The organism is Skermanella mucosa (assembly GCF_016765655.2).
In the GTDB taxonomy this organism is placed as follows: domain Bacteria; phylum Pseudomonadota; class Alphaproteobacteria; order Azospirillales; family Azospirillaceae; genus Skermanella; species Skermanella mucosa.
Map to the genome: position 1 here is coordinate 3,698,382 of NZ_CP086106.1, position 56,240 is coordinate 3,754,621.

The window sequence follows — 56,240 nt, forward strand, 5'->3', positions numbered from 1 at the left end:
CATGGCGTCGAAGGCGCCTTCCATGCCGATCGTGCCGATGTAGATGTGGCCGAAGATGACCGCCATCAGGACCGCCGTGCCCAGCGTATGGACGACATGGGCGATCTGCATGCCGTTGACGCCCGTCAGGTAGAACGGGAACATCAGCATGTAGCCGCTGAGCGCCATGGCGAGGCCGCCCAGCACGATTGTCCAGAAGATCATCTTCTGGCCGGCGTTGAAGCGCCCGGCCTCGGGATGCATCCCGTTGTTCAGGAATCCGCCGCCCTGCTTGATCCAGGTCAGGTCGGCCTTTTCCGGGATGTTGTCCTTGATCCATAGCACCAGCATCATCAGGATGCCGAGGACGAAGGGGAAGCTCAGGAAATTGTGGGCGTACTTCCCCAAAGTGGCCATGGCCGTGAAGGCCTCGTGGCCGAACAGCGGGATCATCACCGGCTTGCCGAAGATCAGCATGAGCCCGGTCAGCGCCAGAACGATGAAGCTGGAGGCCGTCAGCCAGTGGGCGAAGCGGTCGATCGGCATGAAGCGGGTGATCGTCCGCCCCGCCCGGCCGGCGGCGATGCGGATCTTGCCGCGGAACAGGTAGAACCCCACCAGCCCCAGCAACATCCCGCCCATGACGACGAGGGAGATGATGCGGCCGTAGTAGTTGCGGAATTCCCGCCAGTCGCGCCCTTGGGGCTGGACCAGGGTGGCCAACTTGCCGTCCGGGATGCTGACGTAGCCTTGCACCTTGCCCTGGAGCTGCTGGTAAAGTTCGACCTCCTCCTTCTCGGAAGGAGAGTTGGGCGTCACGACCTGGTCGAGCTGGGCATGGGCCGCGGGCGCCGCGGCCAGCAGGAAGACGGCGATCAGCAGTCCGGGGAGCAGTCCGGTCAGCAGCCTGAGGATCGTTCCGGGCATCATCGGCATTGCGTGTTCTCCTTCGCCATCAGACACCCCGGTCCGTCTGGCCGTAGGCGGTGGTCCAACCCCAGGCGCCGGAGCCGTAGCCCCGGCGGACGACGCGCTCCTTGTAGATGTCGGCGATGATGTCGCCGTCGCCGGCCATCAGGGCGCGGGTCGAGCACATCTCGGCACACAGCGGCAGCTTGCCTTCCGCAAGCCGGTTGGTGCCGTAGCCGTGGTATTCGATCAGCGTCATGTCCTCTTCCGGCCCGCCGGCGCAGAAGGTGCATTTGTCCATCTTGCCCCGGCCGCCGAAATTGGTCGTCTGCGGGTACTGCGGCGCCCCGAAGGGGCAGGCGTAGAAGCAGTAGCCGCAGCCGATGCACAGCTCCTTGGAATGCAGCACCACGCCGTCGGCCGTGGTGTAGAAGCAGTCCACCGGGCACACCGCCGCGCAGGGCGCGTCGGTGCAGTGCATGCAGGCCATGGAGATCGACTTCTCGCCCGGCTGACCGTCCTTCAGCGTGATGACCCGGCGGCGGTTGATGCCCCAGGGGACGTCATGCTCGTTCTTGCAGGCGGTGACGCAGGCGTTGCACTCGATGCAACGGTCGCTGTCGCAGAGGAATTTCATTCTTGCCATGGTCGGTACTCTCGCCCTCCTCCGCTCAAGCCGGCTCGATGCGGCACAGGGTCACTTTGGTTTCCTGCATGAAGGTCACAGGGTCGTAGCCATAGGTCATGACGGCGTTGACCGGGGCTCCCAGCACGATCGGATCGGTCCCCGGCGGATACTTGTCCCGCTGGTCCACGCCCTCCCAGAAGCCCGAGAAGTGGAACGGCATGAAGGCGACACCCTGCCCCACCCGGTCCGTGACGAAAGCCATGACCCGGGCCTTGCTGTCGTATTCCGGGCCGTAGACCCAGACGTCGGACTGGTGGCGGATGCCCAGCCGCTCGGCGTCACGGGTGTTGACCTCGACGAACATGGTCTGCTGCAGCTCGGCCAGCCACGGATTGGACCGGGTCTCCTCGCCGCCGCCCTCGTACTCGACCAGACGGCCCGAGGTCAGGATGATCGGGAACTCCTTCGACACGTCGCGCGCCTGGATCGACTTGCCCAGATGGGTCATGCGGAAGTCGCGGCGGTCGTCCAGGGCCGGGTATTCGTCGACCAGGTCGCGGCGCGGGGTGTAGAGCGGTTCGCGGTGGATCGGAACGGGGTCCGGCAGGTTCCAGGCCACCGCCCGCGCCTTGGCGTTGCCGTGGGGCACGCAACCATGCTTCAGGGCGACCCGGATGATGCCCATGGACAGGTCGGTCATCCAGCTGACTTGATCGATGTTGTCGCCGCCGATCGCGTTGATCACCGCCATCTCGTCGGACGTCAGCTCGGTGTCCCAGCCCAGCTTCCGCAGCACGGCCATGGTGAATTCGGGATAGCCGTCGGTGATCTCCGACCCCTTGGAGTAGGAGCCGTCGGCCAGCAGGCTGACGCCGTTCCGCTCGATCCCGAAGCGCGCGCGGAACGTGCCGCCACCTTCCATGACGTGCTTGGAGGTGTCGTAGAGCACGGCGGAACCGGGATGATTCATCTCCGGGGTGCCCCAGCACGGCCAGGGCAGGCCGTAATACTCGCCCTTCAACGGTCCCGTGGTCGCCCGCATGCTGATCTTGTCGAAGTCGGCCTGGTGCTCCATGTGCATCTTCAGCCGCTCGGGGGACTGGCCCGTATAGCCGGTCGCCAGAGAGCCGCGGTTGATCTCCCGCAGGATGTCCTCGGCCCTCGGCTTGGTGCCGTCCACCGTGATGTGCTTGAAGAGCTGGTCCGCGAAGCCGAGCTTGCGGGCCAGGAGGTACATGGTCTCGTAGTCGTCCTTGGATTCGAAGATCGGGTCGACGACCGGATCGGACCACTGGAGCGACCGGTTGGACGCGGCGCGGCAGCCCGCCAGCTCGAACTGGGTGCAGGCCGGCAGGATATAGGTGCCGTTCTTGCGGTCGCTGATCGACGCGAAGGTGGTCGGGTGCGGGTCGACCACCACCATCAGTTCCAGCGCCTCCAGGCCGCGGCGCATCTCGGGCATCCGGGTGACCGTGTTGCCGCCATGGCCGAAGGTGATGAAGGCCTTGATGTTGTTGGGCTGGTCCAGCTCGCCCGGCTTCGCCAGCACGGCGTCGAACCAGCGGGTGGTCGGGATGCCCTTGGTCTCCATCAGTTCCTTGGAGGCGAAGCGACCCTTGATCCACTCGTAGTCGACGTCCCAGACGCGCGCCCAGTGCCGCCAGGCGCCTTCGGCGAGCCCGTAGTAGGACGGCAGCGAGGTCACGTCGAGGCCCATGTCGGTGGCGCCCTGGACGTTGCTGTGGCCGCGGTAGATGTTGGCCCCGCCGCCCTCGACGCCGATATTGCCGAGCGCCAGCTGGAAGATGCTGAAAGCGCGGACATTGGCGGTCCCGACGGTCTTCTGGGTGGCGCCCATGCACCAGATCAGGGTCGACGGCTTGTTCTTCGCCATCATCTCGGTGACCTTGCGGAGCTGGTCGCCGGGAACGCCGGTCACCCTCTCGACCTCCGCCGGGTGCCACTTCTTCACCTCGGCCCGGATCTCGTCCATGCCGTAGACGCGCTGGCGGATGTATTCCTTGTCCTCCCAGCCGTTCTCGAAGATGTGCCAGAGCATGCCCCAGATCACCGGGATGTCCGTGCCGGGGCGGATGCGGATGAAGTCGGTCGCGTGGGCGGCGGTCCGGGTGAAGCGGGGATCGATGACGATGAACGGCGCCCGATTATGTTCCTTGGCGCGCAGCATGTGCTGCATCGACACGGGATGCGCCTCGGCCGGGTTGCCGCCGATGATCATCAGCGCCTTGGCGTTCTGGATGTCGTTGTAGCTGTTGGTCATGGCGCCGTAGCCCCACGTGTTCGCGACGCCGGCGACCGTCGTGGAGTGGCAGATGCGCGCCTGGTGGTCCACCGTGTTGGTGCCCCACAGGGCCGCGAACTTGCGGTAGAGATAGGCGCCCTCGTTGGAGAACTTGGCGGAGCCCAGCCAGAACACGCTGTCCGGACCCGACTTCTCGCGGATCTCCAGCAGCTTGTCGCCGATCTCGTCGATCGCCTGGTCCCAGGAGATGCGTTGCCACTCGCCGTTGACCAGCTTGACCGGATACTTGTTGCGGCGTTCGCCTTTGGTCAGCTCGCGGACCGACGCGCCCTTGGCGCAGTGCGTGCCCTGGCTGATCGGACTGTCCCAGCCGGGCTCCTGGCCGACCCAGACACCGTTCTGCACCTCGGCGATGACGGTGCAGCCGACCGAACAGTGGGTGCAGATGCTCTTGCGCCGGGTGACCTCCAGGTCCGGATCGATCGGCCCGGCTTCCGCCTTGCGGACGGTGGCCAGCGGCAGCGCCCCCAGCGCCGCCATCCCTCCGGCGGCCAGGCCGGAGTTGCGAAGGAAGGTGCGGCGGTCCAGCGGGCCGCCGGCGTTGGCCGCGGCGGCCAGGGTGGATGCGAGCGGCGAGCGTTGGGCGGTTCCCGAGCGTCTCTTGACCAGCATTGACGTCTTTCCTCCTGGATCCGCCCTAGAGGCGGTTCAGCGCGTAGAACTGCTGCACATGGGCGGTTTCCTGGTAACGCGGCTTGACGCGCTCTTCCGGCGACTCCTCCGCCGCGGCGCTCGTCGCGGCCAGCGGAATCGCGGCCGCGGCAGCCGTGCCGGCGAGGCCGATCACCTTCAGGAAATCCCGGCGTTCGACCGGTGAACCGCCGACCCCGCCCTTCCGCTCAACCCCGATGTTTTTTTCCGATGACATTGTCCGGTCGTCCTCATTCTTCCGATCCCGATTCCCGGCGCGGGGAACGGTCTGGCGCTTACGTGCTGGACAACACGCACGCACGTAAAAAGTCGCAGTCTCGAAAGCTCAAGAAACCAACCGGCGGCATGGCTGTTGAGCGCCCGACGATGACTCCGTCCGGCCGCGGCCGCGATGGGGCCGGGAAAGTTGGAAGGATCACCATTTTGCACGTGAAGCCGATCATCCTGGGGGCGGCCCTGCTGGCCGTGGCCGCCGCCTCGGCCGGGGCCCAGGGCATCAAGAAGGAAACGTTGACGGAGGACCCGAGCGTCACGCGCAGCCTTGAGCCCGACTCGACGCCCCAGGGAACGCGATCGCCGGGCGTCAACGAGAAGCGGAACGAGAACCCGGCCGACATCCGGGGGACGGTCGATCGGCTGAGGGAGAATCCGACCGACGTCCAGGGCAACCATGTGACGCGCGAGACGCGCGACGGCGGCCAGCCCCAGGCCGAGGAGACGGCCCAGGACAAGGAGAACCGCGCCGGCGTGCCGGACGCGAACCAGCCGGAGGACCAGCCGAAGTAGGACGGCTTCCCGACGGAAAAGCGCTCCGGGACGGCTCCGGTTCCGGTCAGCCGTGCCGGATCCGCCCGTCCCGCCTACAGCACCATGTGGCGGGCGCGGGCGCCGCGCTCGATCGCGGCGGCGTTGAGCCGGTCGATCTCCAGGCTGTCGCGCAGCAATTCCAGCAGGCGCAATTCCTCCTGGGTCGTATAGCCGTCGGCAGCGGCGACGTCGCAGGCGACTGCGTATGCGGTTTCCCGCAGCTTCGGCGGCACACCCTGCTTGATTTCGGCCAGCGCCGCGTCCAATCCGTCGCGCTGGCCGAGCAGTTCCGTGCAGTCCGCGGCGATTTCGGACAAGCGGCCGGTGTCGAAGTCGCGGAAGACCGGCAGATACCGGACCGTCTCGCTGATGGTGTTCAGTTCCGCATCCGTCATGTCCGCATCGGAAGCGGACACCATGACCATGGTGTAGATCAGCGCGGCATGGTGGTCGATCATGATAAGCCTTCTCGCGATTGTCCTGCGCACATGTGCCCGCGCGCCCGATGAACTTCAAGGGTGACGCATGACCTCATGCATAGCCGTTTTTTCCGGGGGAGGGCTGCCTCGACACGGCAGCGCCTTAACCTTATCTTGCTGCTTACCGAGTGACGGCGGTTCCGTCCGATGGGGAATGCTTTGATGACGACGGCTTTGCCGAACGCCGTGCCGGGCAGCAAGTCCGCGGAACAAATGCCGGCTGTCCGGCATTCCGCGCAGGTGATGATCATGGAGGACGAGCCGCTGGTGGCCCTGGAACTCCGGATTCTGGTCGAGGACATGGGGCATCGTGTGTGCGCCGTGGTGGATACCGAGGCCGATGCGGTGCGCCAGGCCGACGCGACGGCGCCCGACCTGGTGATCGCCGATATCCAGCTCCGGCAAGGCAACGGTGTCGATGCCATGGAGCGGATCGCACAATGCCGCGACGTTCCGGTGATCTTCGTCTCCGGCAACCATACGTTCACCCCCAACCCGCAGATCCGGACTGCCCGCTTCATTGCCAAACCCTTCCGCGTCGAGAGCCTCAGGCAAGCCGTCGCCGACCTTTTCGGCGGCGTGGCCTGAAACCGCGCGTCGCTGGCGGCTGATCCGTCGGGGCAGTACGGCGAGCACCATCCATCTCAGCATCTTCGCCCTGCTGGTGATCGTGACGGCGGCGTCATGGCTGATCTACGACGCCCGGCGCAACCTGGTGCTGGAGGCCCAGCGGACGGCGGGCACCGCGGCCTTCTTCCTGGCCGACCACGCGGCGCGGCTATTCGAGGCGTCCGACCTGGCGCTGCTGGAAGCGACCAACGCCGTCGAGGCGATGGACTGGGACCGGGTCGCCGACGACAAGGGACTTTGGGAACGGCTGCGGGGCCTCAGCGACCGGCTTCCCTACATCGACCATATCTGGCTGAACGACAGCAGCGGCCAGCTGCGCATGAGCACCATAGCCCTGCCGACGCCGCCGAGCACGGCGGGAGACCGCGACTTCTTCCGGGCTCACCAGGAGCCCGACAACGGGCTGTTCATCGGCGAGCTGATCATCGGCCGGGTCACGGGGGAACCGACCTTCCTGCTGAGCCGCCGGCTGTCGGCCGAGGACGGGACCCTTCGCGGCGTGGTCTCCCTGACCATCGACCTGACCTATTTCTCGACCCTCTACGGCTCCCTCGACCTGCGGCTCGATCCGGTGATCAGCCTGGTGCGGGCGCTGGACGGCTCGATCCTGACCCGCGTCCCGCTGGGTGAGCCGCAGCCCCTGCCCGACCTGCCGATACCGGCGGGCGCCGGATCGGGGTTGAGCGGCCCGTCCTCCTTCATCGACTGGCATACGCCCGTCCATGCTTTCCACAAGGCCGAGCGCCTGCCGCTCCATGTCAGCGTGGCGGTGCCGAACCGGAACATCACCCGGGAATGGGCGTCGCAGATCTGGATCTACTGGGTGGTCGCCGGCGTCGCGGGCATGGCGTTGTGGCCGCTGTCGGTCATGGCGGTGCGGCAGGCCCAGGCGGACCGGATCGCCAAGGAAACCCTTGAGCGGCGGGTGGAGGAGCGCACGCGCCAGCTCACCGCCGCCAACGCGCAGCTCGAGACGCTGTTCCAGGAAGTCCACCACCGGGTCAAGAACAACCTTCAGGTCATCACGTCGCTGCTCCGGCTCCAGGCGGCGCGCTCCACCGATGCCGAGACCCGCTCGTCCCTCCAGCAGAGCGTGGACCGCGTCCACGCCATGAGCCTGGTCCACCACCTGCTCTACAGTTCGAATGAACTGACCGACGTCGATTTCGCGGCTTATATGGGCGAGCTGGCGGCGAACCTTCAGAGCGCCTACGGGACCGAGAACCAGGTCCGCCTGGACATCGACGTGGGCAAGGCCTGGTTCCCGCTGAACCGGGCGATACCCCTGTGCCTGACCGTCAACGAAGTCATGTCCAACGCGTTCAAGCACGCGTTTCCGCAGGGCCGGTCCGGGACCCTGCGCATCCGGCTGCGCGAGACGGACGGCTCCTGCGAACTGCTGATCGAGGACGACGGCGCCGGCTTGCCGGATGGATTCGACCCGGCGCGCGGCAAGGGCCTGGGAATGCAGATCATCCGTTCGCTGGCGGCCCAGCTGGAGGGAACCGCGACGTTCGCACCGTCCGAGGGCGGCGGGTCAGCCTTCAGGCTCGCCTTCCGAGGGAGCAGGGGCGAGGAATTCCCGCGTCACCCGGACCGCCTCGGCGAGGCCGACCCGGCGCAGCTCGACGCCGTCCGGAAAAGCCCCGGCCAGCCTTGAGGGCATCATCGGGTCGAGCAGGACGAAGACCCCGGTGTCGTCGGCACGGCGGACCAGCCGGCCGAACGCCTGCTTCAGCCGGAGGCGGGTGATCATGTCGTCGTAGCGCTTGGCGCCGAACGCCTCGCGCCGGGCCCGGTGCAGGATGTCGGGACGCGGCCAGGGAACGCGGTCGAACACGATCAGGCGGAGCGAGCGGCCGGGGACGTCGACGCCGTCGCGCACCGCGTCGGTGCCCAGCAGGCAGGCCTGCTCCTCGCCCCGGAAGATGTCGATCAGGGTGGAGACGTCGAGCCCGTCCACATGCTGGCCGTAAAGCGGCAGCCCGGCCAGTTCCAGCGGCTCGGCGATGCGCTGATGGACGGCGCGAAGCCGGCTGATCGCGGTGAAAAGCCCGAGCGCCCCGCCGCCGGCCGCCAGGAACAGCTCGCGGTAGGCGGCGGCGACCTGGACCAGGTCGTCCTTGCGGACGTCGTTGACCACCATGACCCGGGTGCGCGCCGGATAGTCGAAGGGCGACGGCACGCTGGCCCGCAGCGCCGGCCAAGCCATGTGGACCGCGCCGGTACGGACCGACGCCGCCAGCCAGTCCTGCTCCACGTCTCCCGTTCCGTCGGTCAGGGTGGCCGAGGTCACCACCATGCCGTGGGCCTGGGCGCCGACGGTCGCGACGAACGGGACGGTGGGATCGACATAGTGCCGGTACATGCCGACATCCAGGTCGCGGCCGTCCTGCCGCTCGATCCCGAACCAGTCGACGAAGCCGGGCGGGGTCGGCCTGCCGATGCTCCCGAGCATGTCGCGCCAGCCCTTGAGGGTGACGCTGCCGCGTCGCTGGAGGCTGCGGCAGACCGCCTCAATCCGCCGGCGGGTGTCGCTGTCCAGTTCGGCCGCCTCGGTGTCGAGCCGGGCCGCCAGGCGCTTGGCCAATTCCTCCAGCGGCTCCTGCAGGCGGCCGAGGGCCTTCTCCAGCTCGACGGCGGCGGCTTCAAGGCCGTCCACCGGGTCGGCGGTCTCCGTCTCCAGGCTGTAGAAGCCGTCGCGGCCATGGGCCCGGGCATGGACCTGGCGGCGGACCATCAGCAGGAACGCCTCGGCGGCGCCGGTCCCCATCCCGTCGGTCAGGCGGTTGGACCAGCCCTCGCCGGGAAGCGCCCGGGCGGCCATGACCACATCGTCCACCAGGGCGGCGCTGTCCTCGTCGGCGGCGACGAGATCCTCGACCCGCCGCTTGAGGCCGCGCGCCCGGCTGCTCCGCCCGCCCTCGGCACCCAGCAGCCAGCGGCGAAGCTCGGCGGTCTCCTGCGCGGTCAGGTGGCCGGCGAAGGCGCTGTCGGCGGCGTCGAAGACATGGTGCCCCTCGTCGAAGACGTAGCGGGTCGGGGCCGTCGTGTCCTCCCCTCCCAGCGCCGCCTGGATCATCACCAGCGCGTGGTTCGCGATCACGATGTCGGCCTTGCGGGCGCGGCGGATCGTGTTCTCGATGAAGCATTTGCGGTAGTGCTGGCAGGCCGAGTAGATGCATTCCCCGCGGCGGTCGGCCAGCGTGACGGTGCGCGCACGGCCGACCAGGTCGGGCAGCCAGCCGGGAAAGTCCCCGCCCTGCATGTCGCCGTCGCGGGTGGCGGCGGCCCAGCGGACCATCAGGCCCAGGGCGGTGGCGTAGGCCGGCAGCGACGGCAGGGTGGCGACCGCCTCCTCCAGGTTCAGCAGGCAAAGGTAGTTCTCCCGGCCCTTGCGGAGCACGACCTTGCGCGCCTTCACGTCCGGGTCCGCGTGCAGCCGGTCCAGCTCGCCGTCGATCTGGTGCTGCAGGTTGCGGGTATAGGTCGAGATCCAGACGGTGCCGCGGTTGATCTCCGCCCAGAGGCTGGCGGGCGCCAGGTAGCCCAAGGTCTTGCCGACACCCGTGCCGGCTTCGGCCAGGACAAGGTTCGGCGTTCCGGGATAGTTGCGCGGCGTGAAGGCGGTGCTGACCGCGCTGGCATAGTCGGACTGCTGCGGCCGCGGCTCGGCCGCCTTGCCTCGGATGCCGGCCTGGAGCAGGTCGGCGAGGCGGCGGCGCGCATCGTTGGCGTGGACGGCGATCTGGCCGGGCGGCGGTTCGGGAGCGCCCTCCTCCCATTCCGGCAGGCGCTTCCAGACCTGGAACGCGCCGAGCGCGCGGCGGCCCGGCGGGCCGTTGGGGGCGCCCAGCGCGGACAGCACGAAGGGCGCCCAGCCCCAGGCATAGCCCTGGGCACCCGCCCCCATGTACCAGGCGATGGCGACCGGGTCGGACTTCTCCTCCCGCCCGGGGTCGGTAAGGTCGGTCAGGAGCTGGCGGGTTGCGCGGATCAGGGTCAGCGCGTCCTCCTCCGCGCCGTCGGGCTTCGGCAGGCCCAGCGCCTCGGCGAGGCCGCGCGGGGTCGGCACGACGAAGCGGGCGGGATGGACGAAGGCGAACAGTTCCAGCAGGTCGAGCGCCGCGAAGCGGTCGGCGTTCAGCCGGCGCCCCAGCGCCCGGGCGTGGCAGACCAGCAGCGTCTCGCGCTGCAGCCTGCGCCGGGCCTCGTCGAGATCGATGCTGTCGACCTCACCGTCGGCGGTCAGCCAGACGGCCCGCCGCGCCCCGGCGACCAGGGCGGGCACGTCGGGCAACAGCAGGCGCCGCGGCGGCGCGGGGGATTGAACGATGTCCATTACGGCCGCAGTATAGAAGCCCCGACGCCGCGGCGCGAGGGGAACAGGCCGAGGTTGCCTCCCCCTTCAGGGTGGTTATGATGGCCGGCCCGTCCCCAGGCCGCAGGTCCCATGCCCGTCCTCCAGCGAGTTTCCTCCGCCTTGCCCCGGCGGCGCCTCCTTCCGGCCCTCCTGGCGATCGGGCTGGGCGTCGCGTCGGTCACCGTCGGCTGGGTCGTGCTGTACAGGGTGGTGCCGCCGCCCGGCACGCCCCTGATGCTGATCCGGGCGATCGGCGGGGCCGGCATCGAGAAGGACTGGGTCGGCCTTGAGGACCTGTCGGGCACCCTGCCCCAGGCGGTGATCGCGTCGGAGGACAGCCTGTTCTGCAGCCATGCCGGGTTCGACTGGGAGTCTCTGCGCCAGGCATGGCAGGGAAACCTGGCTGGGCGATCTCTCAGGGGCGGCAGCACGATCACCATGCAGACCGCCAAGAACGCCTATCTCTGGCAGGACCGGACCTACCTGCGGAAGGGGCTGGAAGCCTGGTTCACGCTGTTGATCGAGCTGGTCTGGCCGAAGGCGCGGATCATGGAGGTCTACCTGAACATCATCGAGTGGGGCGACGGCATCTACGGCGCCGAGGCGGCCGCGCGCGCCTTTTTCGACAAGCCGGCATCGGCCCTGACCCGTCGGGAAGCGGCGCTGATGGCGGCGGTGCTGCCCAACCCGCTGCGCTGGTCGCCCGCCAAGCCGACCCGCTACATCGCCGGCCGCGCCAACGTGATCCAGCAGCGCATGGCGATCGTGGAACGGGACGGGCTAAACGATTGCATCGGCTGACCGGCGGGACGAGGGAAACCCTTCCGCGTTCCTTCTGTTGAGGTACCAGATCCATCAACGGAAGGACCAGACCATGTCGGAAACGACTACCGACCACGACAAGATCCGCAAATGGGCCGAGCAGCACGGCGGCAAGCCGGCGGTGGTGAAATCGACCCACGGCCAGGGCGGCGTCGGGATCATCCGGATCGAATTCCCCGACGCCCCCAACTCGAAGAACGACAGCCTGGAGGAGATCTCCTGGGAGGAATTCTTCAAGCAGTTCGAGGACCACAAGCTGGCCGTGGTGTTCGAGCCGAAGAGCAACTTCAACAAGATCATCGGCCGGGATTCGGCGAAGTAACGGGACGGGCGGCTTGGGAAGGGGCAAGTCTCCTCTGGATAACGTACCATCGGACGCTTTGAGGGTGGCGGGCATTCGAGACAAAATCGACGCCCTGTCACCGATGGGTGGACCCTATGGAGCGCTTGGCTTCCGAGGACCTCGTTCGGACCGTGGTCGGTGCCTTTGCCCGCGCGAGGAGCGAACGGCCGCATCCCGAAGCCGCCGGATACCGTGCCGCCCTGGCGATCCTGCTGAAACACAATCCCCGATTGACGCCTGAGGAAGCCGCCGACCGCTTGATCGCGATGCTGTGCTACGCGGCATCCGAACGCCCCGAATGGCTCCAGGTCGAGCAACCTGTGGCCGGCGCGTTCCTGGAGCGGTGCCGCCGCTGAGGGCCGGACGGCTGCATTGCCGACCCCGTTTCGCTTACTCCCGTCTGGGCGGCCGGCGTCACTCGGATGCCGGCGCGGAAATGCGGCAGCTGAACTCGCGGCCGTGCAGCGTACGGTACAAAGTCCGCAGTTTCTGCCGGTCGGCTTCGCGCAGGCATCCGCGCATCAGGTCGTCGTGCAGCTGTACCGCCTGGGTGCGGTTCAGGCCGTGCCCCTTGGACAGCAGGACGGCGAGAAGAAGGGAAGCGTCGGCGTCGGTCCGGGCCTGACGCTGGTCCGCGGCGGCCATGGCGCGCCGCAGGTCGCCGATGGCGTCCTCCTTCCCGTTGATCCTGACGGAAGGATCGGCCTTGCGGGTCTGGAGCGGAGAAGGCCGCCCGCTGATGCCGAGGCGCTCGGCGGCGACCAACGCCGTTTCATGCTTCGCGGCGCCGCCGGTGCGGTTCCGGCGGCGGGACAGCAGGTTGGACAGGTGGTCAAACAGGCCAGCCATCCAAACTCGTCACCCTCCCACCGGCCGCGGTCCGCGCACCCGAAGGAGTGCGCCGAAAATGGTTACGCCATCTTCATTTATTTATAGTTAAGGGACGGCGCGCGGGCGGGTCCATTGCCGGTGGTTTGTCGTGGGCACCACCTTCGCGACCCCGCCGACCACCGACTTGAAGAAGAAGGAGCCTGATCATGCGCATGCTCGACGACCTGGCGGTCGGCGACCGTTTCGCCGGCGGCCCGCTGGACGTGACCGAAGCCGACATCTTCGATTTCGCCGGCCGGTTCGATCCCCAGCCCTTCCATCTCGACCCCGCCGCCGCGAAGGAGAGCGTTTTCGGCGGTCTTGCGGCGAGCGGCTGGCATACGGCCGCGCTTACCATGCGGATGATCGTCGACGGCGAGGGGCAACTCGCCGGCGGTTTCGTCGGGCTTGCCGTCGAGGAACTTGCATGGCCGAAACCGGTCCGCCCGGGCGACGTCCTGCGGACCGAGAGCGAAGTGCTGGAGATCCGCCCCTCGGGCTCGCGGCCGGACCGGGGCACCGTGCGGATGCGCACCTTGACCTATAATCAGAACGACGAGATGGTCCAACGCTTCACCGCGGTGCTCCTGGTGCAGCGGAGCACCGGGTTGCCAGGGGAACGGCAGGTTGGTAATGGTTAATGAACCGACATGAGGACCGGCCGGGCACGGCGCCCGGCCCCTGGAGGAGCTTGGCCATGGATATCGAACGGGTCGTCGCGGAACCGGCAAAGCTGGGCGAGAGCCCGATCTGGTCGGTGGGCGAACAGAAGCTCTACTGGGTCGACATCGACGGCCGGGCCCTGCACCGCTTCGATCCCTCCGACGGCCGGGACGAGAGCTGGCCGATGCCGGAGGAGATCGGCTGCATCGCGACCCGCCGGGACCACCGCATGCTGCTGGCCCTGCGCAACGGGTTCGCCAACTTCGACCCTCGGACCGGGGACCTGGTCCGCCTGCTGGACCCGGAAGCCGACAAGCCCGACAACCGCTTCAACGACGGGACCACCGACAGCAGGGGCCGCTTCTGGGCCGGCACCATGCGCATGGGAATTCCGGGAGAAAGTCCTGAAGGCGCCTTCTATCGTCTCGATGCGGATCTCGGATGCCATAGGATGATCGACGGATTCTGGACGACGAACGGCCTCGCCTTCAGCCCCGACGGGCGGACGCTGTACATGTCGGACAGCAACGCCAAGGTCCGGACCATCTGGGCCTTCGACTATGATCCGGACGCGGGCGTTCCCTCGAACCGCCGCGTCTTCGTCGATACCAGGGACATGGCCGGCCGGCCCGACGGCGGCGCCTGCGATGCCGACGGCTGCTACTGGATGGCCGGGATCGGGGGCGGCGAACTGGTCCGCTTTACACCCGCGGGCGCGATCGACCGCACCATAAAGGTACCCTGCCGCACGCCGACCAAGATCGCGTTCGGCGGGCGCGGACTGGACGTCATCTACATGACGTCGCTTCAGAAAGCCGGTGAGGAGCCCGACCCTCTCGCCGGGTGCCTTTTCGCGATCACCGGGACGGGTGTCAGCGGCGTGGAAGTTCCGCCGTTTGCCGGTTGAAAGTGATTTTCGGATAATTCAAAAATAGAATCAAAATAGGATCACTACGACAATCGTCAGGAACTACGCCTACGCTAAACAGAACAGATCGGATACAATAACAGCAAAAACTGAATTTGTTATAAGCCTAATATAGCCTTTCAACCATTTCGTGGATTATCTGTAGCAATAGGACCCAACCCAAAGGAGATAAGGGATGTCCATTGCTACGTTCGAACGCAATTTTTCCGTCAAAAATGCTTCATCGGAAGGCCTCGCGGAAACCCTTCCCGCCACGGCGACCGACGTACGCGCCGGCATGTACAGGCGGTTGCCGGCCTTCCTGCAGCCCTTCCTGACATGGCTGACCGCCCGCCCCGCGTCGGGCGAGGTCGCGCGGCCGCGTACGGCCATGTTCCACGTGGTGACCGCCTTCGGCACCCTGGGTGCCGGCGTGACGCTCAGCTTCCTGGCACTGCATCTCTCCGGCTTCTGGCTGGCGGCCCTGCCCTTCCTCCTGATCCTGTCGGCTTCCGGGATGGGCAAGCTGCAGGCCGTCGTCTTCCATCACTGCGCCCATGGCACGGTGTTCAGGAAACGGGAAACGAACCGTCTGGTCGGGGAAACCATCTCCATCCTGCTGCTGATGAAGCATTTCGACGTGTACCAGCACGAACACATGCTGCATCACAGCCCCAACAAGCTGCTGACCCACGAGGACGAATTCACCCAGTTCGTCATGAACCTGGCAGGACTGAGGCCCGGCCTGCCGAAGCCGGTGCTGTGGCGCCGGGTGATCATCAGCTTCGTCTCGCCGTTCTTCCATCTGCGGTTCCTGCTGGCGCGGATCTCGTCCTGCCTGCTCTCCCACTCGACGGCCCATAACCTGATCGGCTGGGCAGCCTGGGGCGGCCTGTTCTATCTTGTCTGGCTGACCGGGACCTGGACCGAGGTGGCTGTCGCCTGGCTGCTCCCGGTGACCGTCCTGCTGCAGATAGGCACCGCGCTCCGGACCCTGTGCGAGCATCGTTTCCCGGAACAGGAAGTGATCGATGCCCGCGGCAAGACCTTCGTCTGCCTCGCCACCGCGGGCGTCTTTCCCGGAACCCCGGTTCCTGAGCAGTCCGCGGCCACTCCGGGCGGCCTGCTGGCCTGGATCGGGTGGTGGACGTCCATGCTGACGGTCCACCTGTTCTCCCGCGTGTTCGTGCTCGTCGGCGATGCCCCGTGCCATGACTTCCATCATCGCCGCCCGGCGTCGCGCCGCTGGACTGACTATATCCACGCCCGCCAGAAAGACGCCGATACCGGCTGCCAGAGCTTTCCGCTCGGCTACATAGAGACCTGGGGGCTGATCGAGGCGATCGACGAGAACCTCGCCTCCCTGAGCACCGCCGGAAAGATCTGAGAAAAACCAAAGGTGGCGCCGAAGCCGCGGCCAGCCCGAGAAGCGGGTAACGCGGTGGAATTTTCCGGAAAGAGATCGGTTCGACGGAGTTCGTTTCGAAGGGTCAGGCGCGGTAGAAGACCGACGCCGACCCGTCGGCGACGCGCTGGCGGGGAAGCTGGACGGTCACGGTGGTGCCCCGTCCCGGTTCGCTGTCGATGGCAAGGGAGCCGCCGTGGCGCTCCGCGAGCGTCCTGCATAGCGGCAACCCGAGCCCGGTCCCGCCGAACCGGCGTGTATAGGTATTCTCAAGCTGGCAGAACGGCTCCATGGCGCGGGGGATATCCTCCGGCGCGATGCCGATGCCGGTGTCGATCACCTGGAGCACCGCTCCGCCGTCCTCGGTCAGGTCGGCCCGGATCTCGACACGGCCGCCTGCGGGGGTGAACTTGACCGCGTTCCCGACGAGATTGATCAGGATCTGCCGGATGCGGGTCGGATCGGCGAGAATGGCCGGCATTCCGCTGCGGATACCGACCGCCAGCACGACGCCCCGGCTCCGCGCCAGAGGCGCGACGGTGCCCAGGGCGGCGGCCGCGGCCTGGTTGAGATCCACATGCTCCTCCCGCAGGGTGGCCTTGCCGGACTGCAGGCGTGAGAAATCGAGGATGTCCTGGATCAGGCTCAGGAGGTGCCGGCCGTTCTCGTGGATATCGGAGGCATATTCCCGGTACTTCTCCTGCGGGGCCGATCCGTAGAACTCGTCCCGGATGATCTCCGCAAAGCCGATGATCGCATTCAGGGGCGTACGCAGCTCATGGCTGAGATTGGCCAGGAAGGCCGCCTTGATCGAATTGGCCTCCTCGGCGGCGATCTTCGCGATGCGCAGTTCCTCCTCGGCCCGCCGGCGCTGCATGATGTCGGCGAAGACCCCGAGTGCCGCCTCGACGATCTCCCGGTCGTCGGCACCGAAGGGTCGCGAAACATTCGCCTCCATCCGGTTGCCGAGCAGCAGCGCTATGCCGGACGCCGGATCATAGGCCCAGATCACGAACGGCAGGCCGAGCGCCTCCGTCAGGACGGCGCCGATCCCGTCGGAGGCTTCCCGCGACGAGGTGAAGTAGAATTCCGGCGGCTCCGCCAGCGCCACGTCCTCCACGGGGCGCGGGCGGCCGAAGCCCAGCCGGTTGACGATGGTGAACAATCCCCGGTGCGGGTCGCGACGAAGGATGGCGGCCCGATCACAGACCAGGTTGTCCAGCACGATCTCCAGCATTCGGTTGCCGACCGCCTCCTCCGAGGCATCGACGTTGACGAGGCCGAAGGCGGTCCGCAGCAGCCGGGCGGCCGTGCGCGACCTGCGCGCCTCCCGGTGGGCGCGACTCTGGTCCTCCTGCAGGCGCAGGACGCGGGCACCCAGGTCGTTGCACTGCCGACGGTAGAAGGCGAGTTCGCGTTCCAGATCCTCGGCCCTGCGCTCCGTCATTCGCGTTCCTGTCCCACCCTCATGGACTGCGGTCGCCGTGCAGGATCGTCAGTACCGCGGTCCAGTCCAGCGAGCGGCTCTGCTCCTCCCCGACGGGCGCGATCTCGACCCCCGAATACAAGCCCAGCAAGGGGGCCGGTATGGCAATCTCGTCCAACAGGACTTCCGCCTCTTCGATCTCGGATCCGCTCCGCGCACTCGCCCTTCCGGCGCAGTCTATGTAGAGCGCCAGGATAGGCTGCCGGTTGGAAAACCGCTCGTTCATCAGGCGCACGCCGTCACGAACACTTTGTACCATCAAACCGTTGTCCCGCGACATAATCTGAACGACGGATCCCAGATGAAAGTCCGGTTCGAACAAAGTGATGGACCGACGCTCCGGAGAGGCTCGCAGGATCAGGCGATTTACATAGCGGTTCTCGTCGTACTCGGCAAACGGATCGCCGTGCTTCTCGCCGAGGGTAACCATAAGGGACAAGGCCCTGCCGTGGCTTTCGCCGATCTCGATCCCGAGCATGCCCTCGAGCACCGAAAGCGCCGGGCGACCGTCCAGTTCCAGGACCTCGGCGCCATCGACCGCAGTGATCGTCATGAACGCGCTGACCGGCACGCAGCCGTGGAGAATCGTAGTCTCCGCGCCGACGGAGGGCGGCAGGACGACGGCGACGGCGGCGTGCTTGCGCGGGCGCGTGCCGTCGAAGACGTAGCCGTCGGACAGGTTCATGTCGGTCAAGGTGCCGGCGCCGACCAGATGGGGACGGCGGCCGTCGAGCCCCTGGTAGATGCCTTCGACCAGCGGGCTGGCCGGGTGCAGGCGCGGCGGGACGGTCGATGCGACGCTGTCATAGAACAGCAGGACGACACGGCCGTCTTCGACTATCCCGCTCAACCGGTCGCCGAGCCGGCGGCCGGCCGGGCCTTCGCCGTCGAGCAGCCCGTCATCGACCAGGATGACCGGCTTGCCGAGGTTTGCGGGGAACAGGCCCACGGCGACCTCGAACCCGCTGTAGCCGAAACCGGCTCCCGTTATCCCGCCCGCGGCGGACCCGCCGACCACCGCGATGGCGCCGACCACTCCGCGCAAGCCCGCCAGGACCAGGGCAGGATCATGCTTACCCCCGCAGAAAAGCAATGCCCAGGCCGGAGACTCGGCGGCGTTCAGCAACGCCACCGCCCGACGCGCCGCTTCGGTGCCGGCTTCCCTCGGATCGGGATTGTTGCTGCGGCCGACGCCGATCAAGACCCCTCCCCTCCTCCCTCTTGCCCGATGAGCCGGAAGTTGGCATGCCGGCGGACCAGTTTCAGCAGTTCGGGCGCGGAGATCGGCTTCGCCACGTACTCGTCGCACCCGGCGAGACGGATCACGGCCTCGTCCTCCGGCGTCGCATAGGCGGTCACCGCGATCACGGGGATCTTGTGGAGCCGATCGCTGTTCCGGATCGCCCTTGCGACGTCGACGCCGGACATGTCGGGCAGGCCGATATCCAGCAGGATGACGTTGGGCATGAACTGCATCGCCTGATCGAGCGCCTGCTCGCCGTCGACCGCGGTCAGGGTCCTGTAGCCGGCCGCCTGAAGCAGGTCATCGAGCAACTTCAAATTGAACGGATTATCCTCAACGATCAGCACGGTCCTTATGTGAAGCGGAGGCTTGCCTTCACCTCCACTTCGACGGTTGGGCTCCGGTGCCGCCGGGGGAGACGCACCTTCGCCGGAAACTAGAGACAATCGCCGCGGCATGCGAACCTGTTATTGAAATGGAGCTTCAATATCTCCCACCTGAATGGGGATATCCAGAAGAAAAATCATGCGAACGATCGGCGAACATGCTTAACAGAGTTCAACTCGTATAGCGAAGCATATGCCTATGGAGTTTTATTAAACTTGCGCCGCCTTGTTGCAATAGCGCGATCAACAAGCAGCTAAAATAGAAACGTTTTCGAATCGATTGACGCCGTGTACGGGACGGCTGAAACTGTCCGGGAGGGAGAGGCCAGAGTGACGACGGCGGAGATGCTCCGTCGCCCACCGTCGGCAGCTACCTGCGAGGTAAACCCGCCCCTCAGCGGTTCTCGATAGCCCAGCCGCGATAGAACAGCGCGAAGCCGACGAACGCCATCGCCAGCGCGATGACCATTCCGAAACCGCCGATTTCCGTCTCGATCCAGAATGCGTTCAACAGCACGCTGAAGAAGATCACGACGAAGCCTGCCAATGCCTGCGGCGTCTGCGAACACTTCTGTATGCGGTGGAGACGTGTCCAGTACATTCCCGGTTCTTCCTTCCCGCCGACGATCACCCCGATCCGGATAAAATTCCGGATCGCGACCATTGCGCAGCCATGGAGTTGCGCATTATTGCTTATCTGTCAGTTAGACGGATTTTTTGGAACGCTTCAACGGTTCGGAAGGAGGATGGCGGGCGATCAAACGTCGCAGGTGCGGATCTTCATCCCTACCTTCCGCGTCTTGCGTCTTCGTCACTTCGGACTAATGGCAAGACGCCGAAAGCAGCATATGATCTCTTCCAAGCCGTCGAAAGACATGACAGGGCGGCATCTTTACGGGAGAGAGACGATGTGCAGAGTATTCGCCATGCAGGACCCTGCTTCCTACGCATGCGAAACGCGGGCCGTCCGGCTGCACGGCCATACGACGAGCATTCGCCTGGAGGCCGAGTTCTGGGCGGTCCTGGAGGAGATCGCCGGCCGCGAAGGGCTGACGTTGTCGCGGTTCCTCTGCACCCTTCATGACGAGGTGCTGCAGCAGCAGGGCGACGTGCCGAACTTCGCCTCCATGCTCCGGGTCACCTGCGCGCTGTACCTGCGCGACCCTGCCGCCCATGCCGCTGCGCTCGCGGGCCGGCGGATGCGGAAAATCGATGCTGTAGTAGCATGATACTACCTCCCGCCTGAATCGCCGCCCTAGGATTTCGCTTGAAGGAGTGAAAGACCGGGGAGGCGGAACCACCATGGCAAAAGTCATCCACGCGATGATCCGCGTGCTGGATGAAGACAGGTCGCGCGATTTCTACGGCCGGGCATTCGGCCTGGAGGTGGCGGACCGTTACGAGTTCGAGGGCTTCACCCTCGTTTACCTGCGCAATCGGGAGGCCGACTTCGAGGTCGAGCTGACCGTCAATCACGGCCGGACCGAACCTTACGTCCATGGGGACGGATACGGGCACATCGCGGTCGCCGTGGACGACCTGGACGTCGAGCACGGCCGGTTCACCCGACTGGGCTTCAATCCAGGTCCGACCAAGGAATTCATGCGCGACGGCGCCCTCATGGCGCGCTTCTTCTTCGTGCAGGACCCCGACGGCTACAAGGTGGAGGTGTTGCAGCGCCACGGCCGATACCGCTGAGCCGATCCGATCAGGGTCGGACCGATGCCATCCATGAAGAAAAGCCATCGAAAACCGTCTCCGAGGGAGGAGCACAATGAGGACCATCGATAAACGGGTAAAGGTGACCCGGCGCAGCTTCCTGAAATCGGGCGCGGCGGCCGCCGGCGTCACGGCCCTGGCAAGCGGGACCGCAGCGATCTCCCCGTCCGGCGCCTGGGCGATGACCGCGAAGCATCTCAAGCCGGACACCATGGTGACCCTGGTCCGTATGGCGCGGGACCTGTACCCGCACGATCGGCTGGGCGAGGTCCATTATGCGCGCGCGGTCGAGCCCTATGACGGCAAGGCCGGCGAGAACGCCGACCTGAAGCGGCTGATCGAGGACGGCGTGGCCGGCCTCGACACCGCGGCACGGGCCAAGTACGCACGCCCCTATGCCGATGTCGGCGAGGAAGACGACCGGGTCGCCGTCCTGAAATCCATCGAGGCCACCCCGTTCTTCCAGAAGGTGCGCGGCGACATGGTCGTGGCGCTCTACAACCAGCCGGAGGTGTGGGTGAAGTTTGGCTATGAGGGGTCTTCCGCCGAACATGGCGGCTACCTGGAGCGGGGCTTCGACGACATCGATTGGCTGAAGAACGCCTGAGCGGGAGGGATCGGGATCATGGCTGCGAAATTCGACATCAACGACGACGGCGTCGTGGTGATCGTGGGCTCGGGCGCCGGCGGCGGCACGCTCGGCAACGAACTGGCCCAGAAGGGCGTCAAGGTGGTGGTGCTGGAGGCGGGTCCCCGCGTGGAGATGGAGGAGTTCGTCAACGACGAATGGGAATCCTTCTCGCAGATCAGCTGGCTCGACAAGCGGACGACGTCGGGAAGCTGGCGAGTCGCCAAGGATTTCGCCGGACTGCCGGCGTGGATCGTCAAGGCGGTCGGCGGCTCGACCGTCCATTGGGCGGGCGCCAGCCTACGGTTCCAGGAGCACGAGTTCAAGACGAGGACCCATTACGGCGAGCTGGCCGGGGCCAACCTGCTGGACTGGCCGATCACGCTGGCCGAGCTGGAGCCCTACTACGGCAAGGCGGAGCACAAGATGGGCGTGACCGGGACCAACGGCATCCCCCGCCTGCCCGGCAACAACAATTACAAGGTTCTGGCGGCGGGCGCCAAGGCGCTGGGCTACAAGGAATTCCACACCGGCAACATGGCGATCAACCCGAAGGAGCGCGACGGCCGGGCGGCATGCCGGCAGATCGGCTTCTGCTTCCAAGGCTGCAAGACCGGGGCGAAATGGTCCACCCTGATGGCGGAGATCCCCAAGGGCGAGGCGACCGGCAACCTTGAGGTCAGGTCCGACGCCCAGGTGCTGAAGATCGAGCATGACGCCTCGGGCAAGGTGACCGGCGTGCTCTATGGCGACAAGGCCGGCAACGTCATGCGCCAGAAGGCCCGGGTCGTCGCGGTGGCCGGCAACTCGATCGAGAGTCCCCGGCTGCTGCTGAATTCAGCATCCGGCATGTTCCCGGACGGCCTCGCCAACAGTTCCGGCCAGGTCGGGCGCAACTACATGCGCCACACCACCGGATCGGTCTACGCCGTGTTCGAGAAGCCGGTCCACATGTTTCGCGGCACGACCATGGCCGGTATCATCCGGGACGAGTCGCGATTCGACCCGTCGCGGGGCTTTGCCGGCGGATATGAGCTGGAAACGCTGTCGCTCGGCCTGCCGTTCATGGCGGCGTTCCTCAATCCTGGCGCCTGGGGCCGCGGTTTCACGTCGGCCCTGGACGGCTACGACCACATGGCCGGCATGTGGATCGTGGGCGAGGACATGCCCCAGGAAAGCAACCGCATCACCCTGCACGCGACCGAGAAGGACGGGTTCGGCCAGCCGATCCCGAACGTGCATTTCGACGACCATCCCAACGATATCGCGATGCGCAATCACGCCTTCCGGCAGGGATCGGCCGTCTACGACGCGGTGGGGGCCACGCGGACGATCCATACCCCGCCCTACCCATCGACCCACAATCTCGGGACCAACCGGATGAGCGAGAGGGCGCGGGACGGCGTGGTCAACAAGCATGGTCAGGCCCATGACGTGAAGAACCTCTTCGTGTCCGACGGCAGCCAGTTCACCACCGGGGCTGCCTGCAACCCCACCCTGACCATCGTCTCGCTCGCCATCCGCCAAGCCGATTTCATCGCGGACCAGATGGGCAAGCGCGAGATCTGACGCCATTACGGCGGATGGTCCGGCGGGCGCGCGGCCGGGAAAGCCGCGCGCCCTTCCTTTCGTTTTCACCTACCAACGACGGCGATCGCCGGAGCGGCGATTCGCAGGTCGGCCCCGACCCGCAGGGCCGGTGCCGGCATCATGGGAACGCTGGAGTCCGACATAGGCGTCGCCGCACATGGGGCGGCGGCGCAATTCGACTGTGGGTAAGTGGTCGCGCGCGCGATATATATGTTGATGCGCATTTGGCGCGAAAAGTGTATAAACCCAGTCGCCGCGTCACCGGCGAATGGAAACTTCGATATTCGAGCGGTTTCCTCTCGTTCCGGACTCGCAAATTGTTAATAAGGGCTTAATTTGCCCACAATCGAGGTCCATATACGCGGTGCGACACTTGTTGATGCTTGTCGTGGTTGGAGCCCCCCGTTCTCCCTCTTCAGGAATACCCTATGCCGCCCGATGACACCGGGGTGCAGCCAATGTGCGCCTCGACCCCCACGCCTGCGACCTTTCAGGACAGAAAGCAGGCAGCTCGCCGCTGGGCCCAACAGCTCGCGGTCTTCAAGCAGCCCGTCCTTGGGCGCAGCGTCGGACAGATCGGAACGACCCTGCTTCCGCTCGCCGGGTTGACCATACTGATGGGCTTCAGCCTGCAGGTGGGATACTGGCTGACACTGCTGCTCGCCGTCCCCGCAGCCTTTTTCCTGGTGCGGGCCTTCATCCTTCAGCATGACTGCGGCCACGGCAGCCTGTTCAAGTCCGGCTGGGCCAACGACGCGCTCGGACGCTGCCTCTCCGTGCTGACCATGACCCCCTATGGCTACTGGAAGCGCGAGCACGCGATCCACCATGCCACGTCGGGCAATCTGGAAAAGCGCGGCATCGGCGATATCACCACCCTGACCGTCCGCGAATACCTGGCCCTCTCCCGCTGGGGCCGGCTGCGCTACCGGCTGTACCGGCACCCGATCGTGCTGTTCGGCATCGGCCCCGCCTTCATGTTCCTGATCCGTCACCGGATCGCGATCGGCGACGGCACGAACGACCGCGCCGCCTGGACCAGCGTGCTGGGCACCAACGTCGCGATCCTGGCGGCATTCGGGGCGGCCTCGCTGGCGTTCGGCTGGGTTCCGGTCCTGATGGTCTGGGGTCCGGTCATCCTGCTGGCGGCGACGATCGGCATCTGGATGTTCTACGTCCAGCACCAGTTCGAAGGGGTCCAGTGGCACCATGAGGATGAGTGGGATTTCCATGCCTCGGCACTGGACGGCTGCTCCTTCTACGACCTGCCGCGGTGGCTGCACTGGCTGACCGGCTATATCGGCTATCACCACGTCCACCACCTGTCGTCCAAGATCCCGAACTACCGGCTGCGGGATTGCCATCTCTCGATACCCGACCTTCAGCGGGTCCGCTCCCTCGGCCTGATCGAGAGCTTGAAAACCGTAAGCCTCGCCCTGTGGGACGAAGACAGCCGCAGGATGATCCGTTTCGGGGACCTGCGCGAGCGTATGGCCTGACGCCGCCCGAGCGGCTGCGGGGGAGCGCCGGGCCGGCGCTCCCCGATGATGGGCCGTCAGCCGATCAGGCCAGCAGCCACGCCGCCTTGCCCGGCTGCATCGAGCCGATATCGTTGGACCCGACGCCCATCAGGGTCACCAGTTCGTCCACCTTGCCGTCGTGATGGACCCAGACGGCCACGGCGCCCGTCCCCTTGGCGACCACCTCGACATCATAGTCCGATCCATGGCCCGACATCAGGGGCCGAAGGTCGAGGATGTCCTGGCCGACCTTGAAGTCCATGATGACGTCGCCCTTGTCGCCAAGGTCCTTGAACACGAAGCTGTCGCTTCCGCCGCCGCCGTACAGCTTGTCGGCGCCGCCGCCTCCGATGATGGTGTCCTTGCCGGCACCACCCTTGATGATATTGGACAGGCCGTTGCCGGTCAGGGCCACGCCGCCCGCCCTGAGCCCGATCAGGTTCTCGACATTGTCCGGCGCCGTGAAGGAGACGTCCCAGACCTTGACGGTGTCCACGCCCTCGCCCGGCTTCTCGACCACCTTGTCGTAGATGCTTCCAGCCACGTAGGTGTCGTCGCCCTTGCCGCCCTTCATGACGTCATGGCCGGAGCCGCCGTCGAGCTGTTCGTTCTTGTCGGTTCCGGTCAGGGTATCGGCTTTCGACGTGCCCTTGAGCGAAGCGGTGAAGCCGGCGCTCTCCCGCCATTGGGCCACGGTGGGCAGCGGTGTCGGTGACGGTCCGGAACCGGCCGGGCTGAACCCGAAATCGTCGGCCGCGAAGGCGGCGAGCTTGATGTTCAGGAACTTCAGCGTCTGCCCGCCGCCCAGGTCCAGCACGACATCGGCGCCCGACTGCTTCATGGCCGCCTTGACCGCGGCGAAGCTGCTGAAGGAACTCCCCTCCAGGCGCACGGTGTCGCCGGCGCCGGATCCGGCCTTGAAGTCGGTGATGACGTCGTTGCCCTTGCCCTTGGCGATGACGAAGACGTCGTTGCCGCCGCCGCCCGTCAGGCGGTCGTTGCCCGCGCCGCCGTCGAGCGCGTCGTTGCCAGCACCTCCCTTGATCACGTTGTCCTTGGCGTTGCCGGTGACCTTGGAGCCGCCGGCACGCGTCACGTTGGCGTTCTCGACCGACGACGGCATCGTGTAGGAGGCGTCGACCGCGGTCACGGTGTCTACCGGATCGGACGGCTTGGGCACCGTGCCGGAGCCGCCCGTGTTGGGACCGGCCTTGCCGTTCCACACGCCGTCGAAGCGGTTGCCGGAAACCTCCAGGCCCTTGCCCTGGCCGGACTCGACGGTGAGCCACTTGGTCGACCGGTTGATGGTGTTGTCGGTGATCGTGATGTCCGAAGACGGGGTCGCCTTGCCGCCCGTCTTGCCGGCCGCGACGTTGACGACGGTATAGTATTTGGGATTGCCGGCCAGCAGGTTGCCGGTCGCCGTGCTGTCGACCGCGCCCAGGAAATTGAGCGGGCGCTTGCCCACGTCGAAGACCTCGTTGCCGATCGCCACGACGTTCTTCGCTTCGTAATCGCGCATGCCCGGCCGCATCCACTTGGGCGTCGTCCAGCCGCCGATGGAGATGCCGTCGACATCGACGTCATGGACCCTGTTGTACTCGATCCGGACATTCGTCGAACCGCCCTTGGCGAACAGGCCGGCGACACCGGTGACCTTGGAGATATCGTTGCGGGCGATGACGCTGTCGTTGACCGCCACGAAATCGATGCCCTGGTCGCCGGCCCCGATGATGGTGTTGTCCAGGATGTGGATGTTGTCGCCCTGTGAGATCTTGATGCCGTCCATGCCGGCGCCGCGGATGATGTTGTCCTCGACGACGATGTTCTTGACCATGTCCTTGAAGTCGGTGCCGGCCATGCCGAACTGGATGCCGTTCTGCTTGGACTGCGCGGTCACGTCGAAGCCACGCACGACGATGTTCTCCTCGCCGAAACCGGCGATCGTCGCGGTCCCCGCGCTGGCCGGCTTGATCTTCGCCGCTCCGTTGCCGTCGGCCGAGATCAACCAGATCGGCGCCTTTTCCGTACCGCTGTGCTTGAAGTTGACGTTCTCAACATAGGTACCGGCCTTCACCATGACGGCCGTTCCGGGGGTCGCCTTGTCCAGTGCGGCCTGGATCGTTTTGAATGGAGAGCCTTCGGATCCGCTGTTGCTGTTGCTGCCCTTGTTGGAAACCCAAATGGTGCGCTGCGGTGAGATGCTGGAAAACGGCGTCAATTTACAGGTCCTCTCGAATTACTGCGACGGCTGGGCAGCGGGCATGTCCGCGCCATTCCAGCCCTGGTTTCAATCCCGTCCCATCTGATCGGGTTACTTCTTTCGAGAGAATGTCCTGGACGATTTAATAGACCGTTACCGTCAAGCCCATCACGCCAATGAAATTGGACGATAGATCGTTACGCAGGAAATACTGTGAATTCAGAACCAATTCCGATGCATGCGAAATCCCTTGCTGTAACTGGGATTACGGGCATTTTCCTGCGGCTTTCTGCCAGTGGCGGGCATCTCTATTAAGAAATACTCAAGCCCCTGAACCTGAAAACGATCACAGCCGGGTCAGATCCATGTCACAACTTCGTACCGGGTTTTGTCGAAACAGCAGACGCCTTTTTTGCTCCCCCGCTTCGGTCAATTGGATGTAATTTCCGACCCGTTCGCTGTACGGACAAGTACAAATCACCAATTCGCTGCACCAGATCCGCAATAAATCCGCATCTTCAGAGTAAAAATCTGTATTTACTCAAGCGGAACACGGACTGTAACGCACAATCAAAGAGTGGCATGATAATGGGCGATCGTCAGATCTGGGTTTCCAAGTCCGGAAGCAACTCGAATTCCGGCAGTTCTTCTTCACCACTGAAGACTATTCAGGCCGCAATCGACCGCGCTTCGGGCGGTGACGACATCATGGTCAAGGCCGGCACCTATGTTGAGAATGTCCGGATCCGAAAGGATGACATTTCGCTGATTTCGGCTGATGGAAACCACGACGCGACGATCAAGGCTGCCTCGCAGGGCCGTGCGGCGATCAGCGGCTTCGGGGTCGAAGGGATCAAGATCAAGGGCTTCGAGATCGACGGGCCGTCCGGTTCCAATGCAGTCCATTTCGGCATGTCCGGTCGCGGGTTCAAAGATCCGATCCGTGACCTGACCATCCAGGACAACAAGATCCACAGTTCCGGCCTGGACGGCATCAAGGTTTCGCAGGCATACAACGTCAAGGTACTGAACAACGATGTGTCCGGCTCCGGCGAAGAGGGTATAGACTTCGTCGCGGTCAACAATTCGCGCATCGCGGGCAACGACGTGTTCGGCAGCGACGGACCGTCCGCACTCGGAGTCAAGGGCGGGTCGTCCAACGTCAAGATCGAGAACAACACGGTCTGGGATGCCAAGGGTGCGGGCATCAGCGTGGGCGGCTGGACGACGGACAAGTGGATGTGGCCGAACGCGCGCAGCTATGAAGCCAAGGACCTGACGGTCGTCGGTAACGAGGTCCGGGACGTGGGCAAGGCCGCCATCCTCGTCTCCGGCGCGCGGGAGAGCCATATCGGCGACAACTATCTCGACCCCGATAACGGCCAGAAGGCCGCGATCTGGGTGGATCGCAGCAAGGCGGCCCACCCGAGCCCCATCTACTCCAAGGACATCTCCATCGAGGACAACTTCTTCGAAAGCTCCAAACTGGTGCAGGTGAACAAGGGCAACGGTGGCGGCCTGGATGTCAGCGGCAACTCCGCGGCCGCCTCAGGGCAGAAGGGCGTCTGGGCGTCCGCAAGGAGTGCCGGCGACGTGGCCGGGGCCTCGAACGATGCGGCCCCCGACATGATCGCAGTCGCGCGGGACGACCTGCCGGAGGGCTACGACCTCCAGCACGGCGGAGACCTGCCGGACGTCCGGATCGTCCTGGGCGACGAGTCCGTGATCTACACCCCGATCCGCGATGGCGACTTCGACGTGACGGACCTGCCGGACGGCGCTGTTTCTGCGGACGACTACCTGTTCTTCGAACCGGTTGACGACACCGCCGATAGTGCTGCGCTCGACGATGCGGCGGCGATCCTCACCGGATGGCACGCGCTCGACGAGGCGGCGCAGCCGGAACTGGCTGGCGTCGATCAGGCTAGCTCCTCCGCCTCCGGGTGGGTGCTCTAGAAAGCACATTTTCTCCTCTCTTTCAGAGAAATCCATTCCCTCTTCCGGCCACACCTATCCGGAAGAGGGAAATCCAGGAATTGTGCCAAAATGGTCCCCGGCATGGTTAATTATCGGTAAATTTTTTGGGTTGACGTCGAAACGAAATCCAGTCATGGGCTTTCTTCGCGTGACGAAATTAACCATAATGGGGCTGGTTTTATGCATTTTCGCGGTAAATCAGGGGCGGTGTCGAGGCGATCGCTGCTGGCGGGCGGGATTTCCGCAGCATTCCTCTCAGCGATCAAGCCAGCCGCTGCCGCGGTCGCTCCCTTGAAAGACAGGAAGCTTCACCTTTACCATCGCCAGACCGGCGAATTCTTCAAGGAAACTTACTTCGAGGACGGGTTCTATCGTGTCGATGCGCTGGACCAGATCAACTGGGTACTGCGCGACTGGCGCACCGATGCGACCACACCGATCGATCCCGCCCTGCTCGACATCCTGTACAATGTCGCGAACAGTGTCGATGCCGGCAAGCCTTTCGAGATCCTGTCGGGATACCGCACGCCCGCGACCAACGCGGCCCTTCGCCGGCACGGCATCCGGACGGCCTCGCAGAGCTACCACATGGTCGGCCAGGCGGTCGACATCACGCTTCCCGGCGTGAGCCTGCGCAACATGCGGAAAGCGGCGCTCGCGCTCGGAAAGGGCGGTGTCGGCTATTATCCCCGTTCAGGATTCATCCACGTCGATACCGGCGACGTCCGGCAGTGGAACGGTCGCTGACCAACTGCGGCGCCTGCCGGATGGAAACAGGGAGCGCCGGCCCCCGGCCGACCAGCGCTCCGCGTCCGTATGCCGACGGATCGATCAGGGAATGCGGAGCATCTGACCGGGATAGATCTTGTCCGGATGCTCCAGCATCGGCCGGTTGGCCTCGAAGATCGCCTGGTACTTGTTGGGATCTCCGTAGAATTCCTTCGAGACCTTCGAAAGCGTGTCGCCCTTCTTGACCGTGTAGAAACACGATTCAGGCGCCGCGTTGGCAGCGGCGGGAGTGGCTGCGGCAGCGGGAGCGGCGTCTTCGGCGACGGACAGGCGATCCTCCACCTTCGCGACGCCGTGTACGTTGCCGAGCGCCAGGACGATCTTCTCGCGCTGCTCCTGCGACGGGGCGCTGCCGGAAACGGTGACGGTGTCGTCCTTCACGTCGACGGTGAAATCCTTGGCCTCGAGGCCGAGCTTGGTGACTTCGGCGCGAAGTTCGTCCGGCGTCGGGGCGTCGCTGCCGATACCCAGCTTGCGGCCCGCATCCTTGACAAAATCGAAGAAGCCCATGGTGTTCTCCTCAAAAAGGGTGGACCGGATTTGAAAGGCGGGACGGGCCGCGAGAGCGGCCCGTCACTGAACCGGACAACAAACACCCGGGCGGGTCTGCGGTTGCGTGGAGGGCCGGGCTTCGGGAGCCTAGAAGCCGGCCAGGACGATCTTGCCGATCGACCGTCCGCTCTCCAGGGCTTCATGGGCCTTGCGCAGGTTCGCGGCATTGATCGTGCCGAATTCCCGGCCGAGGGTGGTCCGTATCAGTCCTTCGTCCACCAGGGCGGAAACCTCGTCGAGCAGCTTGTGCTGCTGGATCATGTCGGGCGTTTCGTGCATGGCTCGGACGAACATCAGCTCGATGTGAAGCGTGCCGGCCTTGCCCTTGATCTGCATGACGTCCAGGGACGCAGGATCGTCGATCAGGGTGATCTCGCCCTGCGGGGCCAGTACCTTGACGATCTCCGCCCAATGCTTGTCGGTGTGCGTGAGGGACAGGACGTAACGCACGGTCGGGTGCCCGATCCGCGCCAGTTCCTCCGACAGCGGCTTCGAATGATCGATCACATGGTGCGCGCCCGAGGCCGTTACCCAGTCCCGGGTTTCCGGCCGGGAAGCCGTGCCGATGATGGTCAGGTTGGTCAGCCGGCGGGCGAGCTGCACCGCGATCGACCCGACGCCTCCGGCCGCCCCGATGATCAGGATGGCGTCGTCGGTCGGCGCCTTGCCGACGGGGATACGGAACCGATCGAACAGGCACTCCCACGCCGTGATGGCGGTCAGCGGCAATGCGGCGGCCTGGGTGAAGGAGAGGCTTCGCGGCTTGTGACCGGCGATCCGCTCGTCCACCAGCCCATACTCCGCATTGCTGCCCGGCCTGGTGATGCTGCCGGCGTAGAAGACCTCGTCCCCGGGGCTGAAGAGGGTGACGTCGCGCCCGACCGCCTCGACCACGCCGGCGGCGTCCCAGCCCAGGATCACCGGCTGTTCCGGCGTTCCGGCGCGGCGCATGCGGACCTTGGTATCGACCGGGTTGACCGACACCGCCTCGATCCGCACCAGCAGGTCGCGCGGTCCCGGCGCCGGCCTGGGCGTCTCGAAGTCGAACAGGGAGCGCTCTTCCGAAATGGGCAGGCTTTCGACGTAGCCGATGGCTTTCATATGCTTTTCCTCGTTCATGAACCTGTCGCCAAGATGGATCATCACCGTTGACCATATAATTGGCTTGAAGCCGAAATGACTATTCGGTTTCATCGAAGAATGAACCTCAGCCTGTCCGACCTGACGCTTTTCGTCCGTACCGCGGCTCTCGGCAACATCAGCGCGGCCGGGCGGGAGATCGGTCTTGCTCCGGCGTCGGCGAGCCAGCGTCTCCAGGCGATCGAGCGGGAGATCGGAGCCCGGCTGCTCCACCGGACCACGCGCCAGGTTGCCTTGAACGAGGACGGCCGCGTCTTCCTGGCTTATGCCCAGAAGATCCTGGCGGATGCGGAAGAAGCCCGGGATGCGGTGACCGGGGCGCAGTCGCCCGCCGGGATGCTGTCGGTCACCGCTCCCGCCTCCTTCGGGCGCCAGTACATCTCGCCGGTCCTGCCCGAGTTCCTGAAGGCCCACCCCAGGCTGCGCGTGCGGATGCACCTGATGGACCATGTGGTCGACATCGTGGCACAGGGAATCGACGTCGCCATCCGCATCGGCACGCTGCCCGACAGCACGCTGGTGGCGAAGCGGCTGGTGTCGAACCGCCGGGTCGTCTGCGCCGCCCCGGCCTATCTGGCTGAGCACGGCATCCCCGCCGTGCCGGCGGATCTGGAAAGGCATGCGTGCCTCATCCTCGGCGACCAGCGCCTGTGGCGCTTCGAGGGTGCGGGCGGATCGGGAAGCGAGATCGCGGTCCGTGTCGCCGGCCCGCTGGAGAGCAACCATGGCGAGGTGATCAAGGACGCGGCCGCGGCCGGCGTCGGCATCGCCATCAAATCCACCTGGGATGTCGCCGACCTCCTGCGCGACGGGCGGCTGGTGCCGATCCTCGAAGAGTACCCGCTGGCGGGCGACAGCGCGATCTGGGCAGTCTATCCCAATGTGCGGCTGCTGCCGGTGCGGGTCAGGCTGTTCATCGATTTTCTGAAGCTCCGCTTCGGGCAGCCGACTCCCTATTGGGATGATGCGGACACCGCCGAAGGGCGGTGGTGATCCTTACTAAAAGGTTAATTCTTATTCCTCTCTCTAACGTGTTATTAACCATCCCTATCGACGCGGGTGCTGCGCACCCCTCCATCTTCAAGGGATCCTACGATGACGACCCGCATGGGCGGCCCGGTACGCGATGTCCTTTACGGAACCCGGTGGGCGGACACGCTCCGCGGTGAAGCCGGCAACGACTACCTGAACGGACAGGGCGGCAACGACAGCCTTTTCGGCGGCACGGGCGACGATAAACTGGACGGCGGAGCCGGCGACGACACGCTGCGGGGAGGCGACGGGATCGACGCCCTGTTCGGCGGGGACGGTTCGGACGTCCTCCACGGCGATGCCGGCAACGACTATCTCTCCGGCGGCGCCGGGTTCGACCAGCTCTTCGGCGGCGCCGGCAACGACAGGCTGGTGGGCGGCGAAGGGACCAACGACCTGTCCGGCGGCAGCGGCGGCGACGTCCTGGTCCTGGAAGAACGGGGGACGGTCCGCGAGACCTCCTCCTGGTTCTCCGGCGGGACGGGGCGCGATACCCTGCACGTCATCGCCGACGATGCCCGGGTGCTGGTGGATCCCTACACCGGATCGACCGCGACGGCGCCGGCGCGCATCGCGATAGACCTGGACGATGAAGGGTCCGGTGGTAGCCTGTGGTTCCAGGACGGCGACGGCTGGGCCTTCGAGGCGGCCGGCACGTTCGACGGCATCGAGGCCTTCACCGTCTCCGACGGAACCAGGCTGGACTTCCATGGCGGGGCCGGCGACGCGACGGTCACCGGGGGCCGTCACGCCGACCTGTTCGAGGGCGGCTCGGGCGACGAGACCTTTGCCGGGGCCGGAGGGTCGGATCTGTTCCTGATGTCCTGGAACGACCCGTCCCAGGGAATGGGCCATGACCAGATCATCGGCTTCAACGTCGCCGAAGGCGACCGCATCGCGTCGGCGTTCTTCACCGGGACGCACGGAGTCGATCTGAAGACGAGCTGGATCGAGAAGAACGGACATACGATCTTCACCAGCCGGACGCCCGACGGAACGGTGGTCCACACCCTCGATGTGGACGCCGTCGGCCTGCCCAAGGGGACCATGGCTGATCACGATTGGGCATGAGGCTTGGGGCAAGGCGGGCCGGTCATCGGCGGATTTGACGCAGGCCGAACGGACAGGATCCCGGTTGGTCTATCCGTCGGGTTCATGCGATTGCATGCGCATATGTTCCATCCGCCTGGTTGCTCCCCGCCATGCACTCCCGCCTGATCCGCCGGCACGATCATTTCTTCAAGCGTTTGTTGGAGCAGCCCGGCGCGGCCGGGGCGCTGCTCCGGGAGCGGCTTCCGCCCGAGATCGCGAAGCTGCTGGGTCCCGATGAGCCGGTGCTGGTGCAGGGCTCCTTCGTGGATCGGGAACTTCGGGAATACCGGACGGACCGGCTCTACCGGGTACGCCTGCGGGACGGACGCGAGGCCTATCTGTATGTCCTGATCGAGCATAAGGCCGCCCCCGACCCGCGGATCGGCCTTCAGCTGCTCGGCTACATGACGCAGTTCTGGCTGTCGTGGGACAAGCGGGAGGGAAGGGCGACGGACGGCAAGCTACAGGCGCTGCCGCTGCTGTTCCCCCTGGTGGTCTATCACGGCGCGGCGGAGTGGGGCGTACCCCTGTCCTTCGCGGAGGCTGTCGATCTCGATGACGAGACGCTACGGCCCTATGTCCTGGATTTCCACTACTCTCTCACCGACCTCGGGAGGATCGACGATGCCAAGCTGTCACGGCAGAAGGAACTCCGGATCGGGCTTCTTCTGCTGAAGCATGGCGGCCGGGGCGGCGACCTGCGCCAGATCCTGGTCGAGGTCGGACGCGCCGCAGCGGCCCTGAGCACCGATGACTTGGTGACCCTGGTACGCTACATTATTTCCGAGCCCAATGAGGTCGAGGCTGCGATGCTTCGGGACCTGCTGAGGGAGATCGTACCCGGTCAGGAGGCGAGGATCATGTCGATCGCGGCGGAACAGTGGAAAGCCGAGGGTATGGCCGAGGGCATTGCTCGGGGTAGGGCTGAAGGCAAAGCGGAAGGCAAAGCGGAAGGCAAAGCCGAAATCTTGATGCGCCAGCTGCGACGGCGCTTCGGCGAGATACCCCAATCGACCTTTGACAGGGTCCATGCCGCCTCCGACGACGAACTGACGGCATGGGCGGAGAACATCCTCGATGCGTCGAGCCTGGATGCGGTCTTCCATCCGTCCAGGGCGAACTGACGGCGTCGTCGCCGAGGGGCGGCCGTCAGGCGAACCGGTAGATCGTGGTCGAACGAAAGGACTCGCCGGGATCGAGGCGAGTGGACGGAAAGTGCGGGTGGTTGGGCGAGTCGGGGAAATGCTGGGTTTCCAGGCACAGCGCGTCGCCCTGGCGGTAGAGTTTCCCGGCTGCGCCGATCAGCGTGCCGTCGAGATAGTTGCCGCTGTAGAACTGGACGCCGGGCTCGGTCGTCAGCACCTCCATCACCCGTCCCGACACCGGGTCGCGGACGCGGGCGGCCAGGGTCAATTCATCGGGTGAAGGCTTGTCGAGCACGTAGTTGTGATCATAGCCCCGCGTGATGGCAAGCTGCGGATGGCCGTCGCGCAGGCGGGCGCCGATCGCGGTCGGCCGGGTGAAGTCGAACGGCGTTCCGGACACCGGTTCGACGGCGCCGGTCGGGATCGAGGTCTGGTCGACCGGCGTGTAGCGCGAGGCGTTCAGATAGACTTCGTGCCCCTCGACGGTCCCGGAGCCGTCGCCCGTCAGGTTGAAGAAGCTGTGGTTGGTCAGGTTCACCACGGTCGGCCGGTCGGTGATCGCGTGATAGTCGATCCGTAGCGCGTTGTCGTCGCCCAGCGTGTAGGTGACGGTCACGTCGAGGGTGCCGGGATAGCCTTCCTCCCCGTGTGCGCTCCGGTATGACAGGGCGAGCGCGCCGTCCCCGACACGGTCGGCCCGCCAGATCCGGGCGTTGAAGCCGCCCGGGCCGCCATGCAGGGCGTTGGGACCGTTGTTGGCGGCGAGCGTGAAATCCTCGCCGTCGAGAGTGAACCGGCCCTTCGCGATCCGATTGGCGTAGCGGCCGATGATGGCCCCGAAATAGCGGCCGGGCTCCGTGTAGTCCTCCAGCCGGTCGAAACCGAGCACGACGTTGGCGACGTGGCCCGTGGCGTCCGGCACATGGAGCGCCTTGACGACGCCCCCGTAGGTCAGGATCTCCACCGCCATCCCGCCGTCGTTCGCCAGCGTGTGGAGGTCGACGCCTTCGCCGAACGGCCGCTTATCTTGCCTTGCCATGCCTGTCCCCTACTCCGCCGGGTCGATCAGGATCGCGCGGAAGTCGTTGACGTTGGTCAGGGTCGGTCCGGTGACGACCTGGTCGCCCAGCGCCTCGAAGAAAGTATGACCGTCGTTGTCGGCCAGCTTCGCCTTCGCGCTGATGCCGCGCTCGGCCGCGCGGAGCAGCGTGTCGGGGGTTATGATGGCGCCGGCCACCTCCTCCGCGCCGTCGATGCCGTCGGTGTCCCCGGCGATGCCCCAGATCCCCTTCGCGCCGTTGAGCGCGACGGCGGTGGAGAGCAGGAATTCGACGTTGCGGCCGCCCTTCCCCTCGCCGCGCACCGTCACCGTCGTCTCGCCGCCCGACAGCAGGACGCAGGGCGCCGGCAGCGGATGGCCGTGAGTGGCGGCGGAAAGAGCGATGCCGGCCATGATCTTGCCGACTTCCGTCGCCTCCCCCTCCAGCGCGTCGCCCAGGAGCAGCGGAGTCACCCCGGCCTTGCGAGCCACCTCGGCGGCGGCTTCCAGGGAGAATTGCGGCGTCGCGATCATCACGTTGGTGACGTCGGCGAGGCGCGGATCGCCGGGCTTGGGCGTCTCGTCCTCGCCCCGGTCCAGGTGGCGCTGAACGGCCTCGGACGGCGTGATGTTGTAGCGCCGGAGCACGGCGCGGGCGTCCTCGAAGGTGGACGGGTCCGGAACCGTGGGGCCGGAGGCGATCACGGAGGGATCGTCGCCGGGCACGTCGGAGATCAGCAGGCTGATCACCTTGGCGGGATGGGCAGCCGCGCCCAGCCGCCCGCCCTTGATCGCCGAGAGATGCTTGCGCACCGCGTTCATCTGCCCGATGTCGGCGCCGGAAGCGAGCAGCGCCTTGTTGACCGCCTGCTTGTCCTCCAGCGTCAGGCCGGGGGCCGGCAGCGCCAGCAGGGCCGACCCGCCGCCGGAGATCAGGAACAGCACCAGGTCGTCGGGCCCCGCCCCTTTCGCCAGTGCGAGCACGCGCGCGGCGGCGGCGTGGCCGGCGGCGTCGGGAACGGGATGGGACGCCTCGACGATCTCGATATGGCGGCACGGCACGGCATGCCCGTAGCGGGTGATCACCAGCCCTTCGAGGGGACCGGGCCAGTGGTCCTCGACCGCCTTCGCCATGGCGGCGGAAGCCTTGCCGGCTCCCAGCACGATGGTCCGGCCCTTGGGCGGCGGCGGGAGGTGCCGCGGCACGACCTTTTCCGGCAATGCCGCATCGACCGCGGCATCGAACATCGCCTTCAGCAGATCGCGCTGCCGTGTCGCCATGATGGGTGTTCCTTTCCCTCTGTGTGGCCCGTTCGGGCCGTTCTGGGGCGCTCTACTTGGCGCCGATCTCGTGGTTTGCCATAAGTTCGAGGGCCCGCACCAGTGCCGAATGATCCCAGGCATTGCCGCCGTTGGCCGAGCAGGTGTTGAACAGCTCCTGGCAGGTGGCGGTGTTTGGCAAGGCCACCTTCAGCTCGCGGGCACCCTGGAGCGCCAGATTGAGGTCCTTCTGGTGCAGCTCGATGCGGAAGCCGGGGTCGAAGGTCCGCTTGATCATCCGCTCGCCGTGGACCTCCAGGATCTTGGAGCTGGCGAAGCCGCCCATCAGGGCCTGCCGGACCTTGGCGGGATCGGCGCCGGCCTTGGAGGCGAACAGCAGCGCCTCGCCGACCGCCTCGATGGTCAGCGCCACGATGATCTGGTTGGCGACCTTGGTGGTCTGGCCGTCGCCGTTGCCGCCGACCAGCGTGACGTTCTTGCCCATCAGGTCGAACAGCGGCTTGACCTTGTCGAACACGGCCTGCTCGCCGCCGACCATGATGGTGAGCGTCCCGGCCTTGGCCCCGACCTCACCGCCGGAAACCGGCGCGTCCAGATAGTCGCAGCCCAGCTCGTTCACCCGCCGGGCGAACTCCTTGGTCGCCATGGGGGCGATCGAACTCATGTCGACCACGACCTTGCCGGACCCGAGGCCCGAAGCGACGCCATCGGTGCCGAAGAGCGTCTCCTCGACGTCGGGGGTGTCGGGGACCATCAGGATGATGACGTCGGCGGCCTCGGCGACCGCGCGGCGGGTGTCGACCACCTTGGCACCGCCCTTGAGCAGCTCATCCGGGATGGGCGAGCGGTGCTTGACCACGATCAGTTCGTGGCCGGCCGACAGGATGTGCCCCGCCATGGGGCGGCCCATGATGCCGAGCCCGATGAAACCTACCTTCATGTCTCTTCTCCTTGGTTATCCGGTTGGCGGCCCGGTGCGGGCCAGTCCTCGGCCAGCATGATCCTCTGGACTCCGGCCAGATGCCCGCGCATCGCGTCGCGCGCCGCGGGTCCATCGCGGCGGCCCAGCGCGTCGAGGATGCGGGCATGCTCCGCCAGCGACGCCCGATGGTTCTCGGGCAGGCCGCTGCGCCGGCTCAGCCCGTCGAAGATCGGTTCGCCGGACTCGTCCCACAGCCGGTCGACCATCGAGGCCAGCACGGAGTTGCCGGTCGCCCGGGCGATGCGGGCGTGGAACAGGCGGTCGGCGGCCCGGACGTCCTGGCCGGCATCGACCCCTTCCCGCATCCGGTCCAGCGCCTCGGCGATGGAGGCGAGATCGTCGGCGGTGGCGCAACCGGCGGCGGCGAAGGCGACCTCCGGCTCGATCAGCAGGCGCGCGGCGATCAAGTCGAACGGGCTCGGACCGATGTCGGGCGACGAAAAGATCGGCGATGCCCCTTGCGGAGCCTTGCGGACGTAGGCGCCGGACCCGGTCCGAACCTCGACGAGGCCGGCGATCTCCAGCGCGATCATGGCTTCGCGCACCGTCGGGCGGCTGACGCCGAGCTGGCGCGCGAGGTCGCGTTCGGGGGGCAGGCGGTGGCCCGGCGGGAACTCGCCCCGCCGGATCAGGTCGCCGAGCTGGCCGGCGACCTGCTGGTACAGCCGCTGCGTCTCTACGGTCTGGATGGGCAGCTCAAGGTCCTCCGGCTTCCGGCTCGGTGATCCCGGCGGACGCTCAGCGATCGTCGGACGACAGCGGACGGGGCCGGCGTTCCGGCGGGGTATAGTTCATCGGGGCGAAGCTGCCGCCCTGGTACCGTTGGCCCACGGCGTCGATCGGGTTGGGCTTCGGCAGGATCTCGGCGGCGTAGTCCTCCGCGTTCTGGCGCGGGTGGTAGCCCAGCCGCTCGGCACCCGAATTGTCCCAGTAGGAGCGCGTGTTGGCCGAGACGCCCCAGACGGCAAGATAGTCGACGTCGGGCGCCGTGACGCAGCGGACGATCAGTTCGATCATGTCCTCGTGGCCGAGCCAGGTGCTGAGATGGCGGAACTGGGTCGGCCGCTCCTCGGCGGAGCCGATCCGCAGGCTGATCCCCTCGATGCCGTGCTTGTCCCAGTACATACGGGTCATGGCCTCGCCCCAGACCTTGCTGAGGCCGTAGAGGCCGTCGGGCCGGTAGTCGCAGCCGAGGCCCAGCTTTTCCTCGACCGGGTGCATGCCGGTCGCATGGTTGGAACTGGCGAAGACGATGCGCCGCACGCCGTGCCGACGGGCTCCCTCGTAGACCTCGTACAGGGCGCGCAGGTTGTTCTCGATGATCTCGGGCAGCGGTTTCTCGTTGCTGGTCCCGGCCATGTGGACCAGCACGTCGGTGCCGACGAGCAGCCGGTCCACCACCGCCGGGTCGCGCAGGTCGCCGTGGCAGACCTCCTCCTCCGGCGAGATCGGGTCGAGAGGACGGGAACCGCCGGCGGAGCGGAGACCGAAACCGCGGGCCAGCAACGCCGGGCGCAGCACGCGCCCGATGGAGCCGCTGCCCCCGGACAGGGCGATTTTCGTCATTGCGGCGGGCCTTCGGTGTCGGCGTGGCGTGAGAAGGTGCCTGACGGCGGCATCGGCATTTCCCCCATCCCTGGTTGCAGGCCCGTCTTGCTGTCGCGGGCCTTCGGCATGCCGATGAGTGTCGATGAAACAGGCACGCCCGTCAACCGGCTAAATGGCCGGGTGGCCTTACCAATTAACCGACGGTACCTTCAGGCCCTGCGCTCCTGCGCCAGCAGGTAGAGGCCCGATGCGATGATGATCGCGGCGCCGGCGAAGGTCCAGGGCGACGGGACATGGCCGAAAACCAGGTATCCCAGCGTCACCATGCCGATGATCTGCGCATAGGTGAAGGGAGCCAGGACGGAGGCCGGAACATGCCGGTGGGCAAGGATGAGCAGGAAGTGCCCTGCCGCACCGAAGAAACCGGCGCCCGCCAGCATGGCCCAGGTCGCCAGATCGGGCGGCGGCACCCACACGACGTAGAGCAAGGGCAGCAAGGCGACCGTCGGAAAGGCGGCCATGACAAGCAGCATGCTGCCCGGCGAGTCCGACTGGGCGAGCGACCGGGTCATGATGACATACCCGGCGCTGGTGGCGGCGGACGCCAGCGACAGCAGCACCGCCCAATGGACTTCCGCGACGCCGGGACGGGTGACCACCAGGATTCCCGCGAAACCGACCGCGATGGCGGCCCAGCGCCTCGGACCGACCGTCTCCTTCAGGAACAGGACCGACAGGATCGCGATGAACAGCGGCCCCAGGAACTGGATCGTCACCGTTTCGACCAGTTGAAGGTGACGCAGCGCCATGAAGTTGAGTCCGGTGCACAGCGTCAGGAGGGCCGCGCGGCCGATCTGGGCGAGCGGCCGGGTCATCCGCCACGCCGACCGGGAACGCCACGGGTTCAGGAAAACCATGGCGAGGACGAAGTGGACCGCGTAGCGGAACCACACGACCTCGACCGTCGGCACATGCCGGCTGCTGAGCTTGGCCAGCGTGTCCAGGAAGCAGAACAGAGTCACCGCCGCGACGGCGAGGCCGATACCCTGGAGCCGGCGGCTTCGAGCGAGGGCGGCGTCGACCGGGGTGGGATCGGTCAACGTCTGGGCCTGGGCTTGGGTCACGGCGATGGTCCGTTCTGCGCATTGCCGGGCCGGAGCGGCCCGGCGGGCGGGGAAGCACCCAGCTCTGATAGCCCCTGCGCCGCAGGCGGGCAACTCACCTTATCGTCAGCGGAGCGACCAGACTGTCGTCAGCGAACCGGCGTTCTCGGTGCAGAGCGGCAGCGCCTCCCCGTTCCGGTAGACGCGATAGCATTTGCCGGGATCGCCGGGAAGGAAGCGCGACGCCGGATCGAGGCCGGAAGGGATCCCGTCCGTCAGGAGCCAGCGGTTGTCGGACTGGAGGCAGATCGACGCCGGCTGCGCGCGGCAATCCCCCTGGCCGGGCGCACAGGTCTGATAGGTCACGGCATAGCACAGGTTCTGCGCCGGCGCTTGGGACGGCATGCTCTGGCCGCCTGCCCGGGCATGGTCCGGCTGGCCGCTCTGCCCGCTCCGGGGGGCCGCGGCCGGCATTCCGCCGGGACCGCCGCCCCCCGTGTCGCCGCCGGTGCAGCTGTATCCCTGGGCCTCGAAATTCCGCTTCATCCGGTCAATGGCATCGATGCAGACCTGGCCGGTTTCCCGTGCCTGCCACAGCGTCTGCACCGGCTCGGCGTTCCGGTAATAGCGGACCGAGCACGGCGCGCCGCCCGGCTCGAAGACCCGGTCCATGCGCCGGGTCTGGTCCGTCAGGGTGCATACATGGGTTTCAGTCTGCTCGGCCTGCGCCGCAGCGGGAATGATCAGCAGGCACAGGACGGCGGCCTGAAGCATCGTACACAGCCTGATCGACAGCCCACCGTCGGTTCTCTGGCGGTCCCGGATCAATGATCTCTCCCCTAGTCTTCCACGCTATCGGACCTGTTAACACGTAGAGTCCGCTTTGTGGTCAAGAAGGGTGCGTTCGGCAGTGGTGGCTTGTCCACTCTTTCGGGCTAATGCGGAACGGCGGCGCGTGGGGACCCGGCGGGCCGGATGGCCCGCCGGGTCGATCCTACGCTGGGGTCCGGATCACTGGGCCCGATTCACTGGGAGGGCTGGGTCGATCCGCTCGCCGGAACGGTCCCGTCGGTATCCGGCTTGGCGGCCGCACGCAGAACCTCCGCCTGGTTGACCATCTGGTCGCGCAGGAGGCTCAGCTGCCTCTCGGCATCGAGGAAGACGGCCTTCGCCGCCTCGGCCTGTCGGGTCGCCTCCTGCTGCTGCTGGCGCAGCGCGTTGAGGGCCTGCGACCGCTGGGCCACCTCGTTGCCGATGGCGGCGAGGTTCTGGCTGGCCAGCGAAACGGCGCCCTGAAGCTCGGAGATCCGCTGTTCACTCTGCGCGATCTCTGCATTCAGCTCGTCGCGCCGGGCCGTCAGGTTGGCGAGCTGGCCCTCGATCTCCTTCGCCTGGGCCTCGGTCCTGGCCACCTGGTCCTCAAGCTCCTCCCGGGTACCGATTGCGGATTCCATGGCCGTCATGTCGGCGGCGATCCGGTCCCGCTCCGCCTGCAGCCTCTCGATGTCCTGCCCGAGTTCGGCGACCTTGGCTTCGGCGGTGTCACGCGCCCAGGCGACGCCGCCGATCTTCTGGACAAGCTCGTTCCGCTCGCCCAGCAGGGTGGCGCGCAGATCCTCCAGCCGGGCGACCTCGTCGACCAGCGGCATCAGTTCGTCCCGCTGGCTGGTCAGTGCGGCCACACGCTTCTCGAGCCGCGCGACGTCGGTCTCGCCGACATCGCGCGCCCACGTGACGGCGCCGAGCCTCTGGACGATGCCGTTCCGCTCGTTCAGCATCATCGACCGCTCGACCTGGACATCGGCGAGCTCGTCGTTGAGGCTGGCGACCTGGGCGGCCAGTGGCTGCAACTGGTCGCGCTCGCCGGTGACCGTGGCAAGCTGGCCCTGGGCGGTGGCTAGTTGCCCCTGGGTGCTGGTAAGTTGCGCCTGGGCATCGCCGAGCTGCGACTGAAGACCCGCAACTTCCGCTCTCAGGTTATCCGCCTGATTGCTGTAGGTGTTGGCCCGGGTCCAGCCGGTCACCGCAAGGATCAGCGCGATGGCCGTAGCACCGCCGAGCAAATAGATCGTTCGCCGATTGACCCAGCCTGGCTCCCGGCCGACGTTATCGGGACCCTTATCGTGCGTTCCGCTCGGGGCGGCCGTCCCCGTGGGCTCGGCCTCTGTTCCATTGTGAGCCACGCTCGCCTCCCTATGCTCTCTGTTATCGTCTCGATGTTTTGGCTAGGGGGCCATAGGTATGCATGCCAAGTCAATAACCGGGTGAGTACTAATAGGGTTCTCCAGGGACTACAACTTTCGCTCTCGTCCAAAGCCCGGATGCCGTATTGATCGTGGTGAAACCGATTTGCCGACTTGGACAACTACTTGTTCTCGCAATGAGGGGAGCCGGTCTCCCGGCTCCCCTTTACCATCACGACTTCGCAATCAGTGCGAGATCATCCAGGGACGTTTGGACGGGAACGTCTTCGCGCCGTCCCGGGTATAGACGGCGCTGCTCTTGCCGCCGCCCGAGCAGCAGGAGCAGCCGGGGCCGTGGCCGCCCGCTTCGCCCGGCGCCCGGTCGGATTTTCTCGAAAGCTTCGGCGCGTGCGCGCTTCGCTCGTTGGTTTCGAAGGCGGCCCGGCGCGCCGGGTCCATCCCGCCGATGCTCGGGAAGGACAAATACGCCCGGGACGCCGGCGCCCCGCAGTCGGGACAGCCGCACGGCTCGGCGGACCGGGCCATGGGCCGCAAAGCCGTGAAGGCGCCGCAGCTTTCGCACATGTAGTCGTAGACCGGCATGGCGATGCTCCTCAGAGATCCGGGGCGAGCGGCACGTCGATCGAGCCGTCCAGCATCTTCTTCGGTCCGTCCGAACCGGGATTGATGTCGAACTCGAACACGCCGGTCGGCAGCCACAGGGTGGCGCAGGCGTTGGGAATGTCGACCACGCCGCTGATATGGCCCTGGACCGGTGCCGTGCCGAGGATCGCGTAGGCCTGGGCGCGGGTGAAGCCGAATTTGGTCAGGTACTCGATCGCGTTCAGGCAGGCTTGGCGATACGCCACATGGACGTCGAGATAATGCTGGACGCCGCCCTCGTCGACCGAGATCCCCTCGAAGATCAGGTAGTCGTCGTAGGTCGGCTTGATCGGGCTTGGCTTGAAGATCGGGTTCTTGATCCCGAACTTCGCCATGCCGCCCTTGATCAGTTCGACCTTCAGGTGGATCCAGCCGGCCATCTCGATGGCGCCGCAGAAGGTGATCTCGCCGTCGCCCTGGCTGAAATGCAGGTCGCCCATGGACAGGCCCGCCCCCGGCACATAGACCGGGAAGAACACCTTGGCACCGCGCGACAGGTCCTTGATGTCGCAGTTGCCGCCATGCTCGCGCGGCGGCACGGTCCGCGCGCCCTCGGCGCCCGCCGCCTTCGCGTCGTCGCCCTTGAGCCTGCCCATATGGGCGGTCGGGCCGTAGGGCAGCGTGGCGAGCGCCGGCACCCGCTCGGGATTGGTGTCGAACAGCGCCTTCTCGCGGGTGTTCCAGGTCTGGAGCATGTCGCGGGACGGCAGGCAGCCGATCAATCCGGGATGGATCAGGCCGGGGAAGCGGACTCCCGGCACGTGGCGCGACTTGGTGAACATGCCCTCGAAGTCCCAGATCGACTTCTGGGCCTCGGGGAAATGCTCGGTCAGGAAGCCGCCGCCGTTGTTCTTCGAGAAGAAGCCGTTGAAGCCCCACTGGCTGGCCGGGAAGGCGCCGATGTCGAGGAAATCGACCACCAGCAGGTCGCCCGGTTCCGCTCCCTCGACGCCGATCGGACCGGAGAGGAAATGGACCTGGGACAAGTCCACGTCGCGCACGTCGGCGGCGCTGTCGTCGTTCTTGATCTGGCCGCCGGTCCAGTCGAAGCACTCGACAATGAAGTCGTCGCCTGGCTTGACCGTCGCCACCATCGGGATGTCCGGATGCCAGCGGTTATGGATCATGTCGTTGTCGTAGGGGGAAGAGCCCAGGTCGATCTTGATGATTGTTTCCGCCATGTCAGCACTCCTTCTCGATGGGTTGTTTGTCTTGGGGGCGAAAGGAAATACGGTGTTCAGACCGACAGGTACCGGGCGACCTGCGCCTCGTCGATGCCGGCCCGGGGCTGGTCCTGGACGATGGTGCCGTTCTCCAGCACCAGGACGCGGTCGGCGATGTCGAGCGCGAAGCTCAGCACCTGCTCCGACACGACGATGCTCAATCCGCGCTCGTCCCGGATGCGCTTGAGGGTCCGGGCCATGTCGCGGATGATGCTGGGCTGGATGCCCTCGGTCGGCTCGTCCAGCAGAAGAACCTTGGGACGGCTGGCGAGCGCGCGGGCGATGGCGAGTTGCTGCTGCTGGCCGCCGGACAGGTTGCCGCCGCGCCGGCCCTTCATCTCCAGCAGGACGGGGAACAGCTCGTAGATGTCGGGCGGGACCCTGGTCTCTCCCGAGACCGTCAGGCCGGTCTCGATGTTCTCCTCCACCGTCATGGTCGAGAAGATCATCCGGCCCTGGGGCACGAAGCCGACGCCCTTGGCCACGCGCTGGTGGCTCTTCAGGTGGGTGATGTCGGCCCCTCCGACCGCGACCGAGCCGCTGCGGGTCGGCACGATCCCCATCAGGGACTTCATCAGCGTGGTCTTGCCCATGCCGTTGCGGCCCATGATCGCGACGATCTCGTTCGGAGCGACCGCGAAGTCCAGGCCGTGCAGGACTTCGCTCTGGCCGTAGGCCACGTGCAGGCTGGAGACGTTGAGCATTTTCGGCGTTTCCCCCTTAATGGCCCAGGTAGACTTCGACGACGCGGGGATCATTCTTCACATGGCCCATTGACCCTTCGGACAGGACCTTGCCCTGGTGCAGGACGGTGACCCGGTGGGCGATGTCCTCGACGAACTTCATGTCGTGCTCGATCACGATCACCGAGCGGTCCTTGATGATGCGGTTGAGCAGGTCCGCCGTCTTGACCCGCTCGGCGACGCTCATGCCGGCCACCGGCTCGTCGAGCATCAGGAGCTTGGGGTCCTGGATCAGCAGCATGCCGATCTCCAGCCACTGCTTCTGCCCGTGGCTGAGATACTCCGCCCGCTGGTCCAGGTGGTCGGCCAGGAAGATGGTCTCCGCGATTTCATCGATGCGGTCGCGCACCGCGGCGTCGCGCTTGAAGGCGAGCGCACCGAACACGGAATGGCCGCGGGGATAGGAGATCTCCAGGTTCTCGAAGACGCTGAGGTCCTCGTAGATCGAGGGATTCTGGAACTTGCGGCCGATCCCCTCGGCCACGATCCTGTCCTCGCGCAGGCGGGAAATCTCCTTGCCCTTGAACCTGATCGAGCCGCCGGTGGCGCGGCTCCGGCCGCAGATCAGGTCGAGCACGGTGGTCTTGCCGGCCCCGTTGGGACCGATGATGACGCGGATCTCGTTCTCCTCCACATAGAAGGACAGGTTCTCGACCGCCTTGAAGCCGTCGAACGACACGGTCAGGCCTTCTACCGCGAGGAGGAAGCTGGTCTCGTTCGCCATGGTTCAGGTCCTCCGCTCGGCAGCGGCGGCGGCAGGCGGGGCGATCGGGCGGGCACCGGCGCGGGACGCCGCCCAGCGGTCGAACAGCGGCTGGACATGGACCTGCCAGAGCCCGGCAAGGCCGTTCGGGAACGCCATGACGACGCCGATGAACAGGGCGCCCATGGCGAACAGCCACAGTTCCGGGAAGCTCTCGGAGAAGATCGTCTTGGCGTAGTTGACGAACAGCGTGCCGTAGACGGCGCCGAACAGCGACAGCCGCCCGCCGACCGCGCAATAGATCACCATCTCGATCGACGGCACGATGCCGACGAAGGACGGCGACATGAACCCGACCTGGAGCGTGAACATCGCCCCGCCGACCGCCGCCAGCACCGAGGCGAAGCAGAAGATGAAGATCTTGAAGTTGGAGACGTCGTAGCCGGAGAAGCGGACCCGGTCCTCCTTGTCGCGGATCGCCACCAGGATGCGGCCGTACTTGGATCGCCGGACGAACTGGGCGGCCAGCAGGCAGCCGAGCAGCAGGGCGACGGTGACGAAGTACAGCACCTCCTTCGCGAAGTCGGTGCGGATGTCCCAGCCTTTCAGCGTGCGCAGGTCGGTGATGCCGTTGATGCCGCCGGTATAGCCCTGCTGCCCGATGATCAGGATCGTGAGGATGGCGGCGATGGCCTGGGTGATGATCGCGAAATAGACACCGCCGACCCGCCGCTTGAACATCGCGACGCCGATGATCCAGGCGAAGGCAGCCGGCACCACCAGGATCGCGACGACGGTAAGGGCCAGGCTGTGGAACGGCTGCCAGAAGAAGGGCAGCTCGGTGATCTGGTTCCAGTCCATGAAGTCTGGGATGCCGGGCGTGGACTGGATCGCCGTCGCCTCCGGGCTGGAGGATTCGAGCTTCAGGAACATCGCCATGCAGTAGCCGCCGAGCCCGAAGAAGATCCCCTGCCCCAGGCTGAGGATGCCGGCATTGCCCCAGCACAGCACCAGGCCGAGCGCCACGAAGGCGTAGGTCAGGTACTTGCCGACCAAGTTCAGCCGGAAGCTGTCCAGGGCCATGGGGAAGACGACCAGCAGCAGGGCCGCCAGCAGGACGAGGAAGACGACCTCGTTGCGCCTGAGAAAGATGTTGCCGCTTCTCATGGATGGTCCCTCACCGCCTTACCTTGAGGACGAACAGGCCCTGGGGCCGCAGCATGAGAATTCCGACGACCGTCAGCAGCGTCAGCACTTTCGCCATCGAGCCGCTGAGGAAGAATTCCATGGTGGACTGGGCCTGGGAGATCACGAAGGCCGACGCGATCGTGCCGAGCAGGCTCTGGGCACCGCCGAAAACCACCACCAGGAAGGTATCGACGATGTAGAGCTGCCCGGAGGTCGGCCCGGTCGATCCGACCATGGTGAAGGCGCTGCCCGCGACCCCGGCGATGCCGCAGCCGATGCCGAAGGTGTAGCGATCGACCTTCTCGGTATCGATGCCCACCGCGCCGGCCATGACCCGGTTCTGCATGACGGCCCGGACCTGCTTGCCCCAGCGCGAGCGGTACATCAGCACGCCGACCGCCGTCGTGATCATCAGGGTCAGCGCCATGACGAACAGGCCGTTGATCGGTACCTCGATAATGTCTGTCACCGGCAGCGAGCCGATCAGCCATTCCGGCAGTTCCACGCCGACCTCGCGGGCACCGAAAACCGAGCGGTAGAACTGCTGGAGGATCAGGCTGAGGCCCCAGGTCGCCAGCAGCGTGTCCAGCGGCCTGCGGTAGAGGTGCCGGATCATCGCCCATTCCACCAGCATGCCGAGCGCCCCCGCCCCGACGAAGGCGAGGGCCATGGCAACGAAGAAATAGGCGCTGAAAAGGGCCGGAATGTAGTTGAGGAAGAAGTTCGACGTGAAATAGGTGATGTAGGCCCCGAGGATCAGGAATTCCCCGTGCGCCATGTTGATGACGCCCATCTGCCCGAAGATGATCGCGAGCCCGAGGGCCATCAGCACGAAAACGGAAAACAGGATCAGCCCGGCGAACCCCTGCATGGCGAAAATGGAGCCGAGTTCGGCCAGCGTGTAGCCTTCGAACATGGATCGCTCTCCTGACGAATGGTGCTCCCGCACGGTCGGAGGGGGCGCGTCCCGCGCACCGGAGGCGGCGGGGACGCCGCCCCTCCGAACGCGCCTTCAGGTCACTGGTAGCCCTTGGGGAAGGGATCCGGCTCCATCAGGTCGGCGGTCTCGTAGATCACCTCGTACTGGCCATCGGCCTTGGCCTTGCCGACGCGGGTCTTGCTCCACAGGTGATGGTTCTCGTGGATGCGGACATAGCCTTCGGGGGCCTGCTGGAACTCGATGCCGGGTGACGCGGCCGCCACCTTGTCCACGTCGAAGCTGCCGGCCTTCTCCACCGTCAGCTTCCAGAGCCACGGCCCCAGGTAGGCCGCCTGGGTCACGTCGCCGATGACGATGTTCTCGCCCCACATCTTCTTGAAGGCCTGGACGAAGGCCTTGTTGTTGGGGTTGTCGAGCGACTGGAAATACTTCATGCAGGCATAGGCGCCGGCGATGTTCTCGCCGCCGATGCCGAGGATCTCGTCCTCGGTGACCGAGATCGTGACCAGGGTCTGCTTGGACAGGTCGATCCCGGCCGCCTTCAGCTGCTTGTAGAAGGCGACGTTGGAGCCGCCGACGATGATCGCGTAGATCACGTCGGGCTTGGTCAGCTTGATCTTGTTGATGACCGAGTTGAACTGGGTATGGCCGAGCGGGAAATACTCCTCGCCCACGACCTTCAGGCTGTTCTTCTCGATGTGCTTGCGGGCGATCTTGTTGGAGGTGCGCGGCCAGATATAGTCGGACCCCAGCAGGTAGAAGCTCTTGGCCTGCTTCTCCTTCACCACCCAGTCGATGCCGGCGAGGATCTGCTGGGTAGCCTCCTGCCCGGTGTAGATCACGTTCTTGGACTGCTCCAGCCCCTCGTAGAAGGTGGGGTAGTAGAGCATGCCGTTGTACTGCTCGAACACCGGCAGCACAGCCTTGCGGGACGCCGAGGTCCAGCAACCGAACACCGCGGCGGCCTTGTCGTTGACCAGCAGCTTCTTGGCCTTCTCCGCGAAGTTCGGCCAGTCGCTGGCGCCGTCCTCCTGGATGAACTCGATCTTGCGGCCGAGCACCCCTCCCATCTCGTTGATCTGCGCGATCGCCAGCTTCTCCGCCTGGACCGATCCGGTCTCGCTGATCGCCATGGTGCCGGTGACGGAGTGAAGGATGCCGACCCGCACTGTGCTGTCGGTCACCGCGAGCCCGGTGGTGTTGACCGCCGAGGTGGCCGGAGCCTGCGCGAAAGCCGCCCTGGGGAGCAGGCCCGGCAGGAGCGCCGCGGCGGGAAGGGCCGCCATGCCGAGCAGAAGCTTGCGGCGCAGGGCGGACTCGGGGCCATTCAATTGGGGGCTGGTCGGGGTGTGATCGGAAGACATGCAACCTCCTTGTGCGTGATCGGCGTCGGGCAGGTGCAAAGGTTCCGGTCGATGCCGCGATGCAGCAATACGGCAATTGACGTATATGCTAGTATTCAGGGACCGGGCTAACGTGTCCGGCACCCTTCATCGGGGAGCCTTATCAATCTGACGGCGGATCGAGGACGGATGGCGGCGCTCCAGAAGATCGTCAGGGTCCGGCGCACCTACAATCAGTGGGTCGCCAACCAGACCCTTGAGGACTTCGCGCTGCGCTTCACCGCCAAGGGTGCCCGGCGCTGGTCGGCGCTGCGGGTCGCCAACACCGCCCTGGGCGCCATCTCCTTCCTGGCGCTGGAGGCGATCGGCGGCACGGTGACGCTGAACTACGGCTTCACCAACGCGATGGCGGCGATCCTGGCGGTGGGTCTGCTGATCTTCTTCACGGCCCTGCCGATCAGCTACTACGCCGCCCGCTATGGGGTGGACATCGACCTGCTGACCCGGGGCGCCGGGTTCGGCTATATCGGCTCGACCATCACGTCGCTGATCTATGCCTCCTTCACCTTCATCTTCTTCGCGATCGAGGCCGCGATCATGGCGCTGGCGCTGGAGATGGGGTTCGGCATTCCCCTGTCCGCCGGCTACCTGATCAGTTCGCTGGTGGTGATCCCGCTGGTGACCCACGGAATCACCTTCATCAGCCGCTTCCAGCTCTGGACCCAGCCGGTCTGGGTGGTGCTGCACGTATTGCCTTTCGTCTTCATCGCGATCCACCATTCCGACGGGCTGGAGGAATGGACCGGACATGCCGGGCTGGCGGGAGATCCTGACGGGTCGTTCGACCTGCTGCTGTTCGGGGCGGCTTCGGGCGTGATCTTCGCGCTGATCGCGCAGATCGGCGAACAGGTCGATTTCCTGCGCTTCATGCCGGTGAAGCGCCGGAGAAACCGCTTCGTCTGGTGGACCTCCCTGCTGTCGGCGGGACCGGGCTGGATCGTGCTGGGGGCGATCAAGCTGGCGGCGGGATCGTTCCTGGCCGTCCTGGCGCTCGGCCAGGGGGTTTCGATCGATCACGCGGCGGAGCCGACGCGGATGTACCTGATCGCGTTCGGCCACATGTTCTCCAGCGCCGACGTGGCGTTGTTCGTGATGGTGGCCTTCGTCGTCGTGTCGCAGATCAAGATCAACGTCACGAACTCCTATGCCGGGTCGATCGCCTGGTCGAACTTCTTCTCCCGGCTGACCCACAGCCATCCGGGACGGGTGATCTGGCTGGTGTTCAACGTCGCGATCGCCTTCCTGCTGATGGCGGTCGGGATCTACAAGGCGCTGGAGCAGATCCTGGGCCTGTACTCGATCGTCGCGGTGTCCTGGGTGGGCGCTATCGTCGCCGACCTGCTGATCAACAAGCCGCTGAAGCTGAGTCCGCCGCACATCGAGTTCAAGCGGGCGCACCTGTACGACATCAACCCGGTCGGCGTCGGTGCGATGCTGCTGGGGGTGCTGGCCTCGGCGCTCGCCTTCACGGGGCTGTTCGGTGTCACAGTGGAGGCGCTGGCACCCTTCGTGGCGCTCGCCGTGCCGTTCGCCGCGGCCCCGCTGATCGCCTGGGCGACGGGAGGGCGCTATTACATCGCGCGCTCCTCGGCGGGGCTGCTGCCAAGCACCGCGATGACCCGGTGCGTGATCTGCGAGCATTCGTTCGAGCGGGAGGACATGGCTTTCTGCCCGGCCTATTCGGGCGCCATCTGCTCCCTGTGCTGCTCGCTCGACGCCCGCTGCGGCGACGTCTGCAAACCGCAGTCGCGGATGCCGGAACAGGTGCTGGGGTGGCTCAGGCTGGCCCTGCCGGAGCGGGTGGTCGACCGCATGAATTCCCGCCTGGGCCATTACCTGAGCCTGCTGGCGCTGTTCGGGCTGATCATCGGCCTGATCCTGACGGTGATCTATCACCAGGCGGTGCTGAACGACGACGCCCACCGCGAGACCATCGCCGGCATCTTCTGGAACCTGTTCTTCATCCTGATGATCATCACCGGCGTGGCGACCTGGCTGTTCGTGCTGGCCCAGGAAAGCCGCAAGGTCGCGCAGGAGGAGACCGCGCGCCAGACCAACCTGCTGATGCAGGAGATCGAAGCCCACGAGCGGACCGACGCCGAGCTTCAGAAGGCCAAAGAGGTCGCGGAGGCCGCCAACCTCGCCAAGAGCCGCTACGTGGTCGGCATGAGCCACGAGCTGCGCTCCCCGCTGAACGCTATCTTCGGTTACGCGCAACTGCTGGAGGCCGACCAGACCATCCCGCCGCGCCGGCGCGACGCCATCAAGGTGATCCGGCGCAGCTCGGAGCACCTGTCGAGCCTGATCGAGGGGCTGCTCGACATCTCGAAGATCGAGGCCGGGCGGCTGCGGCTGAACCGCGACGAAGTCCATCTGGTGGAGTTCCTGGACCAGATCGTCGACATGTTCAGGCTCCAGGCGACGGCGAAGGGAATAGAGTTCGTGTTCGACCGGCCGGAAACGCTGCCGCTGGTGGTCTATACCGACGCCAAGCGGCTGCGCCAGATCCTGATCAACCTGCTGTCCAACGCGATCAAGTTCACGCCCGGCGGCTTCATAGCGCTCCGCATCCGATACCGCAGCCAGGTCGCAGACATCGAGGTGGAGGACAGCGGCATCGGCATCCTGCCCGACGACCTGGGCCGCATCTTCGAGCCGTTCGAGCGCGGCCGGCTGGCGGGCGCCCGGATGACGCCCGGGACGGGATTGGGCCTGACCATCACCAAGCTGCTGACGGAGATCATGGGCGGCGAGATCTCGGTCGGCAGCACCGCCGGCAAGGGCAGCGTCTTCCGCGTCAAGCTGCTGCTGTCGGAGGTGCGGCGGCCGAGCCGGCTGGCGCCAGTCGCCCTGAAGATCACCGGCTACGCCGGGCCGCGCCGGACGGTGCTGGTCGCCGACGACGATCCGGACCACCGGGAACTGGTGACCGAGATCCTGGGACCGCTGGGCTTCATCGTCTTCACCGCCACGGACGGCGCGTCCTGCGTGGCGCTGGCCGAGGAGATCCAGCCCGACCTGGTGCTGATGGACATCTCCATGCCCGGGATCAACGGGCGGGACGCCGCCCGGCTGCTGCGCCGGTCCAGCCGTGTCAGCGCCCGGATCGTCATGATCTCCGCCAACGCGGCGGAAGGGCGGGCGGAACCGGGAGCCGAGGAGGACGGCGGCACCGCCCATGACGGTTACCTGGAGAAGCCGATCACGATCCCGGCGCTGCTCGACACGATCCGGGCCGTGCTGGGGCTGGACTGGGTGCATGACGCCGCGGTCGAGCCGGTTCAGCCGGCGAGGGCCGGCTTCCCGCCCGGGACGGTGCCGGGGCGCGGACACCTGGACGACCTGCGCCAGCTCGGCCGGATCGGCTATGTGCGCGGGATAAAGACCAAGCTCGACGAGATCGAAGTGAGGAGCCCCGAGTGCGGCCCGTTCGTCAGCCACATGAAGTCGCTGGTGAACGACCTGGCGCTCGACGATTACATGCGGACCCTGGAGGCGCTCGATGGTCATGCTGGATAGGCTGAAGGCACGCGACATCGTGCTGGTCGTCGATGATTCCCCGGAAACGCTCGGCATGCTGACCGACGCGCTGGAAGAGGCCGAAGTGACCGTGCTGGTGGCGCTGGAAGGCGCCAAGGCGCTGGCGCTGGTCGACGAGATCACGCCCGACGTGATCCTGATGGACGCGATCATGCCGGGAATGAACGGCTTCGAGACCTGCAAGCGGCTGAAGGACAAGAAGAACGTGGCCCATGTGCCGGTCATCTTCATGACCGGCCTGACCGAGACCGAGCACATCGTCGCGGGCTTTGAAGCCGGCGGCGTCGATTACGTCACCAAGCCGATCGTCCCGGACGAGCTGATCGTCCGGATGCACGCCCACTTGGCCAATGCCCGGCTGGCCCAGAGCGCCCGCACCGCGCTGGATGCCACGGGCAGGTTCCTGCTGGCCGCCAGCAAGGCGGGCGAGGTGCTGTGGTGCACGCCGCAGGCGAGCATCCTGCTGGCCCCGCTGCTGGACGCCGCCGCCGGAGACGGGGGACGGCTTCCCGTCGCGGTCAGGAACTGGCTGGCCGAGCGTGACCGTTCGGGCTCCGACGGGCGGACGGACGGCGTCGCCGTGACATGCGGCGGCGACGGACACCAGATCCAGTTCACCTATGTCGGCCGCGCCGGCCCCGACGAGTTCCTGCTGCGGCTGGTCAACAACCGGAGCTGCGCCGAGGAAACCCTGCTGAAGGAAAGGCTCAGCCTGACCGCGCGTGAGTCGGAGGTGCTGCTGTGGATCGCCCGCGGCAAGTCCAACCGCGACATCAGCGAGATCCTGGGCATGAGCGCCCGCACGGTGAACAAGCACCTGGAGCAGGTCTACGCAAAGCTGGGCGTGGAGAACCGCGCCTCGGCGGCGGTGATCGCGATTCGGACGGTGGGGCTGGTGTGAAGCAACTCCCCGCCGGCGTCCGACAACATTTCGTCTTTCCGCGTGTTGAATCCCATGTCGCCATGCCCGCGGCCGGTTCCGGCAGACGGGAGGGCGTTTCGACAACAATGCTTATGGGGAGGAACACATGGCGGACGACAAGAGCAACACCGGCGCCGCCGCGACCGGCAAGGGAACCCAGCAGGCCGAGAACGCGCTTCGCCAGGGCGCCGACCAGCTTCGCAACCAGATGGGCAACATGGCCGACGTGGCGGGAATGTCGGCGAAGGTTTCCCAGGAGATGATCCAGCGATCCGGCCAGAACTTCGAAATGATGAAGCGGATCGCCGAGACCATGACATCGGGCGCCCGCAGCGCCGCCGCCGAGTGCGCGGAGTATGCCAAGCATTCCGCCAAGCGGCAGTCGGAGATGATGCAGCAACTCGCCTCGGCGCGTAGCCCGAACGACGTCCTGGACATCCAGAACCGCTATCTCCAGGAAAATCTGAAGGAGCTGCTGAGCTTCAGCGAGCGCCTGTCCCGCCTGTCGGCGGAAAAGGCCAGGGAAGCCGGCGAAAGGCTGGACCAGAAGGGCTGAAGGCGGAATTCCAGAAGACGTCGCGACGCCGGAGCAGCCGCAAGGCCGTTCCGGCGTTTTCTTTTGGAGCGCGTGCGGCGTGATCTTCATCACACCGAAAGTCCAACTCCTGTGGGCCGGTTTACAGGCTTCGGGGCGGGCAGCGGATAGGGTTTGTCCATCGAAGACGACAGCGGCCACCGCCGCGAACCTGAACCCCGAAGCCCCGAAGGAGACACCATCATGATCCGCATCACCACCGCCCCCGCCCTGGTCGCCCTGTCCATCGTCATCGGTTCCCTTTCCGCCGGCCCGGCCCTGGCCCAGCAGCGCGGCGGCGTCGAGATCGGCGGCAACGCCACCGTCATCGGTTTGGCGAACAACGCGGTCAACGCCGCCACCGGCTTCCTGGCGAAGGCGGACCAGAACATCGGCGCCGTCAAGGGCGACGTGAACATCAAGGGCAACGCCACGGTGATCGGCCTCGCCAACAACGCGGTCAACGCGGCCACTGGCTTCCTCTCCAACGCCTGCCAGTCGGTCGGCGTGGTCAGTTCCGAGAGCGATTGCTGATCCCGCGCCCCTGTCCCGCTCTTTCCTCCCCGCCTCCTACCTTGCGCCCCGCGGCAAGTGCCGCGGGGCATTTTTCGTTCGGCCGCATTTCGTCCGCTTCTCGCCCGGGCCGCTTCGAGCCTAAACTTCCCTGCCCGCTCCCGTGGAGTTGTCCGGGGATCGATCATGTGAGACGCGATGAAGACGTCCGGACGCCGGCTGCCCCTGCCTACCCTGCCCCTGGCCGTGACCCTCTGCGGCTTCGCGCTGAGCTTCCTGTGGCCGATGGTCCGGTCGCGGCTCGGGCTGGGCATGGACGGCGCGTTCGACGATGCCGTGACGCTGCTGGCCGGGTCCGCCGGATGGTTCGGGCTGGCCTGGTTCGGAACCCGCGTTGTCGATGGATTGCTGCGGCGGCCGGCAGCGACCGACCGGTCGCCTGCGGCGCCCCGGCTGGTCGGCGATCTGGCGCGCGTCCTGTTCTTCGGGCTTGCCGGACTGGCGGTCGCCAGTTTCGTGCTTCACCTGCCGGTCACCGGCCTGGTCGCGACGTCGGGCGTGGTCATCGCGGTCATGGGCTTCGCGCTGCGCAACATCCTGTCCGACATCTTCTCGGGCATTGCCATCAATGTCGAACATCCCTACCGGATCGGCGACTGGATCCAGGTGGGAACGGCCTCCGGCGGACCCGGGGCGACGGGCAAGGTGGTCGAGGTCAACTGGCGCTCGACCCGGCTGCTGACGACGGACGGGACCACCGTCATCCTGCCCAACGGCCTGATCGCCGGCAGCCGCTTCGTCAATTTCAGCCTGCCGGAACCCTCCTACCGGGCATCGCTGCGGGTCCACCTGGACCCCGCGGTGCCGGTCAGGCGGGCGCGCCGGGTGCTGATGTCCGCCCTGCTGTCGGTCGACCACCTGCTGGCCGAGGGGCAGTCGGACGTGGTGGTGGAGAGCGTCGGGGACGCCGGCGTCTGCTACCTGCTGCGCTTCCGGGTGCCCGACCACGGCGCGGAGGTGGCCTGCCGCGACGCGGTGGCCGCCGCCGTGCTGAAGGCGCTGCGCGACGCCGGCCTGCCGGTTTCGGCACCGCGCCGGAGCCTGATCCCCCAGGGCCGCGCCGGCCGCGACCTGGAAGGCATGGACATCTGCCGCCGTATGCTGGGCGCGATTCCCCTCTTCCAGGCTTTCACGACGGCCGAACTGGACGCGCTGGCGAGTCGGATGAAGCGCCGGCAGTTCGCGGCCGGCGCCGTCGTGGTCAACCAGGGCGACCAGGGATCCTCTCTCTTCCTGATAACCGAGGGGCTGCTGGAAGTCCGGGGCACCGTCATGGGAGTGGACGGGTCGCGGCCGGTCGTGCTGGACCGCATGGCGCCAGGAGCCATCTTCGGCGAGATGGCGCTGCTGA

At 66.2% G+C, this 56,240-nt stretch carries 53 protein-coding genes and 2 pseudogenes (2 of these 55 cut by a window edge); 25 read left to right on the forward strand and 30 right to left on the reverse strand.

The window, feature by feature from the left end; all coding sequences use genetic code 11:
- The 4 genes in view from JL100_RS17030 to JL100_RS17045 are tightly spaced (at most 25 nt apart) and all read right to left on the reverse strand, a layout consistent with a single transcriptional unit that may run on beyond the window.
- A protein-coding gene (locus JL100_RS17030) for a formate dehydrogenase subunit gamma (protein ID WP_202678628.1) crosses the window boundary here: on the reverse strand, positions 1-915 show its 5' portion. Its footprint begins 147 nt before the window's first position; only the first 915 of its 1,062 coding nucleotides appear in the window; it begins with the start codon at positions 913-915; its stop codon lies beyond the left edge, outside the window.
- Between the two features lie 19 nt (positions 916-934).
- On the reverse strand, positions 935-1,534 hold the full coding sequence (gene fdh3B, locus JL100_RS17035) for a formate dehydrogenase FDH3 subunit beta (protein ID WP_202678629.1): 600 nt from the start codon (positions 1,532-1,534) through the stop codon (positions 935-937).
- Between the two features lie 25 nt (positions 1,535-1,559).
- Positions 1,560-4,451, reverse strand: coding sequence for a molybdopterin-dependent oxidoreductase (locus tag JL100_RS17040; protein WP_202678630.1), 2,892 nt, complete (start codon positions 4,449-4,451; stop codon positions 1,560-1,562).
- Between the two features lie 25 nt (positions 4,452-4,476).
- Positions 4,477-4,707 carry a twin-arginine translocation signal domain-containing protein gene (locus tag JL100_RS17045; protein ID WP_202678631.1) on the reverse strand — a complete coding sequence of 77 codons (231 nt, stop codon included), beginning with the start codon at positions 4,705-4,707 and terminating at the stop codon, positions 4,477-4,479.
- Between the two features lie 212 nt (positions 4,708-4,919).
- On the opposite strand from JL100_RS17045, the gene JL100_RS17050 reads away from it, so the two are divergent.
- Positions 4,920-5,276: a hypothetical protein gene (locus tag JL100_RS17050; RefSeq protein ID WP_202678632.1), complete on the forward strand. Its 357-nt coding sequence runs from the start codon at positions 4,920-4,922 to the stop codon at positions 5,274-5,276.
- Between the two features lie 74 nt (positions 5,277-5,350).
- Here the strand turns inward: JL100_RS17050 and JL100_RS17055 are convergent, their stop codons facing one another.
- Positions 5,351-5,755, reverse strand: coding sequence for a tellurite resistance TerB family protein (locus JL100_RS17055; RefSeq protein WP_202678633.1), 405 nt, complete (start codon positions 5,753-5,755; stop codon positions 5,351-5,353).
- Positions 5,756-5,938: 183 nt separating this feature from the next.
- On the opposite strand from JL100_RS17055, the gene JL100_RS17060 reads away from it, so the two are divergent.
- Both JL100_RS17060 and JL100_RS17065 read left to right on the forward strand, forming a co-directional pair.
- Positions 5,939-6,364: a response regulator gene (locus tag JL100_RS17060; RefSeq protein WP_228421369.1), complete on the forward strand. Its 426-nt coding sequence runs from the start codon at positions 5,939-5,941 to the stop codon at positions 6,362-6,364.
- A gap of 910 nt (positions 6,365-7,274) precedes the next feature.
- Positions 7,275-7,904: pseudogene (locus JL100_RS17065) on the forward strand (sensor histidine kinase); the annotation flags it as partial.
- A 39-nt stretch (positions 7,905-7,943) separates the two neighbouring features.
- On the opposite strand, the gene JL100_RS17070 reads toward JL100_RS17065, so the two are convergent.
- Positions 7,944-10,748, reverse strand: a complete 2,805-nt coding sequence (locus JL100_RS17070) for an ATP-dependent DNA helicase (RefSeq protein ID WP_228420762.1) — start codon at positions 10,746-10,748, stop codon at positions 7,944-7,946.
- A 111-nt stretch (positions 10,749-10,859) separates the two neighbouring features.
- On the opposite strand from JL100_RS17070, the gene mtgA reads away from it, so the two are divergent.
- From mtgA to JL100_RS17085, 3 genes are all read left to right on the forward strand, one after another.
- Positions 10,860-11,570, forward strand: coding sequence for a monofunctional biosynthetic peptidoglycan transglycosylase (gene mtgA / locus JL100_RS17075; RefSeq protein ID WP_202678636.1), 711 nt, complete (start codon positions 10,860-10,862; stop codon positions 11,568-11,570).
- Between the two features lie 73 nt (positions 11,571-11,643).
- Complete coding sequence (locus JL100_RS17080) at positions 11,644-11,913, forward strand: ATP-grasp domain-containing protein (RefSeq protein WP_202678637.1); 270 nt, start codon at positions 11,644-11,646, stop codon at positions 11,911-11,913.
- Between the two features lie 116 nt (positions 11,914-12,029).
- The gene (locus JL100_RS17085) at positions 12,030-12,290 is read left to right on the forward strand and encodes a hypothetical protein (RefSeq protein ID WP_202678638.1); all 261 of its coding nucleotides are present in this window, start codon (positions 12,030-12,032) and stop codon (positions 12,288-12,290) included.
- Between the two features lie 58 nt (positions 12,291-12,348).
- Here the strand turns inward: JL100_RS17085 and JL100_RS17090 are convergent, their stop codons facing one another.
- Positions 12,349-12,783 (reverse strand): hypothetical protein, encoded by a 435-nt coding sequence (locus JL100_RS17090; RefSeq protein ID WP_202678639.1) that lies wholly within the window; start codon positions 12,781-12,783, stop codon positions 12,349-12,351.
- Between the two features lie 188 nt (positions 12,784-12,971).
- Between JL100_RS17090 and JL100_RS17095 the strand changes: the two genes are divergently transcribed.
- From JL100_RS17095 to JL100_RS17105, 3 genes are all read left to right on the forward strand, one after another.
- Positions 12,972-13,445 carry a MaoC family dehydratase gene (locus JL100_RS17095; protein WP_202678640.1) on the forward strand — a complete coding sequence of 158 codons (474 nt, stop codon included), beginning with the start codon at positions 12,972-12,974 and terminating at the stop codon, positions 13,443-13,445.
- Positions 13,446-13,501: 56 nt separating this feature from the next.
- Positions 13,502-14,374 carry an SMP-30/gluconolactonase/LRE family protein gene (locus JL100_RS17100; protein WP_202678641.1) on the forward strand — a complete coding sequence of 291 codons (873 nt, stop codon included), beginning with the start codon at positions 13,502-13,504 and terminating at the stop codon, positions 14,372-14,374.
- A gap of 196 nt (positions 14,375-14,570) precedes the next feature.
- A complete protein-coding gene (locus JL100_RS17105; protein WP_202678642.1) occupies positions 14,571-15,761 on the forward strand; it encodes a fatty acid desaturase in 1,191 nt (396 codons plus the stop codon).
- 103 nt (positions 15,762-15,864) lie between these two features.
- Here JL100_RS17105 and JL100_RS17110 read toward each other — a convergent pair whose 3' ends face one another.
- From JL100_RS17110 to JL100_RS17125, 4 genes are all read right to left on the reverse strand, one after another.
- Positions 15,865-17,226 (reverse strand): sensor histidine kinase, encoded by a 1,362-nt coding sequence (locus tag JL100_RS17110; protein WP_202678643.1) that lies wholly within the window; start codon positions 17,224-17,226, stop codon positions 15,865-15,867.
- A gap of 19 nt (positions 17,227-17,245) precedes the next feature.
- Complete coding sequence (locus tag JL100_RS17115; RefSeq protein WP_202678644.1) at positions 17,246-18,466, reverse strand: FIST signal transduction protein; 1,221 nt, start codon at positions 18,464-18,466, stop codon at positions 17,246-17,248.
- Positions 18,463-18,825 (reverse strand): response regulator, encoded by a 363-nt coding sequence (locus tag JL100_RS17120; RefSeq protein ID WP_407696866.1) that lies wholly within the window; start codon positions 18,823-18,825, stop codon positions 18,463-18,465. The genes JL100_RS17115 and JL100_RS17120 overlap by 4 nt, the downstream gene beginning before the upstream one ends.
- A gap of 463 nt (positions 18,826-19,288) precedes the next feature.
- Positions 19,289-19,558, reverse strand: a complete 270-nt coding sequence (locus JL100_RS17125) for a hypothetical protein (RefSeq protein WP_202678646.1) — start codon at positions 19,556-19,558, stop codon at positions 19,289-19,291.
- A 244-nt stretch (positions 19,559-19,802) separates the two neighbouring features.
- On the opposite strand from JL100_RS17125, the gene JL100_RS17130 reads away from it, so the two are divergent.
- The 5 genes from JL100_RS17130 to JL100_RS17150 all read left to right on the forward strand — a co-directional run bounded on the left by JL100_RS17130 (position 19,803) and on the right by JL100_RS17150 (position 24,330).
- Complete coding sequence (locus tag JL100_RS17130; RefSeq protein WP_202678647.1) at positions 19,803-20,123, forward strand: ribbon-helix-helix domain-containing protein; 321 nt, start codon at positions 19,803-19,805, stop codon at positions 20,121-20,123.
- A 73-nt stretch (positions 20,124-20,196) separates the two neighbouring features.
- The gene (locus JL100_RS17135) at positions 20,197-20,592 is read left to right on the forward strand and encodes a VOC family protein (RefSeq protein ID WP_202678648.1); all 396 of its coding nucleotides are present in this window, start codon (positions 20,197-20,199) and stop codon (positions 20,590-20,592) included.
- 76 nt (positions 20,593-20,668) lie between these two features.
- The gene (locus JL100_RS17140; RefSeq protein WP_202678649.1) at positions 20,669-21,220 is read left to right on the forward strand and encodes a twin-arginine translocation signal domain-containing protein; all 552 of its coding nucleotides are present in this window, start codon (positions 20,669-20,671) and stop codon (positions 21,218-21,220) included.
- A gap of 18 nt (positions 21,221-21,238) precedes the next feature.
- Complete coding sequence (locus JL100_RS17145) at positions 21,239-22,810, forward strand: GMC family oxidoreductase (RefSeq protein WP_202678650.1); 1,572 nt, start codon at positions 21,239-21,241, stop codon at positions 22,808-22,810.
- Between the two features lie 449 nt (positions 22,811-23,259).
- Complete coding sequence (locus JL100_RS17150; protein ID WP_202678651.1) at positions 23,260-24,330, forward strand: fatty acid desaturase; 1,071 nt, start codon at positions 23,260-23,262, stop codon at positions 24,328-24,330.
- A 64-nt stretch (positions 24,331-24,394) separates the two neighbouring features.
- Here JL100_RS17150 and JL100_RS17155 read toward each other — a convergent pair whose 3' ends face one another.
- A complete protein-coding gene (locus tag JL100_RS17155; protein WP_228421373.1) occupies positions 24,395-26,536 on the reverse strand; it encodes a right-handed parallel beta-helix repeat-containing protein in 2,142 nt (713 codons plus the stop codon).
- Here JL100_RS17155 and JL100_RS17160 point away from each other — a divergent pair.
- The 3 genes from JL100_RS17160 to JL100_RS17170 all read left to right on the forward strand — a co-directional run bounded on the left by JL100_RS17160 (position 26,430) and on the right by JL100_RS17170 (position 29,278).
- Positions 26,430-26,660 carry a hypothetical protein gene (locus tag JL100_RS17160; RefSeq protein WP_228421462.1) on the forward strand — a complete coding sequence of 77 codons (231 nt, stop codon included), beginning with the start codon at positions 26,430-26,432 and terminating at the stop codon, positions 26,658-26,660. The two genes, JL100_RS17155 and JL100_RS17160, sit on opposite strands and share 107 nt — an antisense overlap.
- A 482-nt stretch (positions 26,661-27,142) precedes the next feature.
- Positions 27,143-28,510 carry a right-handed parallel beta-helix repeat-containing protein gene (locus JL100_RS17165; RefSeq protein ID WP_202678653.1) on the forward strand — a complete coding sequence of 456 codons (1,368 nt, stop codon included), beginning with the start codon at positions 27,143-27,145 and terminating at the stop codon, positions 28,508-28,510.
- A gap of 312 nt (positions 28,511-28,822) precedes the next feature.
- The gene (locus JL100_RS17170) at positions 28,823-29,278 is read left to right on the forward strand and encodes a YcbK family protein (RefSeq protein WP_202678654.1); all 456 of its coding nucleotides are present in this window, start codon (positions 28,823-28,825) and stop codon (positions 29,276-29,278) included.
- An 84-nt stretch (positions 29,279-29,362) separates the two neighbouring features.
- On the opposite strand, the gene lysM is transcribed toward JL100_RS17170, so the two are convergent.
- Positions 29,363-29,830, reverse strand: coding sequence for a peptidoglycan-binding protein LysM (gene lysM / locus JL100_RS17175; RefSeq protein WP_202678655.1), 468 nt, complete (start codon positions 29,828-29,830; stop codon positions 29,363-29,365).
- A 129-nt stretch (positions 29,831-29,959) separates the two neighbouring features.
- A complete protein-coding gene (locus JL100_RS17180; protein ID WP_202678656.1) occupies positions 29,960-30,973 on the reverse strand; it encodes a zinc-binding alcohol dehydrogenase family protein in 1,014 nt (337 codons plus the stop codon).
- A gap of 99 nt (positions 30,974-31,072) precedes the next feature.
- On the opposite strand from JL100_RS17180, the gene JL100_RS17185 reads away from it, so the two are divergent.
- The 3 genes from JL100_RS17185 (at position 31,073) to JL100_RS17195 (ending at position 34,260) form a co-directional block, all read left to right on the forward strand.
- The gene (locus JL100_RS17185; RefSeq protein ID WP_202678657.1) at positions 31,073-32,005 is read left to right on the forward strand and encodes a LysR family transcriptional regulator; all 933 of its coding nucleotides are present in this window, start codon (positions 31,073-31,075) and stop codon (positions 32,003-32,005) included.
- 102 nt (positions 32,006-32,107) lie between these two features.
- Positions 32,108-33,115, forward strand: a complete 1,008-nt coding sequence (locus JL100_RS17190; protein ID WP_202678658.1) for a calcium-binding protein — start codon at positions 32,108-32,110, stop codon at positions 33,113-33,115.
- A gap of 131 nt (positions 33,116-33,246) precedes the next feature.
- Positions 33,247-34,260, forward strand: coding sequence for an Rpn family recombination-promoting nuclease/putative transposase (locus tag JL100_RS17195; protein WP_202678659.1), 1,014 nt, complete (start codon positions 33,247-33,249; stop codon positions 34,258-34,260).
- A 25-nt stretch (positions 34,261-34,285) separates the two neighbouring features.
- On the opposite strand, the gene JL100_RS17200 is transcribed toward JL100_RS17195, so the two are convergent.
- The 16 genes and pseudogenes from JL100_RS17200 to urtA all read right to left on the reverse strand — a co-directional run bounded on the left by JL100_RS17200 (position 34,286) and on the right by urtA (position 49,241).
- Complete coding sequence (locus tag JL100_RS17200) at positions 34,286-35,320, reverse strand: aldose epimerase family protein (RefSeq protein WP_202678660.1); 1,035 nt, start codon at positions 35,318-35,320, stop codon at positions 34,286-34,288.
- A gap of 9 nt (positions 35,321-35,329) precedes the next feature.
- Positions 35,330-36,601, reverse strand: a complete 1,272-nt coding sequence (locus tag JL100_RS17205) for a glycerate kinase type-2 family protein (RefSeq protein ID WP_202678661.1) — start codon at positions 36,599-36,601, stop codon at positions 35,330-35,332.
- A gap of 52 nt (positions 36,602-36,653) precedes the next feature.
- Complete coding sequence (gene glxR, locus JL100_RS17210) at positions 36,654-37,541, reverse strand: 2-hydroxy-3-oxopropionate reductase (protein WP_202678662.1); 888 nt, start codon at positions 37,539-37,541, stop codon at positions 36,654-36,656.
- Entirely contained in the window at positions 37,538-37,990 is a 453-nt protein-coding gene (locus JL100_RS17215; RefSeq protein WP_202678663.1) for a FadR/GntR family transcriptional regulator, read from the reverse strand. The genes glxR and JL100_RS17215 overlap by 4 nt, the downstream gene beginning before the upstream one ends.
- A gap of 126 nt (positions 37,991-38,116) precedes the next feature.
- Positions 38,117-38,371 (reverse strand): annotated as a pseudogene (locus JL100_RS36865) (FadR/GntR family transcriptional regulator); the annotation flags it as partial.
- Positions 38,322-39,149, reverse strand: a complete 828-nt coding sequence (locus JL100_RS17225; RefSeq protein WP_202678664.1) for an NAD-dependent epimerase/dehydratase family protein — start codon at positions 39,147-39,149, stop codon at positions 38,322-38,324. The pseudogene JL100_RS36865 and the gene JL100_RS17225, both read right to left, overlap by 50 nt.
- 191 nt (positions 39,150-39,340) lie before the next feature.
- Positions 39,341-40,255 (reverse strand): DMT family transporter, encoded by a 915-nt coding sequence (locus JL100_RS17230; RefSeq protein WP_202678665.1) that lies wholly within the window; start codon positions 40,253-40,255, stop codon positions 39,341-39,343.
- Positions 40,256-40,360: 105 nt separating this feature from the next.
- Positions 40,361-41,062: a hypothetical protein gene (locus tag JL100_RS17235; protein ID WP_202678666.1), complete on the reverse strand. Its 702-nt coding sequence runs from the start codon at positions 41,060-41,062 to the stop codon at positions 40,361-40,363.
- A 197-nt stretch (positions 41,063-41,259) separates the two neighbouring features.
- Entirely contained in the window at positions 41,260-42,297 is a 1,038-nt protein-coding gene (locus JL100_RS17240; RefSeq protein WP_202678667.1) for a coiled-coil domain-containing protein, read from the reverse strand.
- Between the two features lie 366 nt (positions 42,298-42,663).
- Positions 42,664-43,020 (reverse strand): FmdB family zinc ribbon protein, encoded by a 357-nt coding sequence (locus tag JL100_RS17245; RefSeq protein ID WP_202678668.1) that lies wholly within the window; start codon positions 43,018-43,020, stop codon positions 42,664-42,666.
- A gap of 11 nt (positions 43,021-43,031) precedes the next feature.
- Positions 43,032-44,261, reverse strand: coding sequence for a formamidase (gene fmdA / locus JL100_RS17250; RefSeq protein WP_202678669.1), 1,230 nt, complete (start codon positions 44,259-44,261; stop codon positions 43,032-43,034).
- 56 nt (positions 44,262-44,317) lie between these two features.
- On the reverse strand, positions 44,318-45,007 hold the full coding sequence (urtE, locus tag JL100_RS17255; protein WP_202678670.1) for an urea ABC transporter ATP-binding subunit UrtE: 690 nt from the start codon (positions 45,005-45,007) through the stop codon (positions 44,318-44,320).
- A 16-nt stretch (positions 45,008-45,023) separates the two neighbouring features.
- On the reverse strand, positions 45,024-45,770 hold the full coding sequence (urtD, locus tag JL100_RS17260; protein WP_202678671.1) for an urea ABC transporter ATP-binding protein UrtD: 747 nt from the start codon (positions 45,768-45,770) through the stop codon (positions 45,024-45,026).
- Positions 45,771-45,773: 3 nt separating this feature from the next.
- The gene (urtC, locus tag JL100_RS17265; protein ID WP_202678672.1) at positions 45,774-46,916 is read right to left on the reverse strand and encodes an urea ABC transporter permease subunit UrtC; all 1,143 of its coding nucleotides are present in this window, start codon (positions 46,914-46,916) and stop codon (positions 45,774-45,776) included.
- Positions 46,917-46,926: 10 nt separating this feature from the next.
- On the reverse strand, positions 46,927-47,853 hold the full coding sequence (gene urtB / locus JL100_RS17270) for an urea ABC transporter permease subunit UrtB (protein WP_202678673.1): 927 nt from the start codon (positions 47,851-47,853) through the stop codon (positions 46,927-46,929).
- Positions 47,854-47,954: 101 nt separating this feature from the next.
- Positions 47,955-49,241: an urea ABC transporter substrate-binding protein gene (gene urtA / locus JL100_RS17275; RefSeq protein ID WP_202678674.1), complete on the reverse strand. Its 1,287-nt coding sequence runs from the start codon at positions 49,239-49,241 to the stop codon at positions 47,955-47,957.
- Between the two features lie 168 nt (positions 49,242-49,409).
- Here urtA and JL100_RS17280 point away from each other — a divergent pair, with 168 nt between their 5' ends.
- From JL100_RS17280 to JL100_RS17300, 5 genes are all read left to right on the forward strand, one after another.
- On the forward strand, positions 49,410-52,799 hold the full coding sequence (locus JL100_RS17280) for a hybrid sensor histidine kinase/response regulator (RefSeq protein ID WP_202678675.1): 3,390 nt from the start codon (positions 49,410-49,412) through the stop codon (positions 52,797-52,799).
- Entirely contained in the window at positions 52,783-53,721 is a 939-nt protein-coding gene (locus JL100_RS17285; RefSeq protein WP_202678676.1) for a response regulator transcription factor, read from the forward strand. Before JL100_RS17280 ends, JL100_RS17285 begins: the two co-directional genes overlap by 17 nt.
- A 127-nt stretch (positions 53,722-53,848) precedes the next feature.
- Complete coding sequence (locus JL100_RS17290; protein WP_202678677.1) at positions 53,849-54,298, forward strand: phasin family protein; 450 nt, start codon at positions 53,849-53,851, stop codon at positions 54,296-54,298.
- A 222-nt stretch (positions 54,299-54,520) separates the two neighbouring features.
- Positions 54,521-54,850: a hypothetical protein gene (locus JL100_RS17295; RefSeq protein WP_202678678.1), complete on the forward strand. Its 330-nt coding sequence runs from the start codon at positions 54,521-54,523 to the stop codon at positions 54,848-54,850.
- 177 nt (positions 54,851-55,027) lie between these two features.
- On the forward strand, positions 55,028-56,240 hold the 5' portion of the coding sequence (locus tag JL100_RS17300) for a mechanosensitive ion channel family protein (protein WP_202678679.1). The gene runs 257 nt beyond the window's last position; only the first 1,213 of its 1,470 coding nucleotides appear in the window; its start codon is at positions 55,028-55,030; its stop codon lies off the right edge, out of view.

Excerpts from the sequence above, each read along its gene's own strand:
- JL100_RS17145 (WP_202678650.1), top strand. The coding sequence starts at position 21,239 with ATGGCTGCGAAATTCGACATCAACGACGACGGCGTCGTGGTGATCGTG.
- JL100_RS17205 (WP_202678661.1), bottom strand. The coding sequence starts at position 36,601 with ATGGCGACACGGCAGCGCGATCTGCTGAAGGCGATGTTCGATGCCGCG.
- JL100_RS17160 (WP_228421462.1), top strand. The coding sequence starts at position 26,430 with ATGACGGCCGTTCCGGGGGTCGCCTTGTCCAGTGCGGCCTGGATCGTT.
- urtE (WP_202678670.1), bottom strand. The coding sequence starts at position 45,007 with ATGCTCAACGTCTCCAGCCTGCACGTGGCCTACGGCCAGAGCGAAGTC.
- JL100_RS17110 (WP_202678643.1), bottom strand. The coding sequence starts at position 17,226 with ATGACGGAGCGCAGGGCCGAGGATCTGGAACGCGAACTCGCCTTCTAC.
- JL100_RS17280 (WP_202678675.1), top strand. The coding sequence starts at position 49,410 with ATGGCGGCGCTCCAGAAGATCGTCAGGGTCCGGCGCACCTACAATCAG.
- JL100_RS17185 (WP_202678657.1), top strand. The coding sequence starts at position 31,073 with ATGAACCTCAGCCTGTCCGACCTGACGCTTTTCGTCCGTACCGCGGCT.
- JL100_RS17245 (WP_202678668.1), bottom strand. The coding sequence starts at position 43,020 with ATGCCGGTCTACGACTACATGTGCGAAAGCTGCGGCGCCTTCACGGCT.
- JL100_RS17180 (WP_202678656.1), bottom strand. The coding sequence starts at position 30,973 with ATGAAAGCCATCGGCTACGTCGAAAGCCTGCCCATTTCGGAAGAGCGC.
- urtA (WP_202678674.1), bottom strand. The coding sequence starts at position 49,241 with ATGTCTTCCGATCACACCCCGACCAGCCCCCAATTGAATGGCCCCGAG.
- lysM (WP_202678655.1), bottom strand. The coding sequence starts at position 29,830 with ATGGGCTTCTTCGATTTTGTCAAGGATGCGGGCCGCAAGCTGGGTATC.
- JL100_RS17125 (WP_202678646.1), bottom strand. The coding sequence starts at position 19,558 with ATGGTCGCGATCCGGAATTTTATCCGGATCGGGGTGATCGTCGGCGGG.
- JL100_RS17225 (WP_202678664.1), bottom strand. The coding sequence starts at position 39,149 with ATGACGAAAATCGCCCTGTCCGGGGGCAGCGGCTCCATCGGGCGCGTG.
- JL100_RS17040 (WP_202678630.1), bottom strand. The coding sequence starts at position 4,451 with ATGCTGGTCAAGAGACGCTCGGGAACCGCCCAACGCTCGCCGCTCGCA.
- JL100_RS17080 (WP_202678637.1), top strand. The coding sequence starts at position 11,644 with ATGTCGGAAACGACTACCGACCACGACAAGATCCGCAAATGGGCCGAG.
- JL100_RS17085 (WP_202678638.1), top strand. The coding sequence starts at position 12,030 with ATGGAGCGCTTGGCTTCCGAGGACCTCGTTCGGACCGTGGTCGGTGCC.
- JL100_RS17045 (WP_202678631.1), bottom strand. The coding sequence starts at position 4,707 with ATGTCATCGGAAAAAAACATCGGGGTTGAGCGGAAGGGCGGGGTCGGC.
- JL100_RS17130 (WP_202678647.1), top strand. The coding sequence starts at position 19,803 with ATGTGCAGAGTATTCGCCATGCAGGACCCTGCTTCCTACGCATGCGAA.
- JL100_RS17290 (WP_202678677.1), top strand. The coding sequence starts at position 53,849 with ATGGCGGACGACAAGAGCAACACCGGCGCCGCCGCGACCGGCAAGGGA.
- JL100_RS17195 (WP_202678659.1), top strand. The coding sequence starts at position 33,247 with ATGCACTCCCGCCTGATCCGCCGGCACGATCATTTCTTCAAGCGTTTG.
- fdh3B (WP_202678629.1), bottom strand. The coding sequence starts at position 1,534 with ATGGCAAGAATGAAATTCCTCTGCGACAGCGACCGTTGCATCGAGTGC.
- JL100_RS17295 (WP_202678678.1), top strand. The coding sequence starts at position 54,521 with ATGATCCGCATCACCACCGCCCCCGCCCTGGTCGCCCTGTCCATCGTC.
- JL100_RS17140 (WP_202678649.1), top strand. The coding sequence starts at position 20,669 with ATGAGGACCATCGATAAACGGGTAAAGGTGACCCGGCGCAGCTTCCTG.
- JL100_RS17200 (WP_202678660.1), bottom strand. The coding sequence starts at position 35,320 with ATGGCAAGGCAAGATAAGCGGCCGTTCGGCGAAGGCGTCGACCTCCAC.
- JL100_RS17055 (WP_202678633.1), bottom strand. The coding sequence starts at position 5,755 with ATGATCGACCACCATGCCGCGCTGATCTACACCATGGTCATGGTGTCC.
- JL100_RS17135 (WP_202678648.1), top strand. The coding sequence starts at position 20,197 with ATGGCAAAAGTCATCCACGCGATGATCCGCGTGCTGGATGAAGACAGG.
- JL100_RS17105 (WP_202678642.1), top strand. The coding sequence starts at position 14,571 with ATGTCCATTGCTACGTTCGAACGCAATTTTTCCGTCAAAAATGCTTCA.
- urtD (WP_202678671.1), bottom strand. The coding sequence starts at position 45,770 with ATGGCGAACGAGACCAGCTTCCTCCTCGCGGTAGAAGGCCTGACCGTG.
- JL100_RS17095 (WP_202678640.1), top strand. The coding sequence starts at position 12,972 with ATGCGCATGCTCGACGACCTGGCGGTCGGCGACCGTTTCGCCGGCGGC.
- JL100_RS17060 (WP_228421369.1), top strand. The coding sequence starts at position 5,939 with ATGACGACGGCTTTGCCGAACGCCGTGCCGGGCAGCAAGTCCGCGGAA.
- urtB (WP_202678673.1), bottom strand. The coding sequence starts at position 47,853 with ATGTTCGAAGGCTACACGCTGGCCGAACTCGGCTCCATTTTCGCCATG.
- JL100_RS17100 (WP_202678641.1), top strand. The coding sequence starts at position 13,502 with ATGGATATCGAACGGGTCGTCGCGGAACCGGCAAAGCTGGGCGAGAGC.
- JL100_RS17190 (WP_202678658.1), top strand. The coding sequence starts at position 32,108 with ATGACGACCCGCATGGGCGGCCCGGTACGCGATGTCCTTTACGGAACC.
- mtgA (WP_202678636.1), top strand. The coding sequence starts at position 10,860 with ATGCCCGTCCTCCAGCGAGTTTCCTCCGCCTTGCCCCGGCGGCGCCTC.
- JL100_RS17070 (WP_228420762.1), bottom strand. The coding sequence starts at position 10,748 with ATGGACATCGTTCAATCCCCCGCGCCGCCGCGGCGCCTGCTGTTGCCC.
- JL100_RS17165 (WP_202678653.1), top strand. The coding sequence starts at position 27,143 with ATGGGCGATCGTCAGATCTGGGTTTCCAAGTCCGGAAGCAACTCGAAT.
- JL100_RS17285 (WP_202678676.1), top strand. The coding sequence starts at position 52,783 with ATGGTCATGCTGGATAGGCTGAAGGCACGCGACATCGTGCTGGTCGTC.
- urtC (WP_202678672.1), bottom strand. The coding sequence starts at position 46,916 with ATGAGAAGCGGCAACATCTTTCTCAGGCGCAACGAGGTCGTCTTCCTC.
- fmdA (WP_202678669.1), bottom strand. The coding sequence starts at position 44,261 with ATGGCGGAAACAATCATCAAGATCGACCTGGGCTCTTCCCCCTACGAC.
- glxR (WP_202678662.1), bottom strand. The coding sequence starts at position 37,541 with ATGAAGGTAGGTTTCATCGGGCTCGGCATCATGGGCCGCCCCATGGCG.
- JL100_RS17090 (WP_202678639.1), bottom strand. The coding sequence starts at position 12,783 with ATGGCTGGCCTGTTTGACCACCTGTCCAACCTGCTGTCCCGCCGCCGG.
- JL100_RS17150 (WP_202678651.1), top strand. The coding sequence starts at position 23,260 with ATGCCGCCCGATGACACCGGGGTGCAGCCAATGTGCGCCTCGACCCCC.